The following is a 42612-nucleotide window of genomic DNA, read 5'->3' on the forward strand; positions in this document are numbered from 1 at the left end:
GCGCCATCGCCTTCGCGGCGATGGGCACCGCCGGGCAGCGCTGCACCACCCTGCGGCGGCTGTTCGTGCATGACAGCGTCTACGACGCGCTCGTGCCACGACTGAAGGCGGCCTACGGCTCGGTGCGGATCGGCGATCCGCGCGACCCCACCACGCTGATCGGCCCGCTGATCGATGGCACGGCGGCCGACGGCATGGCGCGTGCCCTCGACGAGGCTCGCGCCATCGGCGGCACCGTCCATGGCGGCGAGCGCCTGCGCGACATCCGCGGCGAGGCCGCGGCCTACGTCCGCCCGGCCCTCGTCGAGATGCCCGAGCAGGCCGGCCCGATGCGCCGCGAGACCTTCGCGCCGATCCTCTACGTGACCCGCTACAGCGACCTCGACGCGGCGATCGCCGCCCAGAACGCGGTCGCCGCCGGCCTCTCCTCCTCGATCTTCACCAAGGACCTGTCGGAGGCCGAGATCTTCCTGTCGGCCTCCGGCTCCGATTGCGGCATCGCCAACGTCAATATCGGCCCGTCCGGCGCCGAGATCGGCGGCGCCTTCGGCGGCGAGAAGGAGACCGGCGGCGGCCGCGAGGCGGGCTCGGATGCCTGGAAAGCCTACATGCGGCGGGCCACCAACACGATCAATTACGGCAACACCCTGCCGCTGGCGCAGGGCGTGACGTTCGAGGTGTAGCGCCTCTCTGCCGCCGCCCTCACCAGGACGAGAGGGCGGCGCGTTTCCAGGTATTGGCGGCGACGCAGGTGTAGACGAAGTCGGTGTCGTGCGCCCAGTCGCCGGGTGCGCAGGAGGCCTTGGAGGAAGCCGGCGTCGCGAGCGGCGAGTTGAGACGTACGGCGGTCGCGCTGCTCGCCTGAAGGCCGCCGCCGAGCGTGACGTTACCGTCATTCGTGACGAGGAAGCCCCCGCCATAGCGGAGTCCCGTCGCCCCTCCATCGTAGGACAAGCAACCCGCATACCCATTCAGGCAGACGGACTGCCCGGGTCGCGTGACAAGTGCGTAGGGCCCGGCATCGCTCGATGAGTTGAACGCGATGTGATGATTGCCGGCGATATCGATACCGGTGAATGCGGTCGTCGCGAATAGGGCATCGGCATCGGACGAGTTGTTGTCGCCTTGAAAATAAATTCCGTAATGCGTAATCGCATTCTTCGACGTGAATGCCGCAGAAGCCATATTTGGGATCGGGACATCAGCCACCAGCTGATTCGCATTGATGTAGTGCGCTCTATAGAAAATGCCATCGATCCGCACATGATAGACTGTCGCGTCAAACGGCCGCCCTTTCAGGAGCGTGATCGTCCCGTTGTTGACCCTGACGGTCCCCGACCACTCGTTCGTTGTTCCGCCGCCGGAATAGATCCACGCCGTATTGGGAGTGCCGATGCCGTTGAAGAAGATACCGGCACTCAGACATGTTGGCCCGGGGGCACAGTCCTTATTGAAGTTGTTAATATCGTACTCGACGCCGAACGTCTGGACGTTGCCGGCGCCGGGGGCGATATGGATGTCAACGTTGTGACCCCAGACCGTCGGAGGACGCTGGCCATTCGGGCCGGGGCGCTGGCGCATGGAGATCAACTGGCCGGTCACGTTATTGACGCCGAACTGTGCAGCCGACACGCTGCCGCCGACAACGTCGCCGTTGACGAAGATGCCGTTCGTCTCCCGCCTGATGCTGCCATCGGCCTGGAACTGCACCAAGAGAGGTGCATAGCCATTGGACGACGGATTTCCGTTCGTGTCCTTCTCGACGCCGCGTGTCGCATAGACCTTGGTGCCGATGCCCGAAGACACGAAGACGCCGAAGCAGCTCGGCTGCCAGCTCTGGGTTCCATCGGTCGCAAAGGCGCCATCCGTCGCCTTGCAGCCGTTTCCGACCGTGAGGCTGCGACGGGCCGTGTCGCCGACATCGAGCCCGCCGTCCCGCCCGACATTGGACCCATCCAGGGCGAGGGCGGGCGCCGTTCCGAACGCGGCGAACAATACGAGGATCGGCAGCAGGCGGGGCATCGGATTCCTTAGGCTCTCATGCCGATGGCGCGGAGCCGCTATGCCCGCGCCATTCGAGGTTGCGCGGGCCGGAGACGAGCGAGGGATGCGGCGGCACGCCCCGATCGTCGGACAGCCGAAGCCCCGGTCGGGCGCGCCATCAAGCGGACGCATCCGCCCGATGGCGCTCTCCCCTCACGCCGCCGGCATCGCCCGCTCGATCACCCGGGCGAACAGCGACACGCCGTAGGGCGCCGCCTCGTCGTTGAAGTCGTAGCCCGGGTGGTGCAGGCCGGCGCCGGGACCGGTGCCGAGGAAGATGTAGGCGCCGGGGCGCGCGTTCAGCATGTACGAAAAATCCTCCGCGCCCATCATCGGCTGGACCGCGCGCTCGACCGCGCCCTCGCCCGAGACCTCCGCGGCGATGTCGGCCATGAACATCGCCTTCGCCGGATCGTTCGCGGTCACCGGGTAGCCGCGGCCGTAATCGACGGTCGCGGTGGCGCCGAAGGCGGCGGCGACGTTCGAGGCCACCTGCGCGATGCGCGCCTCGCAGGTGTCGCGGACGCTCTCGGAGAGCGTGCGCACCGTGCCGTTGAGGATCGCGAATTCCGGGATCACGTTGAAGGCGTCGCCGGCCTTCACCTGCGTGATCGAGATCACCGCCGATTGCACCGGGTCGATGGTGCGGGACGCGATCGATTGCAGGGCGGTGACGATGTGGGAGGCGACCAGCACCGGGTCGATGCACTCGTGGGGAGCCGCCGCGTGGCCGCCCTTGCCGTCGACCCGGATGGTGATCCGGTCGGCCGCCGCCATGATCGCGCCGGGGCGGATCGCGAAGCTGCCGAGCGGCAGACCCGGCTTGTTGTGCAGGCCGTAGACCTCCTGGATGCCGAAGCGCTCCATCAGGCCCTCCTTCAGCATCACGTCGGCGCCGCCGCCGCCCTCCTCCGCCGGCTGGAAGATCACGATCGCCGTGCCGTCGAAGTTGCGGGTCTCGGCCAGGTACTTGGCCGCGCCGAGCAGCATCGCGGTGTGGCCGTCATGGCCGCAGGCGTGCATCTTCCCCGGCACGGTCGAGCGGTGGGGCACGCCGCTCGTCTCCTCGATCGGCAGTGCGTCCATGTCGGCGCGCAGGCCGATCACCTTGCCCGAGCCGGTGTTCTTGCCGCGGATGACGCCGACGACGCCGGTCTTGCCCAACCCCGTCACCACCTCGTCGCAGCCGAAGGCCCGCAGCCGCTCGGCCACCAGGCCGGAGGTGCGGTCGAGGGCGAACAGCAGCTCGGGATGCTGGTGGAAGTCGCGGCGCCAGGCGGTGATCTCGTCGGCGAGGGCGGCGACGCGGTTGATGACGGGCATGTGACAATACGCTCATATCGAGGCGGGAACTTGCGCGCAGGATGCAACAGGCAGACAGGCGCCCGGTCAACTCCTTTCCACGGCTCGCGAATGTCGCGGACCCGCATGGGGCGCATGGCCCGTGGCCGGTTGGCCCGGGACTTGTTAGGGCTGCGCGATCGCCACCCCTCCGTCCCGTCGCCTGGCGGGACGGGACGGGATGGTGCATCATTTTTCATCATTCCGGCGTCGCCTGCGGCGTCGGAAGGCTCTAGTAAGAGCCTCGTTCCCCCCGCGGAGTGTGCCCGTCGATGTCGTTCTTGAAGTCCCGTCCGCTGCTGGCCTGCCTCGCCGCCGCCACCGCCCTCGTGGGCTTGGGCGTTGCGCCGGCCTCGGCCGCCAACACGTTCCGGTTCGCCTTCCAGGGCGACCTCAAGTCCCTCGACCCGTACACCCTGAAAGAGACGTTCACGATCTCGGCGCACGGCGCGGTCTACGAGTCGCTCGTCACCCGCGACAAGGACCTGAAGCTGGTCCCGGGCCTCGCCGAGTCCTGGGAGACCCCGGAGCCGACCCGCTACCGCTTCAAGCTGCGCAAGAACGTCAAGTTCCACGACGGCTCGCCCTTCACCGCCGACGACGTGATCTTCTCCGCCGAGCGCGTGCGGGCGCCGGGCTCGAACTTCCAGACCAACGTCCCGGCCGACGCCACCTTCGTGAAGGTGGACGACCACACCGTCGACATGGTGCTGACGAACCCGAACCCGATCGCCCTGTACCAGTTCGGCGGCTGGTACATCATGTCGAAGGCCTGGGCCGAGAAGCACGACGCGCTGAAGCCCACCCCGGTCTCGGCCTCGACCCCGAGCTACGCGGCGCTCCACGAGAACGGCACCGGCCCGTTCACCATCACCGAGCACCAGCCCGGCGTGCGCACGGTGTTCAAGAAGTTCGACGGCTACTGGGGCAAGGTCGAGTCGAACATCGACGAGGCGATCTTCACCACGATCGGCAACGACGCCACCCGCGTCGCCGCGCTCCTCTCGGGCGAGGTTGACTGGGTCGATCCGGTGCCGCTCCAGGACCAGAGCCGGGTGAGCTCCAGCGCCAACGCCGTGGTAGTCAACGCGCCCGAGCTGCGCACGATCTATCTCGGCATGGACCAGACCAGCGACGAGCTGCGCGGCTCCAACGTCAAGGGCAAGAACCCGTTCAAGGACGTCCGGGTGCGCGAGGCGTTCTTCCGCGCCATCGACGAGGACGCCATCGTCAAGCGCGTCATGCGCGGCCAGGCGACTCCGGCGGCCCTGCTGATCGCCCCGCCGCTCTTCCCGCTGGCGAATGAGTTCAAGCGCCCGGCCTACGACCCGAACAAGGCCAAGGCGCTCTTGGCCGAGGCCGGCTATCCCAACGGCTTCGAGGTGCCGCTCGACTGCCCGAACGACCGCTACGTCAACGACGAGGCGATCTGCCAGGCCATCACCTCGATGCTCGCCCGCGTCGGCGTCAAGGTGAACCTGATCGCCCAGCCCAAGGCGAAGTACTTCGCCAAGATCCTCAAGCCCGCCTTCGACACCTCGTTCTACATGCTGGGGTGGACGCCCTCGTCGATGGACTCGCACAACATCCTGTACGAGATCACCGGCTGCCGGACCGACAAGTCCTCGCCGCGCGGCACCACCAACCTCGGGAACTACTGCAACCCGAAGGTGGATGCGCTCGCCGACAAGATCGAGCGCGAGACCGACCAGGAGGCCCGCAACCTGATGATCAAGCAGGCCTACGAGATCGTCATGGCGGATTTCGGCTACATCCCGCTCCACCAGCAGGCGCTCGCCTGGGGCGTGTCGAAGAAGGTCAAGCTGGTGCCCCGCGCCGACAACCAGATGATGCTGTACTGGGTGTCGAAGGAGCAATAAGGCGCCTCCCCGACCAACCCACGTGACATGAAAATCGCGGGTCTCCCCTCTCCCGTGTGGGAGAGGGGCCGGGGGTGAGGGTGACACGCTTCAGTGTGAAACGCTGAGCGTAGTGCTGGCAGCTCAACAGTCTGAGTTTAACCCGGCACCGTGTCACCCTCACCCCTACCCCTCTCCCACACGGGAGAGGGGATCCCGCGAGTCATTCGTCAAAATCAGAGACACCGAGGGAAATCCTCGGACCACACCAGAACCCAAGAAAATCCCCCCATGCTCGCCTTCATTCTCCGCCGCCTGCTGCAATCCGTCGGGGTGCTGCTGGCGGTCGGGCTGATCGCCTTCGCGATGTTCCGCTTCGCCGGCGATCCGGTGAACCAGCTCGTGGCGCCCGATACGCCCTATGCCGAGCGGCTGCAGATCCGCCAGAGCCTCGGCCTCGACGACCCGGTGCTGGTGCAGTTCGCCCGCTACGCCGGCAACGCCGTGCGCGGCCAGTTCGGCAACTCGTACCAGTTCCGCCAGCCGGTCTCGACTTTGCTCGCCGAGCGCATGCCCGCGACGCTCGAACTCGCGCTCTGCGCCACCCTGTTCGCGCTCACCGCCGGCATCCTGATGGGGGTGTACTCGGCGCTGCACCGCCACAGCGCCCTCGCCAAGCTTCTCCAGGCGATCTCGCTCGTCGGCGTCTCGCTGCCGACCTTCCTGATCGGCATCCTGCTGATCTTCCTGTTCTCGGTCACCCTCGGCTGGTTGCCGTCCTACGGCCGCGGCGACACGGTGCGGATCGGCTGGTGGACCACCGGCTTCCTGACGGTGTCGGGCTGGAAGGCCCTGATCCTGCCCTCGATCACCCTCGGGCTGTTCCAGATGACGCTGATCATGCGCCTCGTCCGGGCCGAGATGCTGGAGGTCCTGCGCACCGACTACATCCGCTTCGCCCGGGCGCGCGGCCTCACCACCCGCTCGATCCATTTCGGCCACGCGCTCAAGAACACCCTGGTCCCGGTCATCACCGTGGCGGGCCTCCAGCTCGGCTCGATCATCGCCTTCTCGATCATCACCGAGACGGTGTTCCAGTGGCCCGGCATGGGCCTGCTCTTCGTGCAGGCGGTGCAGAACGTCGACGTGCCGATCATGGCCGCCTACCTGCTGCTCGTCGCCCTCATCTTCGTGACGATCAACCTCGTGGTCGATCTCCTCTACACCATCGTCGATCCGCGCCTGCGCCTCTCGGTGCGGCGGGCGGCCTGAGGATTCCCTAACATCATGGCCTCCCCCGCTCCCGCGCTGACTGCCGCGGCGCCGCCCTCGCGCCTCGCGCGCTTCCTCGATTCCGATCTGTTCGCCAACTTCAAGCGCTCGAAGCTCGCCATAGTGGCCTTCGTCGCCACGGTGCTGTTCATCGCGCTGGCGCTGCTCGCCCCCGTCATCTCGCCGCAGAACCCCTACGACCCGGCGCAGCTCGAGCTGATGAACGCCAACCTGCCGCCGCTCTGGTACGCCGACGGCCAGGCGCCGTTCCTGATCGGCACCGACGACCAGGGCCGCGACGTGCTCTCGGCGGTGTTCTACGGCATGCGCCTGTCGCTCCTCGTCGGCGTGCTCGGCGTGCTGCTGTCGGGCTTCATCGGCATCGGCCTCGGGCTGATCGCCGGCTATGCCGGCGGCTGGGTCGACACCATCATCATGCGCGTCGCCGACGTGCAGCTGACCTTCCCGGCGATCCTGATCGCGCTCATCGTCGACGGCGTCGCCAAGGCGGTGGCCGGCGGCCACATGGATGCGGAGGCGCAGATCGCCCTCATCGTGGTGGCGATCGGCCTGTCGTTCTGGGTCCAGTACGCCCGCACCGTGCGCGGCTCGGTGATGGTCGAGAAGAACAAGGACTACGTCCAGGCCGGCCGGCTCATCGGCCTGTCGGCGCCGGTGATCCTCACCCGCCACATCCTGCCGAACGTCACCGGCCCGGTCTTCGTCATCGCCACCATCAACCTGGCGCTCGCCATCATCACCGAGGCGACGCTCTCCTTCCTCGGCACCGGCCTGCCGGAGACGATGCCCTCGCTCGGCACGCTGATCCGCACCGGCAACCGCTTCCTGTTCTCGGGCGAGTGGTGGATCGTCGCCTTTCCGGGCCTGGCGCTGGCCGGCCTGGTGCTGGCGATCAACCTGCTCGGCGACTGGCTGCGCGACGCTCTGAACCCCAAGCTCCAGTGACCGACATGACCCAACCCGTCCTCTCGGTGCGCGACCTGCGGGTCGAGTTCGCCACCCGCCGCGGCGTGCTGACCGCGCTCGACGGCGTCTCCTTCGAGATCAACCGCGGCGAGGTGCTCGGCGTCGTCGGCGAGTCCGGCGCCGGCAAGTCGGTGACCGGCTCGGCGGTGATCGGCCTGATCGACCCGCCCGGCCGCATCGCCGGCGGCGAGATCCTGCTCAACGGCGAGCGCATCGACAACCTCGCTCCGGAAGCGATGCGGAAGGTGCGCGGCAAGCGCATTGGCATGATCTTCCAGGACCCGCTGACCAGCCTCAACCCGCTCTACCGGGTCGGCCGGCAGATCGAGGAGACGATCCGCACCCACACCGACCTCTCGGCCCGGGCCGCCCGCCAGCGCGCGATCGACCTGCTCGCCGAGGTCGGCATCCCGGCGCCGGAGCGGCGGATCGACGGCTTCCCGCACGAATTCTCCGGCGGCATGCGCCAGCGCGTCGTGATCGCGCTCGCGCTCGCCGCCGAGCCGGAGCTGATCATCGCCGACGAGCCGACCACCGCCCTCGACGTCTCGGTCCAGGCCCAGATCATCACGCTGCTGAAGCGCCTCGGGCGCGACCACGGCACCGCCGTGATGCTGATCACCCACGACATGGGGGTGATCGCCGAGGCCGCCGACCGGGTCGCGGTGATGTATGCCGGCCGCGTCGCCGAGATCGGCCCGGTGGCCGCGGTGGTGGGCGATCCGCTCCACCCCTACGCCCAGGGCCTGATGGGGGCGATCCCGTCCCTGTCGCACGAATCCGATCGCCTCGCCCAGATTCCCGGCGCGATGCCGCGGCTCTCGGCGATCCCGCCCGGCTGCGCCTTCAACCCGCGCTGCCCGAAGGTCTTTGCCCGCTGCACGGTCGACCGGCCCGAGCCGCTGACGGTCGGCTCGCACCGGGTCGCCTGCCACCTCTACGACGCGTCCGGACAGGCCGCCGCATGAAGCCCCACATCTCCCTGAAGACCCCGATGTCGCCCCAGCCCGACTACGTCCAGGTCCGCGACCTGCGCCGCCTGTTCGACGTCTCGCGCCCCTGGCTCAACCGGGTGATCGAGCGCCAGCCGCGCCAGTACCTGCGCGCCGTCGACCACGTCTCGTTCTCGGTCGCCAAGGGCGAGACCCTGGCGATCGTCGGCGAATCCGGCTCCGGCAAGTCGACCGTCGCCCGCATGGTGGTCGGCCTGATGCCGCCCTCCGACGGCGAGGTGACGATTGCCGGCATCTCGATGACCGACCCGCGCCAGGCCGCCGAGCGGCGGCAGTTGCGCCGGCGCATCCAGATGATTTTTCAGGACCCCTACGCCTCGATGAACCCGCGCTGGCGGGTCGACCGGATCATCGCCGAGCCGATCCGCGCCTTCGGGCTCCTCACCGGCGAGCGCGAGATTCAGGCCCGTGTGGGCGAGCTGCTGACCCTGGTCGGCCTGCACCCGGACGACGGCAAGCGCTACCCCCACGCCTTCTCGGGCGGCCAGCGCCAGCGCATCGCCATCGCGCGGGCGCTCGCCTCCGAGGCCGAGTTCCTGGTCGCCGACGAGCCGACCTCGGCCCTCGACGTCTCGGTCCAGGCCCAGATCCTGAACCTGATGCGCGACCTCCAGGACCGGCTCGGCCTGACCTACCTGTTCATCAGCCACAACCTCGCCGTGGTGCGCCACATGGCGAACCGCATCGGCGTGATGTATCTCGGCCGCATCGTCGAGATCGGCGGCGGCCGCGAGCTCTTCACCGCCCCGAAGCACCCCTACACCCGCATGCTCCTCGACGCGGTCCCTGATCTTGCGCATGTCGGCCGGCAGCGCGTGCCGGTGCAGGGCGAGATCCCGAACCCGATCAACCCGCCGTCAGGTTGCACCTTCCACCCGCGTTGCCCGTTCGCGAATGAGCGGTGCAAGGCGGAGGTGCCGGCGTTTCGGGATGGGGTGGCGTGTCATGCGGTGGAGGAAGGGCGGTTGATGCCGGGGGGTGTGGCGGCGGTGGCGTAAAGCGTATGGCGCGTCGCGATGGAAAGTGTTGGCGGCGCGTATTTTCCCATCTTTCTTTACATAACAATTGCCATTTAGCTAGATGGTATTTTAATTTATTTCATTATAGATCATATAAAAAATTAAATAACGCATCTTTCGGTATACATCAAAAATACTGTAAAAATAGCTGGACCACCGTGCCTCCAGGGGGATTCTCTCCTGGGGGTTAGAGTCCTGTAAATAGCTGGTTGTCTTGCACTCCCTAAAGCGGCATCATGGCCTCAAGAGTTCGGGATGCGTGTCCGTGACCTTAGCAAACGATTTAATATACGTGCCCTTGCGGGAGAAATCAGCTACTGGTGACAGATATGAATACCAAGCGTTGTGGGGACTTGCGCTTCTCTTCAAAGAACATACCTCAAGCGAAGATTACGCCATCATTTTTGAATTTCACGACGACATTGCCTTGCTTGATCACTCAATCAGCCCCACAAAAGTACGGTTTTATCAAATAAAATCTAAAGACACGAGCGGCGGATGGACACTTTCTGCACTTCTGCATCGCGAAAAGGTTAGGACAAAAAAAGGAACCACAATCACTCCGTCGCATATAGATAAAATGTATGATAATATTCATAAATTCTCTAGCTTCGTTCTGTCTGTCGATTTTGTATCGAATCAAATGTGCGGCTTTAAAACCGATAAGAAAAGCTTTAGATTTTCCGAATGCACAAGCGACCACTTTAAAAAATAGTCAGCTCAATCCAAGAGCCGTATCCTGTCGCGACGGTATCTCAGATTGGTATTTTGGGATTTGAGTATACCGATCTCAGTTTAGGCGATGCGGTATCCCACACAAAAGGGAAGCTTCAAACATTTATCGCGGCGCACTTGGGCCATATCTACTTCAGCCCAGAGGCGGTTTATCAAGTAATTATAGACGAGTGTCGACGCAAGGCAAATTTTAAAGGTGATCATCTATCATTGAGCCAAGTTATTGAAGATAAAGGGATTACAAAGAAAAACGTGCAAGAGTGGCTTAATGCAATACAGAATAACAGCCGATCGCCAGAATGGGGTGATATAGCACCGAATCTCAGCTACCCATTCTCAGAGATACTCTTGATCCGAAACGAATACAATATCTATAGATCGGCCGCCCTAGACGTATCGGACCGTGCGATTAATCGTGTAAGAATGGCCATAATTAATGAAATTCCGAAAATAATAGAAGATACAAATATGAGTTTACGCGACATGGTGGACAATGTATATATAAAATGCTATGATGCAGCCCATAAATATCTCACGCCGTTTAAACCAGCAAAATTGAAGGCAATGATTATCTATGAAATATACACATACGACCCAACTTCAAAAATATAAGAGACTTATCAGGAGCCTAAGAAAGAAAAATTATGAGAAATTTGAAATTACGCAGACTGTCAATCTTATCCGTACGCGAAGGGAAAGCCCGCCAAGAGACATTCAGCAAAACAACAACGGTGGTGATGGGTGAAAACGATACCGGAAAATCCCATCTGATGAAATCGATCTATAGCTCGTTAGGCGCAGACCCGGCTGTTGTCAATGAGAAATGGACGAAAGCGGGAGTTGCGTTATTTGTAGAAATTTCTGTCGATGATATTGATTTTTCGATGTTAAGATTGAATGACCAATTCGGATTTTTCAACTCCAGCGATGATCTTGTATGGTCTGGATCTTCGATAGTCAAAGAAGTAGGACCACAAATTGCGCAACTTCTAAATTTTAGTATCCAACTTGCCGCGAAGTATGAAGACCTCATTACTCCACCACCGCAGTTTTGCTTCATGCCTTTTTATCAAGATCAAGATCGTGGTTGGTCGGATATGTGGAGCTCGTTCAAGAATCTCAATATGATTCGAGATTATAAAAAGAATATACTTGAGTATCACACAGGCATCAGACCAAGAGAATTCTATTTAGCACAAGCAGCAAAGGCGGAAGCGGTTCGTGAGCAAAACAAGCTGAAATCAGAACGCCAAGCACTTGATCGCACATCAGACCGTCTTCGCAAAGATCGAACCCCTATAAGAATTACATTTAACCCGGATTTATTTGCCAATCAACTCGATCAACTCCTAAAAGAACTAAATGGAATTCGTGGTTCATATGATGACACAAAAAAGAAAATTTCAGAGCTGCAATCTAAACGAGTTCTTACAATAGAAGAGATCGAGATTGCGAAGACAGCATTGAGCGAACTTGATGCGGATCTTAGATTCGTCAAAGATATAACTGAGACGCAGATCATATGCCCAACCTGCAACACCATACATGATAACAATTTTGCCAATAGGTTTGGTCTTATAAACGATGCAGACACTTGTCGTGATCTTTTAGCTAAATCTCAAAACACGCTACGTTCGATTGAAAAGGATATCGAAAGTTCATTCTCCTTACTTCGTGCGCATAATGAAAGAATTGCAAATGTAGAAAAATTGCTCAACGACGTGCAAGATGAGATCAAACTACGCGATATGCTTAAGGATGAAAGCGAAAGGATGTTGGACAGCGCGCTATCAGACGAGCGGAGCATTATCGACGCAGGCATATCAGAATGGAAATTGAGGGAAGATGCTGCCTTGATTGACATGAAGGATTATAGTCGCCCGCGAAGAAAGTCGCAAATAATTAGATTTTACGCAGATAAACTCCGCGTATTTTCGGAAGAGTTAGGCATTCAATTTAGCGATTCTGTAATGAAGAGCATTTCGCCCAAAATTAACGAAACTGGGAGCTATGGACTAAGAGCAATATTGGCTTACCATTATGCTCTTTTGCATACTATCCGTGAATTTACGACCTCGTGCCTGTGTCCGATTGTAATAGACACGCCACTTCAACAAGATCAAGATGAAAGAAACGCTCAAGCTATAATAAAATTTGCCCTGAAGAACCGCCCTGATGATATGCAGCTCATACTCGGCACCGTATCTCTCCATGGCGAAAAATATAACGGACACCTTATTAATCCGAAACAGAAAGAGGCGTTACTGAACAGAGAAAGTTACGACAGCGTAAGATCCTTGATAAACCCTTTCATAAATAAAATGCTTGGCGGCGAACAAGGCGAATTGCTATGAGATAGAAATTTCCTTCATAATTATTTAAATAAAATCTCAACATATTGGCATTCGAGGGTTATAGAGCTGCACCGAGTATCCGCATTGCGCGTTCGATAAAGGACTAATTCCGCATCAGCAGGATAGCTAAGAAACCGGCTACGCACTTCAGATGCGTAGCCGGTCTTGAATGGTCGACGGGGATCAACCACCAGCAATCAGCTCTTCACCGCCCCCGCCGTCAATCCACCCACCATATACCGCTTGAACACATAATAGATCGCGGCAGGCGGCAGGGCGTAGATCAACCCGGTGGTCATCAGCAGCTCCCACGGCGAGTCATCCGCCGCCAGGAAGCTCCCCAGGGCCACCGGCAGGGTCACGTCGGTGTCGCGGGAGAGGAGCAGGAAGGCGAACAGGTACTCGTTCCAGGCGAGGAGCAGCGCGTAGACGCCGATCGCGACCAGCGACGGGACCATCAGCGGCAGGTAGACGAAGCGGAAGAGCTGGGGCGGCGAGGCGCCGTCCATGATCGCGGCTTCGTCGAGTTCCACCGGCAGCTTGTCGGAGGCCTGCTTCAGCACCCAGATCGCGTAGGGGCTGGCGATCGTCACCATCGCGAGGATCAGGGCCCATTTCGAGTTGAGCAGCCCGTAGGCCCCCATCGTCTTGTACATCGGCACGGCCAGGAACGCGGCCGGGATGAAGTAGGTGAACAGGGCCATGTTCATCACGGTCCGGCCGCCCTTCACCTTCAGGCGGCTGATCGCGAAGGCCGCCGCGGTGGCGACGAACAGCGTCAGCACCCCGGTCGCGAAGGCGATGACCGCCGAGTTCCAGAATTGTTGCCAGAAGTTCGACAGGAAGTAGTGATTTTGCCCGAACACGATCTTGAAGTTCTGCAGCGTCGGGTGGGCCGGAAACAGCGCACCCGACATCGCGTCCTGCTTCGGCGAGATCGCGAACAGGACGAGGTGGTAGATCGGGATCACGGTCCAGAGCAGGACCGGGATGCCGATGAGGAGGAGCTTCGCCTCCGTGCCGGCGGCGCGCAGCCAGTTGGTCCGGGCGGCGGAGCGCTCCTCCGCGGACGGAGCGGCGCGGGCTGTCAGGGTCGTGCTCATTTCGAGAGCCTCTTCATCAGCACGTAGACCAGCGGCAGCACGAAGGGCATCGCGCAGACCACCGCCGCCATCGAGGCGTCGACCTGGTCGAGGCGGAGGTACCGGATGCCGAGCGTCGCCAGCACGTGGGTCAGGTCGGCGGGGCCGCCGCCGGTGAGCAGGTAGACCGAGTTGAAGTCGCCCAGCGTCCAGATCATCGACAGGATGGTGCAGGTCACGTAGAGCGTCCGCATCGACGGCCAGGTGACGTGCAAAAACTTCTGCCACTTGGTGGCGCCGTCGACGGAGGCCGCCTCATACATGTCGGCCGAAATGGCGAGCCGGCCGGCGAGCAGGATCAGCGTCCAGAACGGCAGCGACTTCCAGATATGGACGCCGATGGCGAGGGTCAGCGCCAGCCACGGGTCGTTGAGCCAGTTCGGGCCGTCCTCGCCGGTGAAGCGGAAGATCAGCGAGTTCACCACGCCCCATTCGGGGTTGAGCATGAACCGGACCGACAGGATCGTCGGGATCGACGGCACCGCCCAGGGCAGGATGAACAGCACCGACAGCCAGCGGATCCACTTCCGCTCGTTGGTGAAGAAGCCCGACAACAGGAGCGCGATCGCCATCTTCACGTTGATGCCGACGATCAGGAACACCAGCGTGTTGACGACGGCGCGGGCGAAGATCGGATCTTCCGCCAGATGCACGTAGCTCGCCGGGCTGCGGGCGAGCCACAGGCCGTAGCCGATCGGGTAGATGACGAAGAACAGAAAGACGAGCAGGTAGGGCGCGATCAGGATCAGCCCCCAGGCCTGCCAGGAGGTCAGGCGGAAGGGCTGAGCCGCGGCGACCGGTGCTGACTCAGCGACCGTTGCGGACATGGACTGGCTCCCTGACGAGGCCGGGATGGGGGTTGCGTGAAAACCGAGAGCGGGCCCCGGTCACATAGTGACCGGACCCCGCTCGGGATGGGGTGGAGCGAGGCATGGGTGCCTCTCCTTGTGTTCCGCGGGGCTGTCCGAAGACGTTCCGTTGCAGGATGAAGCGCGGGATCCCCTCTCCCGTGTGGGAGAGGGGTAGGGGTGAGGGTGCTACGCTTCCGCAGAAAACTTAGACCGTCGAGCTGCCAGCACGACACTCAGCGCTTCACACTGAACCGTGTCACCCTCACCCCCGGCCCCTCTCCCACACGGGAGAGGGGGGACTTGCGCCTCATCCTTCCCCGGGCAGCCCCTGCTCGTTACTGCCCGGCGATCTGCTTGATGCGGACCAGCATCTCGTCCGCCGCCTTCTCGACCGGGACCTTCTCGCTCACCACCCGGTTCATCGCCTTGGCAAAGACGTTCTCGTTGTTGACCAGCGTGAACTTGTAGTTCTTCACGTAGTCGAACGGCTCGGTGCCGGACTTGAACTGGTTGTAGACCGCCTTGCGGTGCTTGTCGGCCTGCCAGAACGGGCTCTCGATCGAGTCCTTGGTGACCGGGAACCAGCGGCCGATCGCGCCCTCGACGTAGGGACGGAGGTTGTCCTCCTCCATGATGAACTTCACGAACTCCTTGGCCGCCGCCTTGTTCTTGGCGCCCGAGAAGACGACGCCGTGCTTGACGTCGGCGCGGTAGGTCATCGGCTTGCCGTCGGGCCGGGCCGGGAACGGCGCGGTGATGATCGACTCCTCGTAGGCCTTCTTCGAGGCCTCGCGCTGCTCAGGGGTGTTGTTCGGGTTGACGCTGTCCTCGTACCACTTCGCGGCGATCGAGATGGTGAAGTTGTGCGTCATCACCGTGGTGCGGTTGTGGAAGGCGACGTTGTTGTCGGGGTCCTTCCAGGTCGTGGCGGACGGCGGCACGCAGCCCTTGATGTAGGGGTCGGTGTAGTCCTTCAGCGCCTTGACCACGCCCTCGCGGGTCTTCGGATCGTCGACCGTCAGCTTGCCGTCGCTGTCGACGAGCTTGGCGTCGTAGGCGTCCATGAAGGCGTAGAAGGACTGGAAGCTGTCGGTCGATTCCACGCCCATCGGCGCGCCGATGCCGTAGGTGCGGGTGCCCGAGGCCTTGCGGTAGCCGGGCTGCACCTTGTCGCACCAGAACGCCCAGTAATCCGACCATTGGCCCGGGATGTCCGACTGCTTGAAGCCGGCCTTCTCCAGCATGTCGCCCCAGATCTCGGTGTGGAGCGTCTGGCGCTTGAGCGGGAAGCCGTAATAAGCCTTCTTGTTGGTCTGCCCGTTCATGAGCAGCACGTGCTCGACGGTCTGCGGCGCGAAGCGCGGCATCATCGGCTGGAGGATGTCGGTGAGGTCCTCGAGCTTGCCCTCGAAGGCCCACTTGCCGGCGGCCTGGTTGTTGTAGGTGTCGGAGTAGCCGACATCGGGCGGCGAGCCGGAATCGAGCGCCGCCACGGTCTTCGGGATCATGTCTTGGATCGCGTATTGCGACAGCTCGACCTTGATCCCGGTCTTCTGCTCGAACTTCTTGATCGTCGCCCAGAGCGACTCGTCCTCGGACCGGTAGAAGCCCTTGCTGAACCAGACGGTGAGCGTCTTGTTCTCCTGCGCCATGGCCGGCAGCGCTGCCATTATCAGGCCACCCAGCGACAACGCTCCCGCGATCACCCGCTTCATCGATCGATTCCTCCCAGGCGCCCCGTTGGTCGGGCGGTCTGCCGGCATATCAGCACGGGACGGCGCCTGAAGCAATTCGGGGGACAATCAACACATGGTATGAGTCAAGCGAGATCATATTGCGCGCCACAGGGCCAGCCTCTGGCGGCCGGCGTGCAAATCGAAAAATTCATCTCATAATAATCACGCCCTCGTCTTCAACATCACTCCGCGTTCCTGTCTTGACCATCCACCGGTCGGATACCATACAGGGCGCGCAACGAGACACGAACGTGTCGATAAGCGGCCGACGAGCCGTGACAAAAGGGAGGAGCGCCATGCCCCGCATCGTTTCGCTGGAGGCCGGCTACTACCGCGTGAAGCTGGCCGTGACCCTCAGCGACAGCATGCACGGCGACATGTCGGCCTTCGAGCTCAACACCGTGCGCTTACGCGACGCGGACGGCGCGGAGGGGATCGGCTACACCTATACCTGCGGCCGCAACGGCGCGGCGATCGACGCGATCCTGCGGCGCGACGTGCCGGAGCAGATCGTCGGGCAGGAGGCCGACCGGATCGAGCAGCTGTGGCAGCGGATCTGGTGGGGCCAGCATTACGGCGGCCGCGGCGGCGCGGCGGTGCTGGCGCAATCCGCGATCGACATGGCGCTGTGGGACCTGAAGGCCAAGCGCCTCGGCCAGCCGCTCTGGACCTTGCTCGGCGGCCACGATCCCAAGGTGCCGGTTTACGCCGGCGGCATCGACCTTCAGCTTCCGCTCGATCAATTGCTCCGCCAGACCGACGACAACCTGAAGAAGGGCTTTCGCGCGATCAAGATGAAGGTCGGGCGCCCGCGCCTCTCCGAGGATGTCGAGCGGGTGCGGGCGATGCGCGAGCATCTCGGCGAGGGCTTTCCCCTGATGGTCGACGCCAACATGCGCTGGAGCGCCGACGAGGCGATCCGCGCCGCCCGCGCCCTCCAGCCCTTCGAGCCGTTCTGGCTGGAAGAGCCGGTCATCCCCGACGACGTCGCCGGTCAGGCTCGCGTCGTGCGCGAGGGCGGCCTGCCGATCGCTGCGGGCGAGAACCTGCGCAGCTTGTGGGACTTCAAGCAGCTGATCGCTTCGGGCGGCGTCACCTATCCGGAGCCGGACGTCACGAATTGCGGCGGCGTGACCCCGTTCATGAAGATCGCGCACCTCGCGGAAGCCTTCAACCTGCCGGTCACCTCGCACGGCGCCCACGACGTCACGGTGCACCTGCTGGCGGCTGCGCCCAACCGCTCCTACCTGGAGGCGCACGGCTTCGGGCTCGACGCCTACATCGCGGAGCCGCTGGCGATCACGGAGGGCTTCGCGGTGGCGCCCGACCGGCCGGGCCACGGCATCGCCTTCGACTGGAAGGGGCTCGACGCCATCCGGGCGTGACGACGTCGCGCCGCGGGCTGGCCGGCCCGCGGCGTCGGATCACCCGCGGGTGAAGCGCAAACTCTCCCGGCTGAGCTGGTCGATCGCGGTGCAGCCCATCAGCTTCATGCCGCGCTCGATCTCGGCCCGCATCAGCCCCAGCGCCCGCTCGACGCCGGGCCGGCCGGCGGCCGCGAGCGGGAAGAGGTAGTAGCGGCCGAGGCCCACCGCCTTGGCGCCGAGCGCCAGCGCCTTGAGCACGTGGGTGCCGCGCTGCACGCCGCCATCCATGATCACGTCGATCTGGTCGCCGACCGCGTCGACGATCTCGGCGAGCTGGTCGAAGGCGGAGCGCGAGCCGTCGAGCTGGCGCCCGCCATGGTTCGACAGCACGATGCCGGTACAGCCGATCGCGACCGCGCGTTTCGCGTCCTCCACCGACATCACGCCCTTGAGGCAGAACTGGCCGTCCCAGTCGCGCACCATCGCGGCGACGTCGTCCCAGGTCATGGCGGGGTCGAGCATCTCGGTGAAGTAGCGGCTGATCGAGAGGGCGCCGCCATCCATGGCGATGTGGTTCTCGAGCTGCGGCAGGCGGAAGCGCTCGTGAGTGACGTAGTTGATGCCCCAGGCGGGCTTGAGGGCGAACTGCGCCATGCCGCCAAGGGTCAGCCGGAAGGGAATCGCGAAGCCGGTGCGCTTGTCGCGCTCGCGGTTGCCGCCGGTGATGCTGTCGACGGTCAGCATCATCACCTCGATGCCGGCCTGCTTGGCGCGGGCCATCATCTCGCGGTTCAGGCCGCGGTCCTTGTGGAAGTAGAACTGGTAGACCTGGGGACCGCTGCTGATCCGGCGCGCCTCCTCCAGGCTGACCGTGCCGAGGGAGGAGACGCCGAACATCGTGCCGAACTGACCCGCGGCCGCCGCTACCGCCCGCTCGCCGTCGTGGTGGAAGAGCCGTTGCAGGGCGGTGGGCGAGCAATAGACCGGGAACGCGAGGCGCTGGCCCATCACCGTCACCGACAGGTCGACCTCGCTGACGCCGCGCAGGACGCTGGGAACGAGGTCGCATTCCTCGAAGGCCGCGGTGTTGCGACGGAGCGTGGTCTCGTCGTCGGCGCCGCCGTCGATGTAGTCGAAGATCGGGCCGGGCAGGCGGCGTTTCGCCATGCGGCGGAAATCGTGGAAGCTGTGGCAGTCGGTGAGGCGCATCGGGGCTCTCGTAGCGGGGATTCGTCCCGCGGGCGCGGGAGGCCGGACGGTGGGCCGGGGCGGACGGCCCCTGGCCGGCATGGCAATCACTGCATCGACGCGGTGACACGCGGTGCATGGTTGGGTGGGTCGCTCCCGCTCGGTCAGGCCACGGGACTTCGATCTTCGCTTTGGGATGTGGAGGCGTGGTAAAATGATTTTACCACTTCGGTCAATTGGAAAGCGCGTTTGCCCGCACTACACTCCGGCTCGCGGTGCGGCTGGGTAGGGATGCGCGGGGTGGAGCAGGATCCGATCAAGGGCGGAAGCGTGGCCGAGGGCACGGCCCGTCACCTCAAGGACCTGATCCTCGAAGGCTCGCTCAGCCCCGGCGACCTGCTGCTGCCGGAGCGCGACCTGGCGCAGCGCCTGAACGTCTCGCGCCCGACCCTGCGCCAGGGCATGAAGATCCTGGAGGAGGAGGGCCTGCTGGTCGCCTCGGGGAACGGGCGCACCGTGGCGCCGCTCGGCCGCGAGATCACCGATCCGCTGATCGCCCTCATCGCCTCCCATGCCGAGGTGGTGGACGACTACCTGGAGTTTCGGGCGACGACGGAGCGGATGGCGGCGCGGCTTGCCGCCGCCCGGGCCAACGCCGTCGACCGCGACCGGCTCACCGCCTGCATGGCGCGCATCGACCGCGCCCACGAGGAGGGCGTGCACCAGGAGGAGGCCGAAGCGGATGTCGATCTCCACGTCGCCGTCTACGAGGCGAGCCACAACCTCGTGGTGCTGCACACGATGCGGGCCTTGTCGGGGATGCTGCGCCAGGGCGTGATCGAGAACCGCGAGAAGCTCTTTGCCCGCCCGGAGACCCGCGACCGCCTGCGCGCCCAGCACCGGGCGATCTACGAGAGCGTGATGGCCGGCGACATCGAGGCCGCGGGCGAGGCTGCCGAAGCGCATATCCACTACACCCACCAGGCGCTCACCGAGATCAAGGCGGCGGAGGCCCGGCTGCAGGTGTCGCTGCGCCGGTTGAACGGGGGGAGCGTCGCGGTGCGGCGGAAGGGGGCTGGGATCGAGGGAGAGCGGTGAGGTTCGGAGCTGACTCGACGGCCTCGAGGAAATCGACATCCACGTCGTCAGTCCGGAGCCGCAATCACTCTACGGCCTTGCTATCCTCCGCGTCATTCCGGGGCCGCGAAGCGGAGCCCGGAATCCAGACACTCAGGCTTTTCAGAATGAAGCGGAAAGCTGTTCGCTCTTTTCTGTGCCATCGGCGGTTCTGGATTCCGGGCTCCGCTTCGCGGCCCCGGAATGACGCGGAGGGTGTGTCGATCGCAGGGGCCAATGAGGCGGACTCTCACGCCCGCCGCAGCCGCAGGGCGTTGCCGAGGACGAACACGCTCGACAGGGCCATCGCCCCCGCCGCCAGCACCGGCGATAGGGACGGGCCGCCCGCCACCCGCAGCACCCCCGCCGCCACCGGGATCAGCGCCACGTTGTAGGCGAAGGCCCAGAACAGGTTCTGGCGGATGTTGCGCATCACCGCCCGCGACAGCCTCAAACCCTCGGCGACGGTGGCGGGATCGCCCGCCATCAACACCACGTCGGCACTCTCCACCACCACGTCGGTGCCGGTGCCGAGCGCCAGACCGACATCGGCCTCGGCCAGCGCCGGGGCGTCGTTGATGCCGTCGCCCACGAAGGCGACCGCGCCGGCTTGCGCGCGCAGGGCCCGGACGGCGTCGCGCTTGTCCTGGGGCAGCACCTCGGCGAGCACCGTGGCGATGCCGAGGGTCCGGGCGACGCCCTCGGCGGTGCCCCTCGCGTCGCCGGTGACCAGCGCCACCGCGAGGCCCTGGCCAGTCAGCACCCGCACGGCCGCGGCGGCCCTGGGCTTGATCGGGTCGGACACCGCCATCACCGCCGCCGGCACGCCGTCGAGGGCGACGTAGAGCGGCGAGCGGCCCTGGGCCCCCAGGCGCTCGGCATGGGGCGCCAACCCCGAGAGGTCGAGGCCGGCGAGGTGACGGGCATTGCCGACCGCGACTGCACGGTCGCCGGCCCGGCCGGCGATGCCGTGGCCCGGCACCGCCGCGACCTCGCCCACCGGCGGCAGATCCAAGCGCTTCGCCGCGGCGGCGGCCACGATCGCACGGGCGACCGGGTGCTCGGAGCGGGTCTCGAGGGCGGCGGCGGCGGCCAGCACGTCGTCGGCATCGAAGCCGGGAGCGGGGATCAGGTCGATGAGGTGTGGTCGGCCCTCGGTCAGGGTGCCGGTCTTGTCGAAGGCGACGACGCGCACGCCCTCCAGGGCCTGGAGCGCCTGCCCGCTGCGGAACAGGATGCCGCGTTCCGCCGCCCGGCCGGTGCCGACCATGATCGAGGTCGGGGTGGCGAGGCCCATGGCGCAGGGGCAGGCGATGATCAGCACCGCGACGGCGTGGACCAGGGCCTCGCCGAGGGCGGGGGCCGGCGCCAAAGCGAGCCAGGCCGCGAAGGTGGCGAGGGAGAGAGCCAGCACCGCCGGGACGAAGCGGGCGGTGACCCGGTCGGCGAGGGCCTGGATCGGGAGCTTCGCGCCCTGCGCCGCCTCGACCATGCGGACGATCTGGGCGAGCGCCGTGTCGGCCCCGACCCGCTCGACCGCGATCGTGAGCGCGCCGGTGCCGTTGACGGTGCCGCCGGTGACGGGATCGCCCGGGCCCTTCGCCACCGGCACCGGCTCGCCGGTGAGCATGCTCTCGTCGATGCGCGAGCGGCCCTCGACCACCCGCCCGTCCGCCGGCAGGCGCTCGCCGGGGCGGACGCGGACCTCGTCGCCGACCGCGAGGTCGGCGGCCGGCACCTCGGTCTCGACGCCGTCGCGCAAGCGCAAGGCGGTCTTCGGCGCGAGACCGATGAGGCGGGCTACTGCCGCCCCGGTGCGGCCCCGCGCCCGCGCCTCCAGGCTGCGGCCGAGGAGGATCAGGGTGACGATGAGGACCGAGGCCTCGAAATAGACGTGCGCCGCCCCCGCCGGCAGCAGGCCGGGACTGAGGGTCGCGACGAGGGAGAACAGGTAGGCGGCGCCGGCGCCGAGCGCCACCAGCGCGTTCATGTCCGGATGGCCGCGCACCAGCCCGGGCAGGCCGCGGGCGAAGAAGCGCCGGCCGGGGCCGAGGAGGACGAGGGTGGCGAACACAGCCTGGATGCCGGCGCTCCAGGCGCCCGGCAGGAGGCCGTGGCCGGCGAGGTGGCCCCCCATGTCGAGCACCACCACGGGGAGCGAGAGCAGGGCCGCGAGGATCAGGTCGCGGGTCAGCGCCTCGGCCTCGCGGGGTTTTTCGGGCGTCGCCATCTCCACCGGCACCGGGCGCGGCTCGTAGCCGGCATCCCGGATGGCGGCTTCGAGGGCGTCCGGCGGCACGAGGCCGGCGGGGTGGCGCACGGTGACCCGGCCGGTGGCGAGGTTGGCGCTCGCCTCGCGGACGCCGGGCACGGCCTTCAGCACCCGCTCGACGCGGCCGGTGCAGGACGCGCAGGTCATGCCCTCGACGGCGAGTTCGCTCACCGCCTCCGGCACGGCGTATCCGGCGCCCTCGACCGCCTCGGTGAGCGCCGTCGGGTCGTTGTCGGGGGCGAGGTCGAGGGTGGCGCGGCCGGTGGCGAGGTTGACGGCGACGGCCTGCACGCCCGGCACACGGCTCAGCACCCGCTCGACGCGGCCGGTGCAGGACGCGCAAGTCATGCCCTCGACGGGCAGGGTGAGGCGGCGGGCGGGTGCGGTCATGGTGCGGTCTCCCACGCAGCATGTGGGGTGCGGGGCGGCTCCGCGACACGGCCGGGATCGCCGCCGCGCCCTGCAGCGCGAACATGGTTTCGCCGTCCTCAAGCCTCAGAGCGCGGAGCGAAGCGGGAGCGGGCGATGATCGGGCGGGTTGTGGCGGCGGTGGCGATGCTGTGCGGCGGGGCGGGGGCGGCGCTGGCGCATCCGCATGTCTGGGTGCAGGCCCGGGCCGAGCTGGTGCTCGACCAAAAGCGCAACCTCGTGGCGGTCCGCGAATCCTGGACCTTCGATCCGGAATATTCCGCCTTCGCGGTGCTGAACCTCGATTCGAAGCGCGACGGCGTGCCCGATCAGCCCAAGCTCGACGCGATGGCGGCCGAGCGCCTGGAGGCGATGGCCGAGACCGCATATTTCACGCAAGGAAAGCTCAACGGCCGCCCGCTGGCGCTGAAGGGCGGGCCCGCCCCGAAGGCGAGCTTTTCCGGCGGCCGGCTCACCTTCGACTTCACCCTGGTGCCGCAGGCCCCCACCGGCCCGGTGCGCAACCTGGTGATGAGCTTCGACGATCCGGATTTCTACGTCGCCTTCGGCTTCCCGCCCGGCGAGGCGGTCCGGCTGTCGGGCGGATCGGATTGCGTGCTCAGGTTCACCCGGCCGCCCCAGCAGGCGAAGGAGGGCGAGCAGCTGATCCCCGACGGGGAGGCCACCGGCACACCGGGCGCCGCGGCGGCGGCGGCCGCCGACTATACCGGGCGCCTGCTCGTCGCCTGCCCCTGATCGGGGCCCGCCTCCCTCCGGGTCTCGCCATGCGCCGGGAGCTGAGCAGGAAGCAGGGCGGGGATCACGGCGCGGAAGGTCGCCCCCTCCCCCGGGGTGCTTTCGATCACCAGCCGGCCGCGATGGCGGTTGAGAATGTGCTTGACGATGGCGAGGCCGAGGCCGGTGCCGCCCTGCTGGCGGCTCGAGGCGGCGTCGACCCGGTAGAACCGCTCGGTGAGGCGCGGCAGGTGCTCGGGGGCGATGCCCGGGCCCTCGTCGCGCACCGCGATCTCGACCTGCGGCGGCCGTCCGTCCTCCGCCGGCAGGGTCGCGAGCCGCAATTCGACCCGGCCGCCATCGCCGCCGTACTTCACGGCGTTCTCGACCAGGTTCTCGATCACCCGCAGGATCTCGTCCCGGTCGCCGAGCACGCGGTGCGGCCCCGGCCCGGCCTCGAGCGCGATGGCGACGCCGCGCTCGCGGGCGATGAGCCCGAGCGCATCGGCGATCTGGCGGGCGAGCGGACCGACATCGACCGCCTGCGTCGGCGGCACGTGGGCGCGCAACTCGATGCGCGAGAGCGACAGGAGGTCGTCGATCAGCCGGGTCATGCGCAGGGCCTGGACCCGCATGATGCCGAGGAAGCGCTCGCGCGCCTTGGCGTCGTCCCGGGCCGGGCCCTGCAGGGTCTCGATGAAGCCGAGCAGCGAGGCGAGCGGCGTGCGCAGCTCGTGGCTGGCATTGGCGACGAAATCGACCCGCATCGTCTCCAGGCGCTGGGCCGAGGTGAGGTCGCGCAGGAACAGCACCACGTTCGGCCCGCCCCGCCCGGCCTCGCCGCCCTGCATGGCGCCGATCTGCACCTCGAAGGTGCGGTCGGTCGGCACCCGCGGGGAATAGACCGTCTTCAGGGCCTCGCCGGTGCGGAGCACCGTCTCGATGCCGTCGAGCACGTCGGGATCGCGCAGCGCGAAGGAGAGCGGGTGGCGGGGCCGCAGCGAGGGCAGGAGCGCGCGGGCGGCGGCGTTCGATTCGATCACCAGGGCGCGGCGGTCGATCAGGATGACGGGGTCGGGGATGTTGGCGAGCAGGGCCTCGGCGAGGCCGTGGCGGCCCCGGCCCGGCGCGGCCTCGGCGCGCGCCACCGGCTCGCCCCGGCGCGGCGCGGCCGCGAGGCCGCCGGCGAGCAGCGCGACGAAGCCGGCGAGACCGGTGCCAAGGTCGAACCCGTGGTGCCAGGCATGGATGGCGAGGAACACCAGCACGGCGACGAGCGCCCCCCGCCAGGCCGCCCGCCGGGCGGAGGTGAGGGCGCCGGAGGCGCCGGGCAGGAACGGCGGCATCGTCGGATCGTCGGGCGGCACGTCGTCGGGCGAGCCGTCGGCGTCAGGACGTCGGCTCGCTCTCGGCATCATCGTCGGGCGCCTCCCGCGGGGTGAGGCGCGCCCGCTTGGCGATCTCATAGGCGCCGAGGGCGGCGAGCGCCACCACGAACGGGATCAGGTAGTAGCAGACCCGGAACAGCAGCAGCGCGCCGAGCACCGATTCCCGCGGCAGGCCGGAGAGGGCGAGCAGCACCGTGGCCTCGAACACCCCGAGCCCGCCCGGCGCGTGGCTGGCGATGCCGAGCATCGCGGCGAGCACGTAGATCGCCACGAAGGCCTCGAAGCTGACGCCGTGGCCGGCCGGCAGCAGCACGTAGAGCACGCCGGCCGCCGCGCAGACGTCGCCGGCGCCGACCAGCATCTGGCTCAAGGAGAGCTTCAGGCCCGGCAGCTCCAGGCGCCAGCCCCGCACCTTGACGCTGCGGCGCTTGACCGAGACCCAGGCGAGGTAGGCGACCACCGCGGCGAGCGTCGCGAGGCCGAGACCCTGGTTGAACAGGACGCTGGTATAGGTGAGGTGCGAGAGCGGCTCGGCCTCGCGGATCAGGCTGATGCCGAGCACCGCCCCCATGCCGAGCCAGAAGGTGAAGCCGGCGACGATGGTGAGCGCCGCGATGCGCCCGGGGCTGAGGCCCTGGCCGGAATAGATCCAGTAGCGCACCGTGCCGGCGGTGAGCAGCGGGAAGCCGAGGTTGAAGCTCACCGCGTAGCTGGTGAAGGAGGCGAGCGCGGTGGTGCGGTAGGGCACCTTCAGCTTGAGCTGGCGCAAGGCCAGGGCGTCGTAGCAGGTGAGGAACAGGTAGCTCACCACGACGAGGGCGATGGCGACCCCGATCTGGTTCGGCGTCGCCGCCAGGAAGGCGGTGCGCAGTTCGGCCCAGGTGACCGTCGAGACGAGCTTGCCCAGCACCCCGAGGGAGATGACGAACAGCACCACGCTGGCGAGCGTGCCGATCCAGGCGTAGCGGCGCCGGTGGCGGGCCTGCCGCGCGGCCTGTGGATCCTGCTGCGGGTCTTGAGGCGCGGGGTCGCGGCCCGGATCCTGTCCGGCAGGGTCCTCGTCGCGCGGCGTCCCGGTGCCGCCGTCGCGCAGGGGCTTGGCCTGCGCGAGGTTGTTGTCCTGCGTGGCGAAATTCATCGCGTCGGCGTCAGACCCCGCTGGTCGCCGGCGCGAGCCCGCGGCCGATCGCGGCCAGGCTCGCGCACATGGGTGCCCGGCGGCACTCCGACCGAGCCCCGCTCGCATGAGGGGCCATGTAGGCCCTCCGCCGGCGAATGACCAGCCGGACCATGCGGCAGTCCCGCATCAGCCGGCGAGTCCGAGGTGGCGGGCCGCCTCCGCGAGGCCGGCACTGATGCGAAGCGACACCGACGGGCTGGTGCAGACATAGGTCGGGCTCGGATGCGGGATCGCCACCACCGGCAGGCCGGGCCGCGCCGCGGCGAGGTCCGGCGCCAGGGTCTGGGAGACCCGGCCGGACAGGACGACGACCGCGAGGTCCGGCATCAGGGCGACGAGCGGCGGCAGGTAGGCCCGGGCCGCCCGGATCTCCCTGGTCCGCGGCGCCCGGTTGCGGGCGCCGGGCGCGTGGATCACCCACGGCACGGCGTTCCAGATCAGGGTGTCGGCGCGCGGGATTCCGGCCTGGCCCAGGAACCGGAACAGGTTGGCGGCGGTGCCGGTCGGGTTGTCGCGCGAGACGAAGGCGGTGCGGCCGGTCGCCGGGCCTGGCGTCTCGAGGAGGAGGAGCAGGCGGGCGCCGACGCCGCCGTCGAGGGGGTCGGCCTCGGGCACCGGCCGGTCCTGCTCGGCCCGGATCCGCTCGGCGAGGCGGCGCAAGGGGGCGAGGTGGGGGCTCGCCGCGACGAGGGCGTGGCGCGCCGCGACGACGCCGGGATCGGCCAGACTCTTCGGCGCGGCCGGCCCGTCGCTCACGCGAGGGTGAGCCCGTCCGGCACGGCGCCGGCGAGGCGGAAATGCTCGCGGGCGCCCTCCGCGTGCAACCGCTCGGCGAGGCCGTCGGGACCACCGAACTGGAAGCCGATCTGGCTCGTGTAAGCCGCGCAGGCCGCGTGCTTGGCCGCCGCCTCGTCCGGGGACAGGCGTACGGTGAGCGCGGGGAGGCCCGCGAAGGTCTCGCGAAACGGCTCCTTCGGGTCGGGATGGCGCACGGTATAGGGAAAATCGCGCCACCACAGGATCGGGCAGGCCGGAGCGAGGGCGGTGAGGGCGCGGACCAGCTGGACGTGGTCGACGTGGCCGCCCACTCCTTGGGGGGCGAGCAGCAGGTCGGGCGTCGCCTCGTCCATCAGGCGGGCGAGGACGGGGGCGAGGTCGTCGGCGAGCGGGTCGTCGGGCCGGGTCCCGGCGAAGAGCTCGGGCGCCGAGGCGTAGCCGCGATGCGGCGCCTCCCAGAGCGCGACGTGGACGGGCGGGCTGATCCCGAGGGCGTCGGCGGCCGCCCGGTCCTCGTCGCGGCGCAACGCCATGTAGTCGACCTCCGGCCCGAGCCCCTTGTCGAGCTGGCAGGCCAGCGCGAAGCCGGTCGGATCGGGGACGCTGGCGGTGAGCAGCGTCACCATCACCACCCGCCACCCTTCCCCCGCGAGCTGCGCCAGGGTGCCGCCGCAGGAAAAGGCGGCGTCGTCGAGATGGGGCGAGAGGGCGAGGGCTGTGGGCATCGACTTGAGAACTCAGAGAAACCAGTAGAGCGCGGGATCCCCTCTCCCGTGTGGGAGAGGGGTAGGGGTGAGGGTGACACGCTTCAGTGTAGAACGCTGAGCGTAGTCTTGGCAGCTCTACGCTGAGTGCTTCACACGGAACCGTAGCACCCTCACCCCCTACCCCTCTCCGACACGGGAGAGGGGAGGCAGAGCCTCACAACAGGTGCGGCTCCGCCCGGAAGCGGCAGCCCGGGTCGTGCGGCAACTCGGGATCGAAGCCTAAGTCCGGCCGCTCGTCCTTCACCGCGGCGTAGACCTCCATGATCTGCCGCCCCACCGCCTGCCATGAATAGACCCGCCGGCATTCCTCCAGGGCCGCCGCCGCGAGGCGGGCGCGCAAGGGGCGGTCGGTGATGATCCGGTGGAGGGCGTCCGCCAGGGCCGGCACGTCGCCGGGCTGGACCATCAACCCGTTCTCCTCGTCGCGCAGGCAGTCCGAGACGCCGACCGAGTGGGTCGAGACCACCGCCTGCCCCGCCGCCATCGCCTCCAGGATCGTGTTCGAGAACCCCTCCGCGTAGGTCGGCGAGACGAACACGTCGCCCATGGCGTAGAGGCCCGGCACCGCGTCGTACTCGGCGTAGCCGGTGAAGCGCACCTCGGCCTCCGAAAAGCCGAGATCGGCGGCGAGCGCGCGGGCCGGCTCCACGTCGGGGCCGATGCCGGAGATGATCGCCGCGAAGGGCGTGCCGCGCAGGCGCAGCAGGCTTAAACTATCGAGGAAGTCGAGCACGCCTTTCCGGCGGTCGACCCGGCCGTGATAGAACAGCCGCACCGGATCGGCGGCGTCGCCGGGCGTCCAGCCCGCCGGCGGGCGGAAGCGCGCGGTGTCGACGGCGCCCGGCACGATGGTGAAGCGATTGGGATCGCTGCCGAGCCGGTCGCAGACCTCGGCCACGAAGGAGCGGCCGCCGATCAGCAGCGCGTTGGCGTGGGCGAGCACCCGCACCATGGCGAGGCGGTGGGTCTCGCAGCACGAGCCGACCCAGTGGCCGTCGCCGCCCTGGATCGAGACGACGTTCGGCACGCCCAAGCGTTGCGAGGCGATGAGCGTGGCAAAGCCCGTGGGATAGCCGTACTGCGCGTGCAGCACGTCGAAGGGCTTTCGCGCGTGCTCGGCCGTGATGGTCTCGACCATCGTGGCGATGTCGCGCTCGAAATCGCCGCTCTCCTGCTCGCCGATCTGCTCGAGGCCGACGACCCGCACGCCGGGCACCGGCGGCGGCGGGCCGCCGCCATAGACCCTGGTACCGAAGGCGTCGCCCCGGTACTGGCTCACCATCGTGACGTCGTGGCCGGCGCCGGCGAGCTCGCGCAGCAGGTTCTGGGCGTAGACGCTCATGCCGGAGATCGCCGGGAAGTAGCGCCGGCTGACGAAACAGACCCTCATCGGCGGCACTCCCGGAGGTAGCGGAGCGAATCCGGAATCATCCGGTCGGCCCGGTGGCTCTCGCGGGACAGCTCGACGCAGACGAGTTTTTGGAAGTCGATCGCCTCGAGCGCGTCGAGCACGCCCGGCACATCCATGTCGCCCTCGCCGAAGGGCAGGTGGATGTGGGTGCCCCGCGCCATGTCCTCGATCGCCACGGTGCCGAGCCGGTCGGCGAATTCCTTGACCGCCGCGGCGGGCTCGCGCTCCTGCGTCACCAGGCAGTGGCCGGTATCCAGCGCCAGCCGGAGACCGTGCACGTCGAGGGCGGCGTAATCGTCCAGGGTCTCGACCAGCATGCCGGGCTCGGGTTCGAGCGCCGCGACGACCCGGCGCTCGGTCGCGTAGGCGACGACCTGGTCGAGACCGTCCCGCAGCCAAGTCCGGGCCTCCGCCGGATCGATTCCGGGTTTCGGGACGCCGGCCCAGAACGACACCGCCTCCGAACCGAGGATCGCCGCGATGTCGATCGCCCGGTGCAGGAACGCGACCCGGCGGGCGCGGCCGGCGGGATCGGCCGTCACCAGGGTCGGCTCGTGCTTGGCGCGCGGGTCGAGGAGGAAGCGGGCGCCGGTCTCGATCACCGAGCCGAGCCCCAAGCCGTAGAGCCGGCCGCGGATCCGCTCGGCGGCCTGCGCCCAGTTCTCGGCGAAGGGGTCGAGGTGGTGGATGTCGAGGGTCAGCGCGACGCCGTCGTAGCCGGCATCGGCGATGAGGCTCAGCGCGTCGTCGAGGCGGTGGTTGGCCGCCCCGTTGGTGTTGTAGGCGAAGCGCAGGCTCATGCCGCCCTCCCCCGGCGCTCCAGGCGGAACGGCGCGTGGTGCGATTCCGGCTCGCGGTAGAGCGGATAGAGCGGGCCGACGATCGCGTCAGCCAGCGCCACGTCGAACAGGGGCTGGCCGCCGAAGCGCTCCAGCGCCTCGGGCGTCAGGCGCACCGGCCGCAAAGATTCGCTCGCCTCCCCGAAGCGGATCAGCGGGTGGTCGCGCTCGATGAGCTTCCGGGTATTGCGCTCGCCGATGCGGTAGTAGCTCATCGTCTCGACCTCAAGACCCGGCACGATCGCCTTGACGATGCCGACGCCGCCGCCCGGCGGCGAGGCGTCGACATACAGAACGTCGAACCCTGCCGCCTCAAGCCGCTCCCGGGCGATGCGGCTGCGGTCCTGGCCCGTGGGTGCGGCCTGCGTCGGCAGGTCGGTGAAGCGCTTGGTGGAGCGCTCGGAATAGACGGTCTGCGCGAGGAAGCCCCGCAGGGTCTCGGCCGGCTTATCGATCCAGTCGAGCATCGCGGCGAGCGCCCTCCCCTCCTCCAGGTCGAGGCTCGGCAGCGCCGTCTCGATGAAGGCGTCGACGTAGCCCGGCGGCGTGATCGATCGGGCGAGGGCGAGGGGGCCGTGGCCGAAGGTCTTGCGCACCCGGGCGGCCTGGAATTCCAGGATCGCCTTGCGCAGCGCCCGCTCGCGGTCGGGGTCGCAGGCCTCGCCGCAGGCCGAGAGCGCGATCGGCGCCGGCGCCCGGGAGGCATCGATGTCGTAGCCGACGCAGTAGACGTTGGTGAAGCCGAACTGGTCGGTGGCGAATTTCGGCATCGCGCGGATGCCCAAGGCCTCCAGCCGGTCGAGCATGCCCCGCGTCTCGGGGCCCAGCCCCTCCGAGGTGTCGAGCATCACGCCCTGGTCGAGGGCGCGGAACAGGAGTCCGTTGCCGTCGCGCTGCAGGAGTTCGAGCAGCCCGTGGCCGAGGGCGAACTCGACGTCCGGCCCGGCGCCGAGGCCGTTGGTGATGAGGTTGGTGAAGGGCTGGTAGCCCGGCGACAGCTCGAAATAGTCGGTCGCCGCGAGATCAAGCGGCATCAGCACCGTCTCGCCCGTGCGCGCCCGCACCGTGCCGGTCCATTCGAGCACGGTGTCGCGGTTCACGGGACTCCCCGCCGGCAGGCCGAGGGTGAGCGGATCGGCGACGGAGGTCGCGCCGAACACCCGCACGAGGTCGTGGTAGCTGCCGCGCTCCTTCTTGCGCGGGATCAGCGCCAGGCTCGGCATCAGGTTCTCGGCGATCTCGGCCACCGAGCCGATGATCGCCTCGTCGTCGGTGGCGCCGTAGCCGATGCCGCTCGGCATCGCGCCGACGAAGTACGGGTCCTCCAGGAAAAGCGACACGAACCAGCACGGCACCCCGGTCCGGTCGAGGGGCGCCAGGGGGAAGCCGACGATTCGGCCCGGCGGCAGCACGTCGAGATAGGCGCGGACGGCATCCGGCAGGCGCTCGGGCAGCCCTTCGATGACGCGGCTCTGGCCGTACGAGTAGGGGCGGGGTGCGGCGGGTCTGTCCACGAGCGGTGAGACTCCTCGGAGGCCGTCAGGCGGCCGGCGCGACGGGGGATTGTTCGGGCAGATGCGAGGGAGAGGCGGCGTAGGCGCGGGCGAGCAGCCGCATCGTGTGCAGGTCGCGCGCGGCCGACCACGCCGCGCGTCCGCTGGGATCGCGCAAGGCGCGCCCGAAGGCCCGCACCTGCTCCAGGAACGGCGAGGCCGCGGTGTCGAAGGAGAGCGGACGCGACTCGCCGGTGGCGCCGTCGGTGAAGGTGACGCTCCCGCCCGCCTCCTGGCCCATCGTGTTCTGCGCAACCAGCAGGCCCTTGGTGCCCACGATCTCCAGGCGTCGGCGCGGCAGCGCGTCGGGGCAATTGTAGGCGACGTGCAGGCTCGCCAGCACGCCCGAGCCGGTCCGGCCGATGAGGAGCGCGCCGTCGTCGACGGCGTAATCCTGCGCCCGCGCCTGGGTCAGCGCGGTGACGTCGAGGATCGGCTCGTCGAGGAGGAAGTCGGTCAGGTCGAGGCCGTGGGGGGCTAGGTCCATCAGCGCGCCGCCGCCGGCCTGGGCCTGGTCGATGCGCCAGTTCTGCTGCCCGGGAATCGCCGTCCAGCCCCGGTCGAGCCAGCAGGCATAGACGATGCGCACGCCGGTGACGGTGCCGACCCGCCCAGTTCGGATCTCGTCGCGGAGCAGGCGGTGGGCCGGGTGATGGCGCTGGTCGAAGGCGGTGCCGTAGAGCGCGCCGGTGCGGGCGACCGAAGCCGCCATCGCCTCGGCGTCGGCCAAAGCCGCCGCCATCGGCTTCTCGCACAGGATCGCCTTGCGGGCTTCAGCCAGCGCCTCGACGGCGCCGCGATGGAGGTGGTTGGGTGTCGCGACGTAGACCGCCTCGACCTCGGGCTCGGCCAGCAGCCCGGCGAGGTCGGCATGGCCCCGCGCGCCGAGATCGGCGGCCGCCGCCCGAGCCTCCGCGCCGGGGTCGCAGATTGCGACGAGGCGGTGCCCTGCGGCCCGGATCGCCGGCGCCATGAAATCCCGGGCGACCCAGCCGAACCCGACGATGCCCCAGCCGATCGACTCCGACATCACCAGCGCTCCGGCAGGTCGACGAACTCGCGGATGCGGGCGCGGTCGACGGTCTCGGGGCCGGCCTCCAGGGTCTCGGGCCCCTCGGAGTGCATCGGGTAGGTGGCGCGGGCGGCGTACTCGTCGCGGTAGCGCTCGGACGGCCAGGCGATCGCGTAGCCCCCGGCCGGATCGGGCGCGTAGAGCGGGTTGAGCCGTAAGTGCGCGCCCTCCCGCGGCAGGGTCAGCCCGTCGACGAGGGGCCGGGGCGCCGGCCGCATGCCGGGGCCGCAGACGACCGAGAAGGCCTCGACGTGATCGAGGGCGGCGGGCTCGGCCGGGACCGGGGCGCGGGCCTCCACCAGCGCGCGGGTCAGCTCGTCGTCATCGTAGACGAGCCCGTCGGGAAACAGCTCCGCGATCTCGGCCGCCGAGACCGCGTGCCCGGACGAGAAGCCGGGCCGGGCGCTGTTGTGGACGTGGCTCAGGGCCAGCCACCCCTCCTCGCCGGCAGTCTTGCGCAGACAGTCGAGGATGCGGGCCTTCTCGGGCAGGAAGTAGAACGCGTCGTGGCACATCACGAGGTCGACGGGCGCCTGATCGATCGGCCAGTGCGGACCGGCGGCATCGAAGCAGACGAGCTGCGGCCGCTGCCCGGCGACCCAGTGGCGGGCGACCCAGAGCTTGGCGAAGACGACGTCTCCCCCCGACACACGCACCCCCCGCCCCTGCAGCTCGCGCAGGTAGTGGCCGATGCCGCAGGCGAGCTCGAAGGCGCAAAGGGGCTTGTTCCAGTGCGCCTCCAGCAGGGCGAGGCCGGCGAGGTAGGTCGGGTCGGTCCAGCGATGTACGAAATAGTCGCCGACCCGGCCCCAGCCGAGGCGGGCGCAGGCCTCGCGCAGGGAGATGTACTTCATCTCGCGCACGAGGTCGCGCAGGGCGGCCGGGTCGGCCTTCGGGCCGGTCCACCAATCGTCCTGGTCGGCGAGCAGAAGTTCGAGGGCGTGGCCGGGCGCGCCCTTGTCGAGATGGCCCAGCACTTCACCCACCAGACCGTCGCGCCCGACTCGCAGGTAGGGAATGCCGTCGACCACCGGCCAGCGCGGGCCGCGCTTGCCCTCGCGCAGTGAGTGGGGCGTGTCGTGGTGCAGCGCCTCGCCGGTGACCGGCGAGAGGAGCCCGAACGGGATCACGGATGCGTTTCCTCGCGGCGCCCACCCGAGAGCAGGCTCTGACGTGAGATAGAGCGCGGGCGCGGACGCCTAGAGGGGGCGTGCGGACGCCGAAGGGCGTCCGGCCCGATCCTCACGGCAACTGCATGTCGGCGAGCACCCGATCGTGAAAACCCTTCACGGGGCCGTCATGGACCAGCGCCATCTCGCCCAGGACCGTGTCCATGGTGAGCGAGGCCGCGCGCAGGTGCTGGGCGATCTGCAGAACCCGGTCGATCACGTCGGCGGCGTGGAAGGCGCGGCCCTCCGCCGTGCGATCATCCGCCAGGATCCTTCGCGAGGAGGCGACGGTGGAGCGCAACGGCTCGTCGAGTTCGGACAAGGCCCGCTCACTCAATCCGGCAATCACCGAATCGAGGTGGTCGCCGAGCAGGATCTCGCCGGTGAAGCCGGCATCCGGCATCAGGGCGTTGTGCAGGTGATGAGCGAGGGCCGCCACGAACACCGTCGTCGGGTCGGCGCCGTAGAACGGGCTCAAGGCGACGCCGTAGACCGCCACCACCAGGCAATGCTCGGCGTGGTTCTCCGGCGGTTCGAGCAGGATGCGCGGCTTGCCCGGGCAGGTCACGCCGGCCCGCGGCTGGTCGGCCTGGAGCAGGGCGAAATGCGGCAGGGGACCGGGCGTCCAGTCCCGCGGCGCGGCGAGGCAGGCGCGCAAGGCTCTCGCGAGGGCCGGATCGAGCGGCCCCGCCACCTCGTCGAAGCCCCGCACCAGCACGGCGGAAGCTTGGGTCTGCGAGAGGCCGGCGAGGCTGAGAAAAGCAGCATCGAGATCACCGAGGCGGGAGGCGGCGAGCGCCTTGGCGGTGATGTCGAGGGCGAGCGCCTCCGGGTCGGCCCCGCCGGTCAGGGCGGCCCAGGCCTGGAGGAAGAGCCGCTCAGCGATCGAGCCGCTGCGCCCGGCGGACCGGACGCGCTTGATGTCGTTGAGCTCGACGAGGAGCTCGCGCTGGGAGAGCGGGGCATGAGCCCCGCCCGCCGCGTCTGGGTTGCCGGCCATCCCTAGTGGACGCCGAGCCAATCGAGCAGCATGCGCTCCTGCGCACCGAAGGCGTGCTCGGGGCCATGGCCGTTCTTGACCATCGGCGCCTTGAAGAACAGCGACAGCTGCTCCTGCACGCCGCCGTCGCCGCGCTTCTTGGCAAGGTCGAGCACGCGGGCAATCTCGATCACCAGCGGGGCGGCCAGGATCGAGTCCTTGCAGAGGAAGTTGACCTTGATCTGCATCCGCTGACCGAGGAAGCCGGTGATGTCGATGTTGTCCCAGGCTTCCTTGTCGTCGCCGCGCGGGCGATAGTAGTGGATGTGGACCAGGTGATCCTCGACCGGATAGCCGAGAATTGAGTCCAGCACCGTGCCCTTGGTGTTGAGCTTGGACTGCAGCGAGTCCTTGTCGTTCAGCGCCAGGCCGTCGCGGTTGCCGAGGATGTTGGTGGAGAACCAGCCGTCGACGTGGAGCGCCCGCGACTTGAGGGCCGGGGCCAGCACCGTCTTCATCATCGTCTGGCCGGTCTTGCCGTCCTTGCCGGCGACCGGGACGTTCATCTGCTTCGCCAGATCGACGAGCGCCGGCACGTCGGCGGCGACCGACGGCGTGAAGTTGGCGTAGGGGATGCCGTTCTTGATCGCCGCATAGGCGTAGAGCATCGCCGGGCTGATCGCCTCGTCGCTCGAATCGAGCCCGCGCTCGAAGGCGGCGGCGGAGTTCAGCGTCGGGTCGTCGAGGTCGGGCCAGCGCTCGGTCGAGGCGAGGTTGACCACCACCACGTCGTCGACGCCCGACTCCTCGCGGAAGCGCTTGAGGTCGTCGGCGATGCAGTCGACCGCCTCGCGGTGGTCCTTGGCGACGATGCGGTTGCCGCCGTCGATGTTCTTGCAGAACTTGGCGCTGCCGACCGCCGGCCACGGCTTCATGCCCTTGAGGACCTGGGCGCCGTTCTCGATGTCCTGCTTGGTGAGCACGCCGTGGCCGGTCGCCGCAGCGCCCAGATCGTCGCCGTTGAGGTCCCAGCCGCCGAAGACGAGATCCTTGTACCCGACCATTCCGGCCACCGCGTGGCCCGCAAGAGGCAGACCGTCGAGACGATTCGAACCGGACTTGATCATCTCGATGCCGGCGATGGCGGTGGTGGCGACAGCCCCACCCATCCCGACGAAAGCGACGCCAACGCGCCGACCGGGCTGCATGCTCATCGGTAGGGTTTGTCCTCTTCATGGCCCGCGGACCCCGGGCGGGGCGCCGGGGCAATCGTTCGCCCACTCCGCGTGGCGACTGGAAATGCCCCGGGGAGTATTTGGTTCCGGCGCATGCGCGATTTTTTCGCGCCCGAGCGATCACACCGGGCGGCTCGGCGAGCGCGCGCCGAAGGTCTCGTTAACCATCCGGAGGGAACCGGTGCCGCAAAATGGCCCCACGCCCTGCCGCGGCCTCGTCCCATTCTGGTCACACCGGACGGCCAGAGGTGCCGGCGAGCGAAGCACGAAACACGGCGCGGCCCTCAGGTTCGGACCCGCGCCAAGGACAAAAGGTTGGAGATGGGGGTTTACCCGGAGCCGGCGCGCTGCGCCGACGACGCTGGCCGACTCGTGCCCGAGACGGGCACCGACACCATCCGCTGGCTCGATGCCCGCGAAGGCCACCATTCTGGATCACGCGGCCGGGCCCTGTCCCTGGCCGCCTCGCTGAGCCGCAAGGCCGCAGCAGTGCTCGCCGTCGGCGTCGCCTTCGCGGCCTGCCTGCCGCAGGACGCCGTCGCCCCGGCGGCGGAGGCGCATGACCGGATCGACTTCTCAGCCCCCCGCCCGCACGCGGCGTCCCGCGGCCTGACGCCGGACTGGCCGGGCCCGGCCCTGGTCGAGGAGACCCCGAGCACGACGGCCCTGATCCGGGACGACCTCGAGCGCCTGCGTGAGGAACTGCGGGCAACGCTGGAGATGCGGGACGAGGCGCGCCCGAGCGGCGACACGCCCTTGGGCGACGACGCGCCCGGCGCCATGGCCACGCTGCCCCAGGAGGACGCGCCGCTGCAGGACGCCCCATTGTCCCGGGAGGATTCCCCGTCCGTCGAGATCGCCCTGCCGGAAGTCGCCGCGTTGCCGGAGGTGACGCCGGACGGCCTGGTGGTCTTCGGCGACAAGAAGGTGCCGCAGGCCCTGGTCGAGACGATCGTGCGGGCCGCCCGCGAGACCGAGACCGATCCGGTCTACCTGATGGCGCTGGCCGACAAGGAATCGAGCTTCCAGCCGAGCGTCCGGGCCGCGACCTCGACGGCGGAGGGGCTGTTTCAGTTCCTCACCGGCACGTGGCTCGAACTCCTGCGCAGCTTCGGCGCCAAGCACGGCTACTCGGCGGAAGCCGAACTGATCGAGAAGCGCGGCGGCACGCTGGTGGTCCTCAAGGAGGCCGACCGGCGCCGGGTGCTGGCCCTGCGGCGCGATCCCTACGCGGCGAGCCTGATGGCCGGCGAGATGATGAAGCGCGACCGCAGCCGGGTGGAGCAGCGCCTCGGGCGCGACCTCACGACGACGGAATGCTACTTCGCGCATTTCCTGGGCGCCGCAAGCGCCGGCAAGTTCATGGAATTGACGGCGGAGAAGCCGCACCAGCCGGCTCAGGCGTCGTTCCGCGCGGCGGCGAAGGCCAATCGCAGCCTTTTTTTTCGTCGCGAGGGCCGGAAGACGCGCAGCCTGACGGTCGCCGAGGTCTATGACAGACTCGACGGTATGATCGATCAGCGCCTCGGCCTGTATCAACCGGTCGCGGCGATCGCGGAGCAGATCGACACGCGGCGCCCGAGCGATGCCCCGCCCGCGGCCCTGAGCCAACTGCCTTGATTCATTTCCCAGGCCTCAGTGTGAGCGAAGCGGCCAGGGGGACGGCGCACGGGAAGGACGGCCCGTCGCCTCGGAACACTGCGATAACCCGGGATGCGCCGGCCGGTTCCGGCCCGTTCGGGATTTTTTAACCGGTTTCCGGGAGCGCCTCGTGCTCCCGCACCGGCAGCTGGAAGTACAGGTGGGCGACGCCCGGCAGGCCGCGGCGGATCGCATCGCGCAGATCGGCAGTGGCGCGGCGCAGATCCTCGCCGGAGAGGCCGGGGGCGAGGTCGAGGGTGACGGCGAGCAGCACCGTGCCGGGGCCGAGCTGCAGGCTGCGCATCCGCTCGATCCGCACCACCCGGGGATCGGCCGCGAGGATCTCGCTCGCCTGCGCGATCACCCGCGGCGAGGCGCTCTCGCCGGTGAGCAGGCTGCGGGTCTCGCGAAACAACACGCCCGCGGTGGCGATGAGCAGGCAGCCGATCGCCACCGAGGCGACGCCGTCGCCCGGCGGCCAGCCGAGGAAGCCGCTCGCGACCACGCCGAGGAGGGCGAGGCCGAGGCCGATCAGCGCCGCCCCGTCCTCCAGGATGATCGCGAAGGTGCTTGGATCCTTGCTGCGGGTCACCGCCGTCCAGAGCGATTCGCGGGCGAAGCGGGCCCGCATCTCCCGGCGCGCCGTGCGGAACGACAGCCCCTCGAAGACGCCCGACAGCACGATCACCCCGACATTGACCCAAGGCGCCGTCATCGGCTTGGGATGGTGCAGCTTCTCGACGCCCTCGTAGACCGCGTAGGCGCCGCCGAGGCTGAAGATCAGCAGGGCGACGACGAAGGACCAGAAATACAGCTCCAGCCCGTGCCCGAAATTGTGGCTGTCGTCGGCCGGGCGGGCGGCGCGCCGCATCCCGTAGAGCAGCAGGCCCTGGTTCCCGGTATCGACGAAGGAATGCACGGCTTCCGTGAACATCGCCCCCGACCCGGTATAGGAGGCGGCCGCGAGCTTGGTGACCGCGATGGCGAGGTTGCCGGCGAGCGCGGCGTAGACGACGAGCTTCGATCCGGTGGGTGCCAACGCGCGATACCTGCTCGACGAGATGCTCGATTTCTCCCACCCACGGCCTCATCCTGAGGTGCGAACGGAGTGAGCCTCGAAGGAGGCCTCCGGTGCTCGCAGCGATAGCTGGAGGCCTCCTTCGAGGCCGCTACGCGGCACCTCAGGATGAGGTCGTGGGTGGGTCGGGGGAAAGACGCCTGAGGCGCCCGCGTTCCCGGCGGGATCCGCCTAATGCCCCCCGGCCGGCGCCGCCCCGCCCCGCTTCACGGTCTTGAGAATCATCGCGAGCGGCACCGCGCAGGCCGAGACCAGGGCAAGCGCCCAGAACACGTCGATATAGGCGAGGAAGGCGGACTGGGTCAGGACCTGCTGGCCGATCCAGGCGACAGCCTGGTTCTGCGCGTCGACCGTGCTGGCGCCGCGGGTGGAAAAGAACTGTGTCGCGGCGCGCAAGGTCTCCTGATAGGCCGGCTCCGTGGGGACGATGTGCTCGACGAGCCGGCTGGTGTGGAATTGCTGGCGGTAGGCCAGGATGTTCTGGGCGAGCGACACCCCCATCGAGCCGCCGACGTTGCGCGCGACGTTGATCAGCGCCGAGGCCTGGTCGGTCTGGTCCTTGGTGATCCCCTCGTAGGAGGCCGCCGTGATCGACAGGAAGATCATCGGCAGGCCGATGCCGATATAGACGCGCGACCAGACGAAGAAGCCGAAGTTGAGGTCACCGTAGAGGTTGGTCAAATCAACCATCGCGAAGGCGATGATGGTGGCGCCCGTGGCGATGAGGTATTTCGGCTGGATGTATCCGGAGACGCGGCCGATCACGAACATCATCACGCAGGTGACGATGCCGCCGGGCGACAAGGCGAGGCCAGCCCAGGTCGCGGTATAGCCGAAGTAATCCTGCAGGAGCTGCGGCAGGAACTGCGTGGTCGCGATCAGGATGGCACCGGTGGCGAGCATCACCAGGAAGCAGGAGCCGAACTGGCGCTGGCCGAGCAGGCGCAGGTCGATGACCGGGTTCTTGTGCTTCAGCTCCCACGGGATCATCGCCATGAACGACACCACCGCCAGGCAGGCGAAGACGATGATCAGGGTCGAGCCGAACCAGTCCTTGCGCTGGCCCTCGTCGAGGACGACCTCGAGCGAGCCGAGGAAGGTTGCCACTAGGATGAAGCCGACGATGTCGAAGCGCACGCCCTCCCGGCGCAGGCGCTTCCGCTCCTCGATCGCTGATTTCGGGTCCTGCACCAGCCACCAGATCAGGAACAGCGCGACGGCGCCGACCGGTGCGTTGATGAGGAAGCACCAGTGCCAGGAATACTGGTCGGAGAGCCAGCCGCCCAGCGTCGGCCCGACCACGGGGGCCACCACGATGGCGACGCCGTAGAGGGCGAAGGCCTGTCCGCGCTTCTCCGGCGGGAAGGAATCCGCCAGGATCGACTGTGCCAGCGGCGCCATGCCGCCGCCGCCGAGCCCCTGGAGCACCCGGAAGAAGAGGAGCGATTCGAGGCTCCAGGCGAAGCCGCACAGAATCGACGACACCGTGAACAGCGCGATCGCCGCCATGAAGAAGGCTTTGCGGCCGTAGCGCTTGGCGAGGAAGCTCGACGCGGTCAGCACGATCGCGTTGGCGACGAGATAGCTCGTCACCACCCAGGCCGCCTCGTCGGGACCGACCGCGAGGCCGCCCGAGATGTAGCGCAAAGCCACGTTGGCGATGGTGGTGTCGAGCACCTCCATGAAGGTGGCGATCGCCACCACCATGGCGATGATCCACGGGTTGTGGTCGCCGGCGGCGCTGTCGGCGGGGTTCTGACCGCTCACGGCACGATCTCCGGACTTTAGCGGACGCGCACCGTCGGCACGATCGATAGGCCGGGGCCGATCGAGACGTCCTGCGGCCAGTTCTCGACCGTGATCTTCACCGGCACGCGCTGCACCACCTTGACGTAGTTGCCGGTGGCGTTCTCGGCCGGCAGCAGGCTGAAGGCGGTGCCCGAGCCCGGCTGCACCGAGGCGACCTTGCCGGTGATCTTGTGGTCCGGATAGGCGTCGATCTCGACATCGACCGGCTGGCCGGGCCGCATGTCGGTGATCTGGGTCTCCTTGAAGTTCGCCGTGACCCAGATGTCGTCGGGCACGAACATGCTGAGCGCTTGTCCTGCCTGGGCGAACTGCCCGACCGCGCCGGTGAGGCGCACCACCCGGCCCGCCTGCGCCGTCGTGACCGTGGTGTAGGCGAGGTTCAGCCGCGCCTGCGCCACCTGGGCCCGCGCCTGGGCGAGGCTCGCCTCTGCGCCGGCCTTCTGGGCCTGTAGCGAGCCGATCTGGCGCTGCGCCACCGTCACGGCGGCGCTGGCGCGGTCGAAACTCGCCTGCTGCTGCTGCAGGTTCGAGGTCGATTGCTGCGATTGCTGCACCGAGCCGGCGCCGCGCTGGGCGAGGTCCTGGTAGCGGGCGGCGTCCTGCTTGGCGAATTGCAGCGCGGCCTTCGCCTGCTCGACCTGGGCCCTGGCCTCCTGGATGCTGCCCTGCTGCGCCTGGATCTGCGCCTCGAAGCCCTGGATCTGGGCCTGGGCCGACTGGACCTGCGCCTGCGCCTGCTGGAGCGCCACCTCGTAGTCGCGGGTGTCGATCTGGAACAGCACCGCGCCGGCCTCGACGTGCTGGTTGTCGGTCACCGGCACGGCGGTGACGTAGCCCGACACCTTGGGCGCGACCGCGAACTGGCGCGCATCGACGAAGGCGTCGTCGGTGCTCTCATAGGGATGGACGAAGGTGAGCCAGTACCAGTAGCCGCCGGCCGCCGCGAGGAGCAGCACGACCGCACCGAGGACGAACCAGAGCGGGTGACGCTTGATCAGGCCCGGCCTCTTCGCCTTGCCGTCGTCATCCTGTTCGTCGGAATCCTTGCCCTCGGCCTCCTGGTCCTTGCCCTCGGCCTCGTCCTGCGGCGTGTGCTCGCGCAGGGCACGGGTGTTCTCCTGCAAGGCGCGCGTGTTCTCGGCGCGCGCCGAGTCTTGTCTCGCAGAATCTTGTGGTGTGGGATCTTGCCGCGCCACGACGGGCGCCGGCGCGTCCCGCCCGACTGGGGCCTCCGCCCGCGACTGATCGTCCAGCATGTCGTGAATTCCGCGCGACGGTCCGAACGGACCGGGCAAGGCGCCCGCCTCGGCCTGGAAGACGCCGGGGCGACGGCACTAGTTCCGCATTGCGGCAAAAAACCCCTCGGGGTGACCGGGATGGAAACCCGGCCCCCGGTCGTCCGTGGGCATCCCTTCATCGACGTTCCCGGGAACGGCTACGCTCGGCGGACGTTGAGGCATGAAGAGCGGGGCCTTTCGCGACAGCCCACTGCGCGTCGTCCCGGAGGATGCTGCCATGAGTACTGGTACGCCGTTGCCCAATACCAATCCGGCCGATTCGTCCCCCTACGGCTCCCCGCCCGATCCGCTCGCGCGTCTCACCGCGATGAGCGCGGTGCTCGCCCGCAACTGGTGGCTGATCGCGCTGCGCGGTGCCTTCGCGATTCTGTTCGGGATCGTGGCGCTGATCGCGCCCGGCGCCACGTTGCTGACCCTGGTGATCTTCTTCTCGGCCTACATGCTGGTCGACGGCATCGCCGAGATCGTGGCGGCGGTACGGGCGGCGGAACGGCACGAGCGCTGGGGCTACCTGCTCGCCGCCGGCCTCCTCAATATCCTGGTCGGCGTGCTCGCCTTCCTGATGCCGGGCAGCACGCTCGTCGCCTTCATCTACCTCATCGCCGCCTGGGCGCTGGTGACCGGCGGCCTGATGATCGCCGCGGCGTTCCGGCTCCACCTCGACCACGGCCGCTGGTGGCTGGCGATCGGGGGGGTACTCTCGGTGCTGTTCGCGATCGCCCTGATCGCCAGCCCGGTCCTGTCGCTCCTAGTCCTCACGTACTGGATGGGCGGCTACGCCATTGCCTTCGGGGTGTTCATGCTGATCCTGGCCTTCCGGCTGAGGAGCCGGTTCATCGGGACGGGCGGGACGATGCGGACGGTGTGATGCGACGCCAAAACCCTCCCCCCTCTGCGGGCTAGCGGATTCACACATCGCTGATGGAGAGCCTGAGGTTGGCGCCTCGCTTTCTGGCCTGGAACTCCTTCCAGCCCTCC

35 protein-coding genes (1 of these 35 only partly in view) are annotated in these 42612 nt (G+C 67.7%); 14 read left to right on the plus strand and 21 right to left on the minus strand.

What is annotated here, in order from left to right; genetic code table 11:
• Positions 1 to 683, plus strand: partial view of an aldehyde dehydrogenase family protein gene (locus ABZT49_RS02000; RefSeq protein ID WP_355282314.1) — the end only. Its footprint begins 847 nt before the window's first position; 683 of the gene's 1530 nt are visible here — the last part of the coding sequence; its start codon lies off the left edge, out of view; the stop codon is at positions 681 to 683.
• A 19-nt stretch (positions 684 to 702) separates the two neighbouring features.
• Here ABZT49_RS02000 and ABZT49_RS02005 read toward each other — a convergent pair whose 3' ends face one another.
• Together ABZT49_RS02005 and ABZT49_RS02010 are read right to left on the minus strand one after the other, a co-directional pair.
• Positions 703 to 2022, minus strand: coding sequence for a hypothetical protein (locus ABZT49_RS02005; protein ID WP_355282316.1), 1320 nt, complete (start codon positions 2020 to 2022; stop codon positions 703 to 705).
• Positions 2023 to 2196: 174 nt separating this feature from the next.
• Positions 2197 to 3366, minus strand: coding sequence for a M20 aminoacylase family protein (locus ABZT49_RS02010; RefSeq protein ID WP_355282319.1), 1170 nt, complete (start codon positions 3364 to 3366; stop codon positions 2197 to 2199).
• A gap of 290 nt (positions 3367 to 3656) precedes the next feature.
• Between ABZT49_RS02010 and ABZT49_RS02015 the strand changes: the two genes are divergently transcribed.
• The 8 genes from ABZT49_RS02015 (at position 3657) to ABZT49_RS02050 (ending at position 12623) form a co-directional block, all read left to right on the plus strand.
• On the plus strand, positions 3657 to 5264 hold the full coding sequence (locus tag ABZT49_RS02015) for an ABC transporter substrate-binding protein (RefSeq protein ID WP_355282321.1): 1608 nt from the start codon (positions 3657 to 3659) through the stop codon (positions 5262 to 5264).
• A gap of 270 nt (positions 5265 to 5534) precedes the next feature.
• Positions 5535 to 6515: an ABC transporter permease gene (locus ABZT49_RS02020; protein ID WP_355282324.1), complete on the plus strand. Its 981-nt coding sequence runs from the start codon at positions 5535 to 5537 to the stop codon at positions 6513 to 6515.
• Between the two features lie 15 nt (positions 6516 to 6530).
• Positions 6531 to 7481, plus strand: coding sequence for an ABC transporter permease (locus ABZT49_RS02025; protein ID WP_355282327.1), 951 nt, complete (start codon positions 6531 to 6533; stop codon positions 7479 to 7481).
• Positions 7482 to 7486: 5 nt separating this feature from the next.
• On the plus strand, positions 7487 to 8470 hold the full coding sequence (locus tag ABZT49_RS02030) for an ABC transporter ATP-binding protein (RefSeq protein ID WP_355282330.1): 984 nt from the start codon (positions 7487 to 7489) through the stop codon (positions 8468 to 8470).
• The gene (locus ABZT49_RS02035) at positions 8467 to 9513 is read left to right on the plus strand and encodes an ABC transporter ATP-binding protein (protein WP_407943427.1); all 1047 of its coding nucleotides are present in this window, start codon (positions 8467 to 8469) and stop codon (positions 9511 to 9513) included. Before ABZT49_RS02030 ends, ABZT49_RS02035 begins: the two co-directional genes overlap by 4 nt.
• Positions 9514 to 9793: 280 nt before the next feature.
• Complete coding sequence (locus ABZT49_RS02040) at positions 9794 to 10249, plus strand: dsDNA nuclease domain-containing protein (RefSeq protein WP_355282332.1); 456 nt, start codon at positions 9794 to 9796, stop codon at positions 10247 to 10249.
• A 53-nt stretch (positions 10250 to 10302) separates the two neighbouring features.
• Positions 10303 to 10881 (plus strand): hypothetical protein, encoded by a 579-nt coding sequence (locus ABZT49_RS02045; protein WP_355282334.1) that lies wholly within the window; start codon positions 10303 to 10305, stop codon positions 10879 to 10881.
• 32 nt (positions 10882 to 10913) lie between these two features.
• Positions 10914 to 12623 carry a hypothetical protein gene (locus ABZT49_RS02050; protein WP_355282336.1) on the plus strand — a complete coding sequence of 570 codons (1710 nt, stop codon included), beginning with the start codon at positions 10914 to 10916 and terminating at the stop codon, positions 12621 to 12623.
• Between the two features lie 197 nt (positions 12624 to 12820).
• Here ABZT49_RS02050 and ABZT49_RS02055 read toward each other — a convergent pair whose 3' ends face one another.
• The 3 genes from ABZT49_RS02055 to ABZT49_RS02065 form a co-directional block, all read right to left on the minus strand.
• On the minus strand, positions 12821 to 13726 hold the full coding sequence (locus ABZT49_RS02055; RefSeq protein ID WP_355282339.1) for a carbohydrate ABC transporter permease: 906 nt from the start codon (positions 13724 to 13726) through the stop codon (positions 12821 to 12823).
• Positions 13723 to 14592, minus strand: a complete 870-nt coding sequence (locus ABZT49_RS02060) for a sugar ABC transporter permease (RefSeq protein WP_355282341.1) — start codon at positions 14590 to 14592, stop codon at positions 13723 to 13725. The genes ABZT49_RS02055 and ABZT49_RS02060 overlap by 4 nt, the downstream gene beginning before the upstream one ends.
• Positions 14593 to 14951: 359 nt before the next feature.
• A complete protein-coding gene (locus ABZT49_RS02065) occupies positions 14952 to 16331 on the minus strand; it encodes an ABC transporter substrate-binding protein (protein ID WP_355282344.1) in 1380 nt (459 codons plus the stop codon).
• 317 nt (positions 16332 to 16648) lie between these two features.
• Here ABZT49_RS02065 and ABZT49_RS02070 point away from each other — a divergent pair, with 317 nt between their 5' ends.
• On the plus strand, positions 16649 to 17737 hold the full coding sequence (locus ABZT49_RS02070; protein ID WP_355282346.1) for a mandelate racemase/muconate lactonizing enzyme family protein: 1089 nt from the start codon (positions 16649 to 16651) through the stop codon (positions 17735 to 17737).
• A gap of 39 nt (positions 17738 to 17776) precedes the next feature.
• Here the strand turns inward: ABZT49_RS02070 and ABZT49_RS02075 are convergent, their stop codons facing one another.
• Positions 17777 to 18928: an alpha-hydroxy acid oxidase gene (locus ABZT49_RS02075; RefSeq protein WP_355282348.1), complete on the minus strand. Its 1152-nt coding sequence runs from the start codon at positions 18926 to 18928 to the stop codon at positions 17777 to 17779.
• Between the two features lie 279 nt (positions 18929 to 19207).
• On the opposite strand from ABZT49_RS02075, the gene ABZT49_RS02080 reads away from it, so the two are divergent.
• Positions 19208 to 20005, plus strand: a complete 798-nt coding sequence (locus tag ABZT49_RS02080) for an FCD domain-containing protein (protein WP_407943428.1) — start codon at positions 19208 to 19210, stop codon at positions 20003 to 20005.
• 268 nt (positions 20006 to 20273) lie between these two features.
• Here ABZT49_RS02080 and ABZT49_RS02085 read toward each other — a convergent pair whose 3' ends face one another.
• On the minus strand, positions 20274 to 22685 hold the full coding sequence (locus tag ABZT49_RS02085; protein WP_355282353.1) for a heavy metal translocating P-type ATPase: 2412 nt from the start codon (positions 22683 to 22685) through the stop codon (positions 20274 to 20276).
• 135 nt (positions 22686 to 22820) lie between these two features.
• Between ABZT49_RS02085 and ABZT49_RS02090 the strand changes: the two genes are divergently transcribed.
• On the plus strand, positions 22821 to 23459 hold the full coding sequence (locus tag ABZT49_RS02090) for a DUF1007 family protein (protein ID WP_355282356.1): 639 nt from the start codon (positions 22821 to 22823) through the stop codon (positions 23457 to 23459).
• On the opposite strand, the gene ABZT49_RS02095 is transcribed toward ABZT49_RS02090, so the two are convergent.
• The 11 genes from ABZT49_RS02095 to ABZT49_RS02145 form a co-directional block, all read right to left on the minus strand.
• The gene (locus ABZT49_RS02095) at positions 23426 to 24784 is read right to left on the minus strand and encodes an ATP-binding protein (protein ID WP_355282409.1); all 1359 of its coding nucleotides are present in this window, start codon (positions 24782 to 24784) and stop codon (positions 23426 to 23428) included. The two genes, ABZT49_RS02090 and ABZT49_RS02095, sit on opposite strands and share 34 nt — an antisense overlap.
• 43 nt (positions 24785 to 24827) lie before the next feature.
• Positions 24828 to 25964: a lysylphosphatidylglycerol synthase domain-containing protein gene (locus ABZT49_RS02100; protein WP_355282359.1), complete on the minus strand. Its 1137-nt coding sequence runs from the start codon at positions 25962 to 25964 to the stop codon at positions 24828 to 24830.
• Between the two features lie 168 nt (positions 25965 to 26132).
• Positions 26133 to 26762, minus strand: a complete 630-nt coding sequence (locus ABZT49_RS02105) for a uracil-DNA glycosylase (RefSeq protein ID WP_355282361.1) — start codon at positions 26760 to 26762, stop codon at positions 26133 to 26135.
• Positions 26759 to 27508: a PIG-L family deacetylase gene (locus ABZT49_RS02110; RefSeq protein ID WP_355282364.1), complete on the minus strand. Its 750-nt coding sequence runs from the start codon at positions 27506 to 27508 to the stop codon at positions 26759 to 26761. Before ABZT49_RS02110 ends, ABZT49_RS02105 begins: the two co-directional genes overlap by 4 nt.
• Positions 27509 to 27704: 196 nt before the next feature.
• Positions 27705 to 28940: a glycosyltransferase family 4 protein gene (locus ABZT49_RS02115; protein ID WP_355282367.1), complete on the minus strand. Its 1236-nt coding sequence runs from the start codon at positions 28938 to 28940 to the stop codon at positions 27705 to 27707.
• Entirely contained in the window at positions 28937 to 29761 is an 825-nt protein-coding gene (locus tag ABZT49_RS02120; RefSeq protein WP_355282370.1) for a sugar phosphate isomerase/epimerase family protein, read from the minus strand. Before ABZT49_RS02120 ends, ABZT49_RS02115 begins: the two co-directional genes overlap by 4 nt.
• On the minus strand, positions 29758 to 31314 hold the full coding sequence (locus ABZT49_RS02125; RefSeq protein WP_355282373.1) for a YcaO-like family protein: 1557 nt from the start codon (positions 31312 to 31314) through the stop codon (positions 29758 to 29760). The genes ABZT49_RS02120 and ABZT49_RS02125 overlap by 4 nt, the downstream gene beginning before the upstream one ends.
• 25 nt (positions 31315 to 31339) lie before the next feature.
• Positions 31340 to 32383, minus strand: a complete 1044-nt coding sequence (locus ABZT49_RS02130; RefSeq protein ID WP_355282376.1) for a Gfo/Idh/MocA family oxidoreductase — start codon at positions 32381 to 32383, stop codon at positions 31340 to 31342.
• Complete coding sequence (locus ABZT49_RS02135; protein ID WP_355282378.1) at positions 32383 to 33555, minus strand: class I SAM-dependent methyltransferase; 1173 nt, start codon at positions 33553 to 33555, stop codon at positions 32383 to 32385. Before ABZT49_RS02135 ends, ABZT49_RS02130 begins: the two co-directional genes overlap by 1 nt.
• Positions 33556 to 33667: 112 nt before the next feature.
• Positions 33668 to 34594 (minus strand): hypothetical protein, encoded by a 927-nt coding sequence (locus ABZT49_RS02140; protein ID WP_355282381.1) that lies wholly within the window; start codon positions 34592 to 34594, stop codon positions 33668 to 33670.
• Between the two features lie 2 nt (positions 34595 to 34596).
• Positions 34597 to 35787, minus strand: coding sequence for an inositol-3-phosphate synthase (locus ABZT49_RS02145; RefSeq protein WP_355282384.1), 1191 nt, complete (start codon positions 35785 to 35787; stop codon positions 34597 to 34599).
• Positions 35788 to 36129: 342 nt separating this feature from the next.
• Between ABZT49_RS02145 and ABZT49_RS02150 the strand changes: the two genes are divergently transcribed.
• The gene (locus ABZT49_RS02150) at positions 36130 to 37428 is read left to right on the plus strand and encodes a transglycosylase SLT domain-containing protein (protein WP_355282412.1); all 1299 of its coding nucleotides are present in this window, start codon (positions 36130 to 36132) and stop codon (positions 37426 to 37428) included.
• 127 nt (positions 37429 to 37555) lie between these two features.
• On the opposite strand, the gene ABZT49_RS02155 is transcribed toward ABZT49_RS02150, so the two are convergent.
• From ABZT49_RS02155 to ABZT49_RS02165, 3 genes are all read right to left on the minus strand, one after another.
• Positions 37556 to 38488, minus strand: a complete 933-nt coding sequence (locus tag ABZT49_RS02155) for a cation diffusion facilitator family transporter (protein WP_355282386.1) — start codon at positions 38486 to 38488, stop codon at positions 37556 to 37558.
• A 210-nt stretch (positions 38489 to 38698) separates the two neighbouring features.
• Positions 38699 to 40234, minus strand: a complete 1536-nt coding sequence (locus ABZT49_RS02160) for a DHA2 family efflux MFS transporter permease subunit (protein WP_355282414.1) — start codon at positions 40232 to 40234, stop codon at positions 38699 to 38701.
• A 77-nt stretch (positions 40235 to 40311) separates the two neighbouring features.
• Positions 40312 to 41592: a biotin/lipoyl-binding protein gene (locus tag ABZT49_RS02165; protein WP_407943429.1), complete on the minus strand. Its 1281-nt coding sequence runs from the start codon at positions 41590 to 41592 to the stop codon at positions 40312 to 40314.
• A gap of 259 nt (positions 41593 to 41851) precedes the next feature.
• On the opposite strand from ABZT49_RS02165, the gene ABZT49_RS02170 reads away from it, so the two are divergent.
• Entirely contained in the window at positions 41852 to 42502 is a 651-nt protein-coding gene (locus ABZT49_RS02170) for an HdeD family acid-resistance protein (RefSeq protein WP_407943430.1), read from the plus strand.
• Positions 42503 to 42612 lie beyond the last annotated feature (110 nt).

Origin of the sequence: Methylobacterium sp. EM32, assembly GCF_040593685.1 — a bacterium.
Taxonomy (GTDB): Bacteria; Pseudomonadota; Alphaproteobacteria; order Rhizobiales; family Beijerinckiaceae; genus Methylobacterium.

Bases quoted from the DNA above. Each gene is read 5' to 3' on its own strand.
- ABZT49_RS02050 (WP_355282336.1), top strand. From the start codon at position 10,914: ATGAGAAATTTGAAATTACGCAGACTGTCAATCTTATCCGTACGCGAA.
- ABZT49_RS02160 (WP_355282414.1), bottom strand. From the start codon at position 40,234: ATGGTGGTGGCGATCGCCACCTTCATGGAGGTGCTCGACACCACCATC.
- ABZT49_RS02165 (WP_407943429.1), bottom strand. From the start codon at position 41,592: ATGCTGGACGATCAGTCGCGGGCGGAGGCCCCAGTCGGGCGGGACGCG.
- ABZT49_RS02035 (WP_407943427.1), top strand. From the start codon at position 8,467: ATGAAGCCCCACATCTCCCTGAAGACCCCGATGTCGCCCCAGCCCGAC.
- ABZT49_RS02145 (WP_355282384.1), bottom strand. From the start codon at position 35,787: ATGAGCATGCAGCCCGGTCGGCGCGTTGGCGTCGCTTTCGTCGGGATG.
- ABZT49_RS02090 (WP_355282356.1), top strand. From the start codon at position 22,821: ATGATCGGGCGGGTTGTGGCGGCGGTGGCGATGCTGTGCGGCGGGGCG.
- ABZT49_RS02140 (WP_355282381.1), bottom strand. From the start codon at position 34,594: ATGGCCGGCAACCCAGACGCGGCGGGCGGGGCTCATGCCCCGCTCTCC.
- ABZT49_RS02095 (WP_355282409.1), bottom strand. From the start codon at position 24,784: ATGCCGCCGTTCCTGCCCGGCGCCTCCGGCGCCCTCACCTCCGCCCGG.
- ABZT49_RS02110 (WP_355282364.1), bottom strand. From the start codon at position 27,508: ATGCCCACAGCCCTCGCCCTCTCGCCCCATCTCGACGACGCCGCCTTT.
- ABZT49_RS02055 (WP_355282339.1), bottom strand. From the start codon at position 13,726: ATGAGCACGACCCTGACAGCCCGCGCCGCTCCGTCCGCGGAGGAGCGC.
- ABZT49_RS02010 (WP_355282319.1), bottom strand. From the start codon at position 3,366: ATGCCCGTCATCAACCGCGTCGCCGCCCTCGCCGACGAGATCACCGCC.
- ABZT49_RS02075 (WP_355282348.1), bottom strand. From the start codon at position 18,928: ATGCGCCTCACCGACTGCCACAGCTTCCACGATTTCCGCCGCATGGCG.
- ABZT49_RS02060 (WP_355282341.1), bottom strand. From the start codon at position 14,592: ATGTCCGCAACGGTCGCTGAGTCAGCACCGGTCGCCGCGGCTCAGCCC.
- ABZT49_RS02025 (WP_355282327.1), top strand. From the start codon at position 6,531: ATGGCCTCCCCCGCTCCCGCGCTGACTGCCGCGGCGCCGCCCTCGCGC.
- ABZT49_RS02100 (WP_355282359.1), bottom strand. From the start codon at position 25,964: ATGAATTTCGCCACGCAGGACAACAACCTCGCGCAGGCCAAGCCCCTG.
- ABZT49_RS02030 (WP_355282330.1), top strand. From the start codon at position 7,487: ATGACCCAACCCGTCCTCTCGGTGCGCGACCTGCGGGTCGAGTTCGCC.
- ABZT49_RS02065 (WP_355282344.1), bottom strand. From the start codon at position 16,331: ATGAAGCGGGTGATCGCGGGAGCGTTGTCGCTGGGTGGCCTGATAATG.
- ABZT49_RS02130 (WP_355282376.1), bottom strand. From the start codon at position 32,383: ATGTCGGAGTCGATCGGCTGGGGCATCGTCGGGTTCGGCTGGGTCGCC.
- ABZT49_RS02070 (WP_355282346.1), top strand. From the start codon at position 16,649: ATGCCCCGCATCGTTTCGCTGGAGGCCGGCTACTACCGCGTGAAGCTG.
- ABZT49_RS02085 (WP_355282353.1), bottom strand. From the start codon at position 22,685: ATGACCGCACCCGCCCGCCGCCTCACCCTGCCCGTCGAGGGCATGACT.
- ABZT49_RS02150 (WP_355282412.1), top strand. From the start codon at position 36,130: ATGGGGGTTTACCCGGAGCCGGCGCGCTGCGCCGACGACGCTGGCCGA.
- ABZT49_RS02020 (WP_355282324.1), top strand. From the start codon at position 5,535: ATGCTCGCCTTCATTCTCCGCCGCCTGCTGCAATCCGTCGGGGTGCTG.
- ABZT49_RS02170 (WP_407943430.1), top strand. From the start codon at position 41,852: ATGAGTACTGGTACGCCGTTGCCCAATACCAATCCGGCCGATTCGTCC.
- ABZT49_RS02115 (WP_355282367.1), bottom strand. From the start codon at position 28,940: ATGAGGGTCTGTTTCGTCAGCCGGCGCTACTTCCCGGCGATCTCCGGC.
- ABZT49_RS02015 (WP_355282321.1), top strand. From the start codon at position 3,657: ATGTCGTTCTTGAAGTCCCGTCCGCTGCTGGCCTGCCTCGCCGCCGCC.
- ABZT49_RS02120 (WP_355282370.1), bottom strand. From the start codon at position 29,761: ATGAGCCTGCGCTTCGCCTACAACACCAACGGGGCGGCCAACCACCGC.
- ABZT49_RS02005 (WP_355282316.1), bottom strand. From the start codon at position 2,022: ATGCCCCGCCTGCTGCCGATCCTCGTATTGTTCGCCGCGTTCGGAACG.